This window comes from Arthrobacter sp. HMSC06H05, from assembly GCF_001807395.1.
Lineage (GTDB): Bacteria > Actinomycetota > Actinomycetes > Actinomycetales > Micrococcaceae > Pseudoglutamicibacter > Pseudoglutamicibacter albus.
The window spans coordinates 1-57,671 of the sequence record NZ_KV788989.1 but is presented as its reverse complement, the minus strand read 5'-3'; the positions used below and the strand labels follow the sequence as shown (position 1 = coordinate 57,671).

The 57,671-nt window shown below is 61.1% G+C and carries 48 protein-coding genes, 2 tRNA genes and 1 riboswitch (1 of these 51 running past the window's edge); of the genes, 16 read left to right on the top strand and 34 right to left on the bottom strand.

Annotated features, from left to right (window positions below; genetic code table 11):
* Positions 1-467, bottom strand: partial view of a translation elongation factor Ts gene (gene tsf / locus HMPREF3160_RS07350; RefSeq protein ID WP_035756903.1) — the 5' portion only. Its footprint begins 370 nt before the window's first position; only the first 467 of its 837 coding nucleotides appear in the window; it begins with the start codon at positions 465-467; its stop codon lies beyond the left edge, outside the window.
* Positions 468-509: 42 nt separating this feature from the next.
* Positions 510-1,346, bottom strand: coding sequence for a 30S ribosomal protein S2 (rpsB, locus tag HMPREF3160_RS07345; RefSeq protein ID WP_035756896.1), 837 nt, complete (start codon positions 1,344-1,346; stop codon positions 510-512).
* A 389-nt stretch (positions 1,347-1,735) separates the two neighbouring features.
* Here rpsB and HMPREF3160_RS07340 point away from each other — a divergent pair, with 389 nt between their 5' ends.
* Positions 1,736-2,377 (top strand): LysE family translocator, encoded by a 642-nt coding sequence (locus tag HMPREF3160_RS07340; protein WP_070507864.1) that lies wholly within the window; start codon positions 1,736-1,738, stop codon positions 2,375-2,377.
* A gap of 323 nt (positions 2,378-2,700) precedes the next feature.
* Here HMPREF3160_RS07340 and HMPREF3160_RS10235 read toward each other — a convergent pair whose 3' ends face one another.
* Positions 2,701-2,976 carry a GNAT family N-acetyltransferase gene (locus tag HMPREF3160_RS10235; protein WP_232219312.1) on the bottom strand — a complete coding sequence of 92 codons (276 nt, stop codon included), beginning with the start codon at positions 2,974-2,976 and terminating at the stop codon, positions 2,701-2,703.
* Positions 2,977-3,277: 301 nt separating this feature from the next.
* Complete coding sequence (locus tag HMPREF3160_RS07330; protein ID WP_141739871.1) at positions 3,278-4,603, bottom strand: ISL3 family transposase; 1,326 nt, start codon at positions 4,601-4,603, stop codon at positions 3,278-3,280.
* 319 nt (positions 4,604-4,922) lie between these two features.
* Between HMPREF3160_RS07330 and HMPREF3160_RS07325 the strand changes: the two genes are divergently transcribed.
* A complete protein-coding gene (locus HMPREF3160_RS07325; protein ID WP_070490753.1) occupies positions 4,923-5,426 on the top strand; it encodes a M23 family metallopeptidase in 504 nt (167 codons plus the stop codon).
* Between the two features lie 68 nt (positions 5,427-5,494).
* On the opposite strand, the gene HMPREF3160_RS07320 is transcribed toward HMPREF3160_RS07325, so the two are convergent.
* Together HMPREF3160_RS07320 and HMPREF3160_RS07315 are read right to left on the bottom strand one after the other, a co-directional pair.
* The gene (locus HMPREF3160_RS07320; RefSeq protein ID WP_070490752.1) at positions 5,495-7,585 is read right to left on the bottom strand and encodes a CocE/NonD family hydrolase; all 2,091 of its coding nucleotides are present in this window, start codon (positions 7,583-7,585) and stop codon (positions 5,495-5,497) included.
* Between the two features lie 42 nt (positions 7,586-7,627).
* The gene (locus HMPREF3160_RS07315) at positions 7,628-9,250 is read right to left on the bottom strand and encodes a peptide MFS transporter (RefSeq protein ID WP_083285537.1); all 1,623 of its coding nucleotides are present in this window, start codon (positions 9,248-9,250) and stop codon (positions 7,628-7,630) included.
* A gap of 246 nt (positions 9,251-9,496) precedes the next feature.
* On the opposite strand from HMPREF3160_RS07315, the gene HMPREF3160_RS07310 reads away from it, so the two are divergent.
* A complete protein-coding gene (locus HMPREF3160_RS07310) occupies positions 9,497-10,414 on the top strand; it encodes an oxygen-dependent tRNA uridine(34) hydroxylase TrhO (RefSeq protein WP_070490704.1) in 918 nt (305 codons plus the stop codon).
* Positions 10,415-10,587: 173 nt separating this feature from the next.
* On the opposite strand, the gene HMPREF3160_RS07305 is transcribed toward HMPREF3160_RS07310, so the two are convergent.
* Positions 10,588-10,661, bottom strand: a tRNA-Ile gene (locus tag HMPREF3160_RS07305).
* Between the two features lie 326 nt (positions 10,662-10,987).
* Between HMPREF3160_RS07305 and HMPREF3160_RS07300 the strand changes: the two genes are divergently transcribed.
* The 4 genes from HMPREF3160_RS07300 (at position 10,988) to hutH (ending at position 16,543) form a co-directional block, all read left to right on the top strand.
* Positions 10,988-11,842 (top strand): IclR family transcriptional regulator, encoded by an 855-nt coding sequence (locus HMPREF3160_RS07300; RefSeq protein ID WP_070490703.1) that lies wholly within the window; start codon positions 10,988-10,990, stop codon positions 11,840-11,842.
* Between the two features lie 136 nt (positions 11,843-11,978).
* Positions 11,979-13,682 carry a urocanate hydratase gene (hutU, locus tag HMPREF3160_RS07295; protein WP_070490702.1) on the top strand — a complete coding sequence of 568 codons (1,704 nt, stop codon included), beginning with the start codon at positions 11,979-11,981 and terminating at the stop codon, positions 13,680-13,682.
* 52 nt (positions 13,683-13,734) lie between these two features.
* Positions 13,735-14,943 carry an imidazolonepropionase gene (gene hutI, locus HMPREF3160_RS07290; protein WP_083285536.1) on the top strand — a complete coding sequence of 403 codons (1,209 nt, stop codon included), beginning with the start codon at positions 13,735-13,737 and terminating at the stop codon, positions 14,941-14,943.
* A gap of 58 nt (positions 14,944-15,001) precedes the next feature.
* Positions 15,002-16,543 (top strand): histidine ammonia-lyase, encoded by a 1,542-nt coding sequence (gene hutH / locus HMPREF3160_RS07285; protein WP_256174154.1) that lies wholly within the window; start codon positions 15,002-15,004, stop codon positions 16,541-16,543.
* 121 nt (positions 16,544-16,664) lie between these two features.
* Here the strand turns inward: hutH and HMPREF3160_RS07280 are convergent, their stop codons facing one another.
* The 11 genes from HMPREF3160_RS07280 to HMPREF3160_RS07230 form a co-directional block, all read right to left on the bottom strand.
* Complete coding sequence (locus HMPREF3160_RS07280; RefSeq protein ID WP_070490700.1) at positions 16,665-17,879, bottom strand: glycosyltransferase; 1,215 nt, start codon at positions 17,877-17,879, stop codon at positions 16,665-16,667.
* A gap of 31 nt (positions 17,880-17,910) precedes the next feature.
* Entirely contained in the window at positions 17,911-18,801 is an 891-nt protein-coding gene (locus HMPREF3160_RS07275) for a DMT family transporter (protein ID WP_070490699.1), read from the bottom strand.
* A 97-nt stretch (positions 18,802-18,898) separates the two neighbouring features.
* Complete coding sequence (locus HMPREF3160_RS07270) at positions 18,899-19,735, bottom strand: phage holin family protein (RefSeq protein ID WP_070490698.1); 837 nt, start codon at positions 19,733-19,735, stop codon at positions 18,899-18,901.
* 138 nt (positions 19,736-19,873) lie between these two features.
* Positions 19,874-20,959: a glycosyltransferase family 4 protein gene (locus HMPREF3160_RS07265; RefSeq protein ID WP_070490697.1), complete on the bottom strand. Its 1,086-nt coding sequence runs from the start codon at positions 20,957-20,959 to the stop codon at positions 19,874-19,876.
* A gap of 111 nt (positions 20,960-21,070) precedes the next feature.
* A tRNA-Asn gene (locus HMPREF3160_RS07260) sits at positions 21,071-21,142 on the bottom strand.
* A gap of 67 nt (positions 21,143-21,209) precedes the next feature.
* On the bottom strand, positions 21,210-23,147 hold the full coding sequence (dnaG, locus tag HMPREF3160_RS07255; RefSeq protein WP_070507800.1) for a DNA primase: 1,938 nt from the start codon (positions 23,145-23,147) through the stop codon (positions 21,210-21,212).
* A 12-nt stretch (positions 23,148-23,159) separates the two neighbouring features.
* Positions 23,160-24,620, bottom strand: coding sequence for a deoxyguanosinetriphosphate triphosphohydrolase (locus HMPREF3160_RS07250; RefSeq protein WP_370977531.1), 1,461 nt, complete (start codon positions 24,618-24,620; stop codon positions 23,160-23,162).
* On the bottom strand, positions 24,613-25,791 hold the full coding sequence (dusB, locus tag HMPREF3160_RS07245; RefSeq protein WP_070490749.1) for a tRNA dihydrouridine synthase DusB: 1,179 nt from the start codon (positions 25,789-25,791) through the stop codon (positions 24,613-24,615). The genes HMPREF3160_RS07250 and dusB overlap by 8 nt, the downstream gene beginning before the upstream one ends.
* Before the next feature lie 23 nt (positions 25,792-25,814).
* Complete coding sequence (locus HMPREF3160_RS07240; protein WP_256174152.1) at positions 25,815-27,302, bottom strand: YibE/F family protein; 1,488 nt, start codon at positions 27,300-27,302, stop codon at positions 25,815-25,817.
* Positions 27,295-28,233: a GNAT family N-acetyltransferase gene (locus tag HMPREF3160_RS07235; protein WP_070490694.1), complete on the bottom strand. Its 939-nt coding sequence runs from the start codon at positions 28,231-28,233 to the stop codon at positions 27,295-27,297. Before HMPREF3160_RS07235 ends, HMPREF3160_RS07240 begins: the two co-directional genes overlap by 8 nt.
* Positions 28,230-29,618 carry a glycine--tRNA ligase gene (locus tag HMPREF3160_RS07230; protein ID WP_070490693.1) on the bottom strand — a complete coding sequence of 463 codons (1,389 nt, stop codon included), beginning with the start codon at positions 29,616-29,618 and terminating at the stop codon, positions 28,230-28,232. Before HMPREF3160_RS07230 ends, HMPREF3160_RS07235 begins: the two co-directional genes overlap by 4 nt.
* Before the next feature lie 200 nt (positions 29,619-29,818).
* On the opposite strand from HMPREF3160_RS07230, the gene HMPREF3160_RS07225 reads away from it, so the two are divergent.
* The gene (locus HMPREF3160_RS07225; RefSeq protein WP_070490692.1) at positions 29,819-30,055 is read left to right on the top strand and encodes an RNA-binding S4 domain-containing protein; all 237 of its coding nucleotides are present in this window, start codon (positions 29,819-29,821) and stop codon (positions 30,053-30,055) included.
* A gap of 36 nt (positions 30,056-30,091) precedes the next feature.
* Here the strand turns inward: HMPREF3160_RS07225 and HMPREF3160_RS07220 are convergent, their stop codons facing one another.
* The 3 genes from HMPREF3160_RS07220 to HMPREF3160_RS07210 form a co-directional block, all read right to left on the bottom strand.
* Positions 30,092-30,766 carry an alpha/beta hydrolase gene (locus HMPREF3160_RS07220; RefSeq protein ID WP_070490691.1) on the bottom strand — a complete coding sequence of 225 codons (675 nt, stop codon included), beginning with the start codon at positions 30,764-30,766 and terminating at the stop codon, positions 30,092-30,094.
* A gap of 12 nt (positions 30,767-30,778) precedes the next feature.
* Entirely contained in the window at positions 30,779-31,975 is a 1,197-nt protein-coding gene (locus HMPREF3160_RS07215; RefSeq protein WP_070490690.1) for a homoserine O-acetyltransferase MetX, read from the bottom strand.
* A 65-nt stretch (positions 31,976-32,040) separates the two neighbouring features.
* Positions 32,041-33,372, bottom strand: coding sequence for an O-acetylhomoserine aminocarboxypropyltransferase/cysteine synthase family protein (locus tag HMPREF3160_RS07210; RefSeq protein ID WP_070490689.1), 1,332 nt, complete (start codon positions 33,370-33,372; stop codon positions 32,041-32,043).
* A gap of 88 nt (positions 33,373-33,460) precedes the next feature.
* A riboswitch (SAM riboswitch) is annotated at positions 33,461-33,576 on the bottom strand.
* A gap of 135 nt (positions 33,577-33,711) precedes the next feature.
* Between HMPREF3160_RS07210 and HMPREF3160_RS07205 the strand changes: the two genes are divergently transcribed.
* On the top strand, positions 33,712-34,353 hold the full coding sequence (locus HMPREF3160_RS07205; protein ID WP_035756861.1) for a VOC family protein: 642 nt from the start codon (positions 33,712-33,714) through the stop codon (positions 34,351-34,353).
* Positions 34,354-34,395: 42 nt separating this feature from the next.
* Here HMPREF3160_RS07205 and HMPREF3160_RS07200 read toward each other — a convergent pair whose 3' ends face one another.
* Positions 34,396-35,223 carry a CPBP family intramembrane glutamic endopeptidase gene (locus HMPREF3160_RS07200; RefSeq protein WP_083285534.1) on the bottom strand — a complete coding sequence of 276 codons (828 nt, stop codon included), beginning with the start codon at positions 35,221-35,223 and terminating at the stop codon, positions 34,396-34,398.
* Between the two features lie 30 nt (positions 35,224-35,253).
* On the opposite strand from HMPREF3160_RS07200, the gene HMPREF3160_RS07195 reads away from it, so the two are divergent.
* Positions 35,254-36,162, top strand: coding sequence for a phosphotransferase family protein (locus HMPREF3160_RS07195; protein ID WP_070507798.1), 909 nt, complete (start codon positions 35,254-35,256; stop codon positions 36,160-36,162).
* Between the two features lie 54 nt (positions 36,163-36,216).
* On the opposite strand, the gene HMPREF3160_RS07190 is transcribed toward HMPREF3160_RS07195, so the two are convergent.
* The 12 genes from HMPREF3160_RS07190 to HMPREF3160_RS07135 all read right to left on the bottom strand — a co-directional run bounded on the left by HMPREF3160_RS07190 (position 36,217) and on the right by HMPREF3160_RS07135 (position 50,357).
* A complete protein-coding gene (locus HMPREF3160_RS07190) occupies positions 36,217-36,408 on the bottom strand; it encodes a hypothetical protein (protein ID WP_035756855.1) in 192 nt (63 codons plus the stop codon).
* 150 nt (positions 36,409-36,558) lie between these two features.
* Entirely contained in the window at positions 36,559-37,053 is a 495-nt protein-coding gene (gene tpx / locus HMPREF3160_RS07185) for a thiol peroxidase (RefSeq protein WP_070490687.1), read from the bottom strand.
* Between the two features lie 153 nt (positions 37,054-37,206).
* Positions 37,207-38,100 carry a ribokinase gene (locus tag HMPREF3160_RS07180; protein ID WP_070507796.1) on the bottom strand — a complete coding sequence of 298 codons (894 nt, stop codon included), beginning with the start codon at positions 38,098-38,100 and terminating at the stop codon, positions 37,207-37,209.
* A 210-nt stretch (positions 38,101-38,310) separates the two neighbouring features.
* A complete protein-coding gene (gene gatB, locus HMPREF3160_RS07175) occupies positions 38,311-39,804 on the bottom strand; it encodes an Asp-tRNA(Asn)/Glu-tRNA(Gln) amidotransferase subunit GatB (protein WP_070490685.1) in 1,494 nt (497 codons plus the stop codon).
* Between the two features lie 2 nt (positions 39,805-39,806).
* Positions 39,807-41,357, bottom strand: coding sequence for an Asp-tRNA(Asn)/Glu-tRNA(Gln) amidotransferase subunit GatA (gene gatA, locus HMPREF3160_RS07170; protein WP_070490684.1), 1,551 nt, complete (start codon positions 41,355-41,357; stop codon positions 39,807-39,809).
* Between the two features lie 6 nt (positions 41,358-41,363).
* Positions 41,364-41,660, bottom strand: a complete 297-nt coding sequence (gene gatC / locus HMPREF3160_RS07165) for an Asp-tRNA(Asn)/Glu-tRNA(Gln) amidotransferase subunit GatC (RefSeq protein ID WP_035756845.1) — start codon at positions 41,658-41,660, stop codon at positions 41,364-41,366.
* Between the two features lie 122 nt (positions 41,661-41,782).
* A complete protein-coding gene (locus tag HMPREF3160_RS07160; protein WP_070507794.1) occupies positions 41,783-43,315 on the bottom strand; it encodes an inositol monophosphatase family protein in 1,533 nt (510 codons plus the stop codon).
* Complete coding sequence (gene ligA, locus HMPREF3160_RS07155; RefSeq protein WP_370977526.1) at positions 43,312-45,693, bottom strand: NAD-dependent DNA ligase LigA; 2,382 nt, start codon at positions 45,691-45,693, stop codon at positions 43,312-43,314. The genes HMPREF3160_RS07160 and ligA overlap by 4 nt, the downstream gene beginning before the upstream one ends.
* A gap of 56 nt (positions 45,694-45,749) precedes the next feature.
* Positions 45,750-47,525, bottom strand: coding sequence for an adenylate/guanylate cyclase domain-containing protein (locus tag HMPREF3160_RS07150; RefSeq protein WP_052048552.1), 1,776 nt, complete (start codon positions 47,523-47,525; stop codon positions 45,750-45,752).
* A gap of 169 nt (positions 47,526-47,694) precedes the next feature.
* On the bottom strand, positions 47,695-48,177 hold the full coding sequence (locus HMPREF3160_RS07145) for a YdbT family protein (protein ID WP_141739870.1): 483 nt from the start codon (positions 48,175-48,177) through the stop codon (positions 47,695-47,697).
* 152 nt (positions 48,178-48,329) lie between these two features.
* Positions 48,330-49,397, bottom strand: coding sequence for a biotin--[acetyl-CoA-carboxylase] ligase (locus tag HMPREF3160_RS07140; RefSeq protein WP_035756841.1), 1,068 nt, complete (start codon positions 49,395-49,397; stop codon positions 48,330-48,332).
* 120 nt (positions 49,398-49,517) lie between these two features.
* Positions 49,518-50,357 carry an SDR family oxidoreductase gene (locus tag HMPREF3160_RS07135; protein WP_370977550.1) on the bottom strand — a complete coding sequence of 280 codons (840 nt, stop codon included), beginning with the start codon at positions 50,355-50,357 and terminating at the stop codon, positions 49,518-49,520.
* Between the two features lie 355 nt (positions 50,358-50,712).
* Here HMPREF3160_RS07135 and HMPREF3160_RS07130 point away from each other — a divergent pair, with 355 nt between their 5' ends.
* The 6 genes from HMPREF3160_RS07130 (at position 50,713) to HMPREF3160_RS07105 (ending at position 57,584) form a co-directional block, all read left to right on the top strand.
* Positions 50,713-52,326, top strand: a complete 1,614-nt coding sequence (locus HMPREF3160_RS07130) for an acyl-CoA carboxylase subunit beta (RefSeq protein WP_035756838.1) — start codon at positions 50,713-50,715, stop codon at positions 52,324-52,326.
* Positions 52,323-52,574, top strand: coding sequence for an acyl-CoA carboxylase subunit epsilon (locus HMPREF3160_RS07125; RefSeq protein ID WP_035756836.1), 252 nt, complete (start codon positions 52,323-52,325; stop codon positions 52,572-52,574). The genes HMPREF3160_RS07130 and HMPREF3160_RS07125 overlap by 4 nt, the downstream gene beginning before the upstream one ends.
* 145 nt (positions 52,575-52,719) lie before the next feature.
* Entirely contained in the window at positions 52,720-54,588 is a 1,869-nt protein-coding gene (locus HMPREF3160_RS07120) for an ABC transporter ATP-binding protein (protein WP_070490746.1), read from the top strand.
* 360 nt (positions 54,589-54,948) lie between these two features.
* Complete coding sequence (locus tag HMPREF3160_RS07115; RefSeq protein WP_070490681.1) at positions 54,949-55,923, top strand: methionine ABC transporter ATP-binding protein; 975 nt, start codon at positions 54,949-54,951, stop codon at positions 55,921-55,923.
* Entirely contained in the window at positions 55,920-56,675 is a 756-nt protein-coding gene (locus HMPREF3160_RS07110) for a methionine ABC transporter permease (RefSeq protein ID WP_239446321.1), read from the top strand. The genes HMPREF3160_RS07115 and HMPREF3160_RS07110 overlap by 4 nt, the downstream gene beginning before the upstream one ends.
* Before the next feature lie 57 nt (positions 56,676-56,732).
* Positions 56,733-57,584, top strand: a complete 852-nt coding sequence (locus tag HMPREF3160_RS07105; protein WP_070490680.1) for a MetQ/NlpA family ABC transporter substrate-binding protein — start codon at positions 56,733-56,735, stop codon at positions 57,582-57,584.
* The last annotated feature ends 87 nt before the right edge of the window (positions 57,585-57,671 follow it).

Sequence of the window (57,671 nt, the reverse complement as noted above, 5' to 3'; positions counted from 1 at the left end):
GTCTTGTGCAGGTATGCCTTCACGAGTGGGCCTTCAACCTTTTCGATGCGGCGCAGCTGGATCTTCTCGCCCAGAACACCGCTGAGCTCCTCGATCTCCTCAGCGACAGTGTTCTCGCCGATCTTTGCGGCCAGCAAAGCGTCAACGTCAGCGACGTTGTTAGCTACTGCGGCATCGAGGGCCTTGTTTGCCAGCTCAACGAACTTCTCGTTCTTAGCGACGAAGTCAGTCTCAGCGTTGAGTTCGAGCATGTAGCCTGCACCGTCAACAACCTTTGCGGCCACGAGGCCTTCAGCGGTTGCGCGGCCTTCACGCTTGGATGCCTTGTTGAGGCCCTTCACGCGGATGACCTCGAGGGCCTTAGCGGTATCGCCGTCAGCCTCATCGAGAGCCTTCTTGACATCCATCATGCCGGCGCCGGTGCGCTCACGCAGTTCCTTGATGTCTGCGGTGGTGTAGTTCGCCATTCGAGTTATCCCCGTTCGTAGGAAGTTGTGATGGACGGAAAATTACTTGGACTCGGTAGCCGCCTGGCCACCGTCTTCTTCAGCCTTCTCAGCTGGAGCTTCCTCAGCCTGTGCGGTTGGGTTCTCACCCTCGAGGAGTTCGCGCTCCCACTCCGCCATTGGCTCTTCGGCTTCGCCCTTGTTACCGCCCTGGCGAGCCATGAGGCCCTCTGCGACGGCGTCTGCGACAACGCGGGTCAGCAGGGATACGGAGCGGATGGCGTCATCGTTACCTGGGATTGGGTACTGGACCTCATCTGGGTCGCAGTTGGTGTCGAGGATCGCGACAACTGGGATGCCCAGCTTGGTTGCCTCGTCGACTGCGAGGTGTTCCTTCTTGGTGTCGACAACCCACAGCATGGATGGGGTGCGGTTCATGTTGCGGATACCGCCGAGGTTTGCGCGCAGCTTGGTCAGCTCGCGCTCAAGCAGCAGCAGTTCCTTCTTGGTGTACTTCGAACCTGCTACGTCGTCGAAGTCGATCTCTTCGAGTTCCTTCATGCGGTTAACACGCTTGGAAACGGTAGCGAAGTTGGTGAGCATGCCGCCCAACCAGCGGTGGTTGACGTATGGCATGTTCACGCGCTGAGCCTGCTCAGCGATGGCTTCCTGAGCCTGCTTCTTAGTGCCGACGAACAGGATCGTGCCACCGTGGGCGACGGTCTGCTTGATGAAGTCGTATGCACGGTCGATATAGGACAGCGACTGCTGCAGGTCAATGATGTAGATGCCGTTGCGCTCGGTCATGATGAAGCGGCGCATCTTTGGGTTCCAGCGGCGGGTCTGGTGGCCGAAGTGGACACCGGAATCGAGCAACTGGCGCATGGTCACGACGGACATTGCGTTCTCCTTGTACGGGCACGGTGGCCCTGTTGTATTTGACGGTTATTGGCCAGGCATTGCGCCGGCCCCTAGTGAAAACGCACCGTTTGGTCGCTTCATCCGTTTCCAACATCGCACCAAGCCTGGACAGGTTTGGCTGTTGTTGGACCGTGGGATGGGCGTGCATGCCTGTGATGCGCATCGATGATGATGTATATCGGCGACATGCAGCGTCTTCACGCGAAGTCAGTTTCGGGCACACGAGATCGCACGCACAAAACTGCTATTCCAAGTCTACATCATGTTTTGGGGCTCTTCAGAGTTGAGTGTGGGGTGAGGCATCCAGCCCGCCAGTGATCATCAGCATGCGGAGTCGGATATCGGTCGACGCATGGCATACTGAGCGAATGCTTTCGGTTGCTACGCTTTTCGCCTTTGGAGTTGCGGTGACTCCGCTTGTGATCACTCCGGGCGCAAGCTTTACGTTGGTGAGTTCACGAGGGCTGGTGGGGGACAGGCGTGGTGCTTGGGCTGTGATCGTGGGGACGGCTGCCGGAATCATCAGCCATGGTGTGCTTGCGGGGCTGGGACTCGCCGGGGTGGTGGTGCGCTCCGCGGAGTTGTATCAGGTTCTGCGGCTGGTTGGCGCGATGTATCTGATCGGCCTTGGTGCGTGGCTGGTGTGGCGCTCGCGGCTCAGCCGCGCCCCGGCGGAGAGAGAGCATGCCCGAAGCGACTCCAAATCCGTTGCGCAGGAGATAGGGCAGGCGTACTTGGCGAACGTGCTCAACGTGAAGGCGGCCACCGTGTACCTCACGCTGGCGCCACAGTTCGTGCCGGTGGACCTGATCGGAGTGACTTCGATGCTGATGCTCGCTCTGGTCCATGTCTGCGTGATGGCCGTCTGGCTTGGGCTCTGGTCAACGGGGCTCGCGAAGCTGTCCAGCGCCTTCAGCGTAGCGTCCTGGAAGCGGTGGATTGACGTCGGAGGCGGGACGATTCTCATTGTTCTTGGCATCCGTACAGCTGCCGCGCGCGGGGAGGTGTAGTAGGCCAAGGCGTTGTCGACGATGGTGTGAAGGCATCAAGCCGAGGTTTCTCGCCGCAGGTGGTGTGGGGCAAACGGTAGTCGAAGTGGTGCCTCCAGACCCTGATCGATTCTCTGCGGTCGGTCTCGAAAGCGTACGGGCGGCGTCGTGAAGGCATTCATCGGCACGTAGCCGCCGGTGCGTTCGATCCTCCCGCTATGGAGGGTCATGTGGATCTTGGTGGGAGCACCCCTCGTTCACGCCCGGGAAGCGCGCGGTGGCCGCTGTCGCGGAACTGCTCCGCCTCGCTGTTGATGCTGTTCAGCCGGCGCGGGGTCCTACTATCAGTCTTCCGATGAGTGTTGCAGTCTCTCGGACGCAAGCCGCGCATAGACGAGGGTGTCGGTCCACTCGCCCTTACTGAACCAGTCCTGGATGTGATGCGCTTCGAGCCGGAGTCCGACGCGGCGAGCGAGTGCTGCGGAAGCGCTGTTGCGGGCATCCATCTGCGCAGTGATGCGGTGGAGCCTGTAGTGGTCGAACCCGAGGGCAAGCACTGCCCGGACGGCTTCGCTGGCGAAGCCGTGCCCGCCGTATGACGGGTCGAGAACCCACCCGATCTCGGCCTGGCGGTGCTCGGGGTCGGTGAGTCACAGTGCCACGTCGCCGATCGGGACGCCGTGATGCTCGATGACAGGCCCTCCGCAACCTCCTCTCGGATCATCCGCCGTACGGACTCGGGGGTGTAGGTGGGCTCTGGCAGGTGGCCGAAGCGCCGCACGGCCTCATCCCTGGTACCTGCTGCATACGCTTCCGCGTCCAGCTCGGAGAGCTGGCGCAGACGAGTGTTCTCACAGGTGATCGGGAGGAGGGAGACATCCAGCATGCACCTAAGCTAACAGGGATCGGATAACTGGCTCTTCAGAGTTGAGTGTGGGGTGAGGCATCCAGCCCGCCAGTGGTCAACAGCATGCGGAGTCGGTAGTGCTCGAAGTTTCTGAAGCCGCGAGCGATGCGACGACCGAGCTCGATGAGCCCGTTGATGGCCTCGGTGCCGCCGTTGCTGGCACCGTCGGTGTCGAAGTACGCCAGGAACGCTGTCCTCCACCGGCGCAGCGTCTTTCCCAGCCTCGCGATCTCCGGGATCGGGCAGGACGGCAACGAGTTGATGAGCTTCTCGGCCAGACGCCGACCCTGGGCAGGGGTGGGCTGGTGAAACACGTCACGGACGTCTTGGGCGCACATGTAGGCGACCTCGACCGCGACGTGATCGGGGTGGGCTGCGAACGCTGTTTCCAGGCGGGTCTGCTGGCGGGCGGTGAGGCGTTCCTGCCCGGCCCGGAGGATGTGACGGATGCCGTAGAGCGGGTCGCCCGTACGGCCTCGGTGGCCGAGGGTCTCCTGCTGGACCCGACGGCGCGCGTCATCGACGGCGCTGGTGGCGAGCTTGACGATGTGGAACGCATCCAGCACGCAGGTGGCGTCCTCGAGCTGGTCATCGATCGCGTTCTTGTAGCCCTGGAACGGGTCGAGTGTGGCGATCTCGACCTGCTTGCGGAACCCTTCGCCGCATTCGTCGAGCCAGTCCCGGTAGGCGTTGCCGGATCGGCCGGGGACGAGGTCGAGCAGCCTGGCGGTGGGGTGGGGTCCGTGAGTCAGGTCCACCATCCCGGTGGGCTCCTTCGGACCGCGCCGTCTTGGGTTGCGGTGGTGCCAGACATGCTCGTCCACGCCCAGGATCTGCACGCCCTCGAAGCGGGATGGGTCGTTCGCGGCCGCGATCAGGACTGGTCGGATCTGGGACCAGAGGGTGTTCCAGGTCGTGCCGAGCTGGCGGGCCAGGCCCTGGATCGTCGCCCCCTCACGGCCGAGTTGTCCGATTGCCCAGCGGATCGCGCGCGTGCTCAGCAGCCCTCGCGCAGCGCAGACGTTGGGGTTCTGCTCGACGAAGGTGGCGACGTCGCAGAGGGGCTCGCGGCAGATCCAGCGGCGTTTGCGCCACCGGATCCTCACCGGCCTGCCTGCCCAGGGCGCGTCGATCATCGAGGTCACGATCCGGCCATGCCCTGTGGCGATGACTCCACAGCCGGGGCATCCGGCGACGGGATCGCAGGACTCCACCTCGAGTACCAGGCTCGTGGGGTCTTTCAGTACTGCGGTCAGATGGAGGTTGGGGAAGTCGAGGAGGAGATCGCATCGGCAGCAGCGGTTGAGCGTGTCGGAGCAGGCGCACGTAGAGTTGGGCATCGTCGAGGTCCTTGGTGTGAGCAGAGGTTAGAGTCCGCTCATCATCGGGGACCTCGACGTCTACCCCCTAGCACCCGTGCCCGATCGGCGTGCCCACACTCAACTCTGAAGAGCCTGTTTTGGCTTGCGTTTTCCACCGATCCACAGTCTCTTTTGCGTCGGCTGTCTATCCACAATTTCGCTCGCCGCTGCCCTTCCTCATCGATCCTGCAGTGGACTGTGAACCATGAAAACTCATAGCCCCTCCCCTGCTCGCAACCGCTTTTCGACTATCGTGCCCCTCCCCGGCACCGGCTTGCCTCGCACCGTGTTGTTATGCATGCTTGCCCTGATCTGCACGGTGGCTCTCACGGCGGCGAAACCGGTTCCGCCGGTCGGCCGTGAACCCACGGGCTCTGAATCCTGGGAAGACGTAGGGATGTTGCGTGGGTTCGAAGCCCCTGAGCATGTATGGAGTGCTGGAAGCCGCGGGGTCCAGTTGAAAGCTGCCGCCGGCGATGCGGTGGTTGCACCCGCCGACGGCGTGGTCAGCTTCGCTGGAAAAGTGGCAGGGCGGCCAGTGGTTGCGATCCAGTTACCTTCAGGCTGGCGTACAACCGTCGAACCTGTTGATGCATCGGTTCGCAAGGGCGACCGCGTTACTGCCGGCAAGCGCATCGGTACTGTCGCGGCGGGTGGCCCGTGTGATCAGCGATGTGTTCATTGGGGTTTAAAAACAGGCAGCGGGGCCAACGTCTTATACAGAGACCCCCGAACACTGCTCTCTGAACAGCCTTCGGTTTTGTGGCCGGATGCTGACACCCCGCCAGGATCCGGGCCCTAAAACTATGAGGGTCTAGACGTTAGCCCCGCTACTGTTGAGCGAATTCACGTTGGCGCGAGCTCGCTCACTTAGCTTGCGATACGTGGGTGCTCTTTCTCCCAGGTCTTCTCGAAGATCAGCTCGTCGTCGTTATATGCGAGCACATGGGAGTACGTGTAGATGTTCTCGGCATCACAGCTCATGCGTGTTGTCGCAAAAACCTTGGTGTCCCAGTCCATGTCTGGCCGGCGCATCCCCACGGTCCACACCGATTCGGTGCGTGCAGAGAGCGGATCGTCCTTATTGATCCAGTAGGTCTCAACCGTGTCTTCGTCATAGTGCAACCCATCCGGGTACACGCGCGTGCCGCCATAGGCGGGGTCCACCTGCAACACGGTTTCGTTGGCCACCACGTCTTGAGAGATCAGCCGTTCAGGGCGCGCCGCACCCGCTGCCCCTGTTTCGCCTGCCTGCGGATACTTCACATCCAACGGAACTAGCCGGACTGGATCATCGAAGCGCACCGAAGCATCCGCAGCGGCACGCTCTGCCGCGCCTTCGCCGTCGGTGGGTTCACGGACCGGCAGCACCAGCGCGCTCGCGGCAGGATCAATACTGAACCCTTCCCCGCCTGGCTGCGGCCAGACCCACGGCCAGTAGGCACTCGAGACAGCTACACGGAGCACGTGGCCGGCAGGGAAACGGTAGCCCACTCCCGTGATCGGGACCTCAACCTCAACCCACTCGCCTACCGGCATCGCTACGGCCTTATCGCGGCCTTCGCGGGCGCTGAAGTTCAGGTTGCCGCGGGTCACCAAGGTCGAGGAGCCGTCTTGAGCGACATCGTTGATGCGCACATACACTTGGCCGCGTTCGGTCGGTGATGAGACCCGTAGCTTGACCGAAGCGTTGCCGAGCACGTCGATGTCTTCTGTCACCGGGAAGTCGAATACAACTGACTTACCGTCATCGCTACGCTGGTCCACCGGCAAGTCAGCTGCGTTGCCGTACGGGAAGTAACGGCCGGCGTCTGCACCCACATCCTGTGGTGAGGCCACACGCACCTCAAGAGCGCCATCGCTGTTGGTGCTCTGTGCGGCGAACGGTGAAACATGCGCACCGTCCAGGCTCAGCTCGGTTGGTTTGATGTGCGGGCTAGGCCACTGCTTTTCTGCAACCCAGCGGCCCGGCATCTTGTCATAGGCGGAACGCGGCGGCACCGAATCGGTGATCCAGCCCCGGAATAGCGGAGTATCCATCGCGCCGTTGTCTTTGCCCTTGAGCCAATGATCCCACCAGCGCAGGGTCTCACCCAAGAAGTCGATGTGCGGGCCGGGGCGCAAGTCGCGGTCAGGATACTGATGCGCCCACGGGCCTACGATGCCGCGGACATTCTTACCGAGTGCGGACAGATGCTCGGTCAGCCGCAGGACGGTGTCACGGTATGGGTCATACCAGCCGCCCACCGCCATGACCGCGGCGTCAAGCGAGCTGTAGTCTTCGCACACAGATCCGTGTTTCCAGTAGTCGTCACGGACCTGGTGCCCAACCCACGTGTCGATGAACGGCTCGATGTTCTCAAGCCGGTACTTCCACTGATCGAGCCATTTCTCGCCCCACACCCGCTTATCAACCGGGCGGGATTCGAACGCGAGCATCGTTCCGGCCCACGCGTGCATGTCGATCCCAAGCATCGAGCCGCCGAAATAGTGCACGTCGTTGTCGTAGCGGTCATCAGTTGAGCACACTGTGACGATCGCTTTCAACGCTTCTGGCTGATAGCTCGCTAGCTGTAACGAGTTGAACCCGCCCCAGCTGATGCCGAACATACCGACCTTGCCCGTGCACCAGTCTTGCTTGGCGATCCACTCGATCACCTCAAGCCCGTCATTGTGCTCTTGCTGATCGTATTCATCCCCCGGTACGCCTTCACTGCTGCCGTGGCCGCGGATGTCCACGCGAATGGATGCGTAGCCGTGGCCTGCATAGAACGGGTGCCGTTCGTGATCGCGCGGGGCAGTCCAGTCTCCGTGGCGGTACGGCAGATATTCCAGGATCGCTGGAACCGGATCATCAGTTACAGGCATCCATGCTTTCATCCACAATCGTGTGCCATCGCTGAGAGGAATCCAGTCCTCAACGATCTCGACTTTAAACGGAAGGTCTTCAGGTTTCAGCATGTCCACTCCCTACCTCTAAGTTGTTGCTTCTACGCTGCGGATTTACGCGACTGCTTGGATGCGGCGGGTCATCCATGGGCTCACCAGAATGAGGAACACACCGTAAGCCACAATCAGCCCGCCTTGAATACCGAAGTAGGCGGCAGCGTTAGAGAAGTTATCGAAGTCGAACAGTTTCACAATCTGGGCCTGCAAGCCTTGAACCAGCGCCATCGCGGCGAACCAGACCGCCATCGTCTGGCTTGCGAATGCACGCGGGGCCAGCTTGGTGGTCGCGCTCATCCCGGAGGTCTGCAGGATCAGGTCGCCTAGGCCTAGGAAGATGTAGCAGCCGATGAGCCACGCGCTAGCCAGCAGACCCATCGCAGGGGTTACCGCGGCACCCATCGCAACGGTCAAGAACGCAAGCCCGCCGAGGATCGTACCGATACCGACCTTGGTTGCAACCGACGGTTGGCGCCGGCCCAGCTTGACCCACAGCCATGCCAGAACCGGCCCCATGATGATCTCGACGATCGCGGTCAGCGAGATGTACCACGTGGATGGGTACTCGAAGCCGAACGCGGTGTTATCGGTCTTGTTCAGCGCCAAGAAGTTCAGCGTGTTACCGGTCTGGAAGTAGGTGAGGTTGTAGGCGATCAGGGCGATCAGCAACAACACGTAGGGCCCGAGGTTGCGGCGTTCAACCGCGGTGACCTTCTTGGAGAAATACATCCACAGCAGAAACGCTGCCGGCACGATCATCGTGATGATGCTAACCGCGTTGACCACGTTATCTAATCCGTCAGTCGAGCGGGTCCCAAAGAAGATACCCACGGCGACAACCGCTACGGCAGCGGTCACGATGATCCAGAAGTTGGCATCCGGTTTGAACGCGGCACGCACGAGCACTTCGCGGCGCTTACCACCCAGGTTCCGACCCATCGCGATATAGAGGATGAGGCCGAGGACCATGCCCACCGCGGCCGATGCAAACCCGAGGTGCCAGTTGATGTTCTGACCCAGCCAGCCTGCAACGAGCGGGCCGAGGAACGCACCGATATTGATACCGGCGTAGTAGATCGCGAAACCGGAGTCACGGCGGGCATCGTCCTTACCGTAAAGCTCACCGACCTGGGTCGCGACGTTCGGCTTGAGCAGGCCCGTACCGAGGATGATCAACCCTAGGCCGATCCATGTGGTCACCTCGGCAGGCAGGCCCATGCAGATGTGGCCTGCCGCGATGATGATCGCGCCCCACAGGGTCGCCCGCCCTGTGCCCACGATACGGTCGGCAACCCACGCGCCAGCGATACCCAGCAGGTAGACCAAGGCACCATATGCCGCCACGATCGAGGATGCGGTGGACTCTTCGTAGCCGAGCCCTCCGTTGGCGATCGCATCAGCGAAATACAGAGCGAGGATCGCCTGGAAACCCAGATAAGAGAAACGCTCCCAAATCTCGAGGTTGAACAGCGCGAACAACCCCATGGGGTGGCCCATGAACCTGCGGTCCTGATGCACGTGCGCATCGTGTTCAGTAGCTTGGGCGAGCTTCTCTTGCGGAATCCGGTCTTCAGCGATCTGCACGCCGTCGATCAAGACCTCCCCCGGTGAGCCCTCTACCGGGATTGGGTCTTGAGTGAAGTCACCTTCTACCTGGCCCTGTTGTTCGTCTCTACTCATTTACATCTCACAATCGTTCCTCATTGGCACTGCCCCGCATTGTTGCCAGTCTCATGCATTGCTAACAATCGATGCTGATAGGCGCCACTACTTATCACTTTCAACGCTAGCGCCCTTACGTGAACAGTCAACAGAACATGTCAAAGATCTCCTTGAGGCTTCTCTGCGGCTCAAGACGGGTGCTCCATGTTCTGGCAGGCAACCTGGTATATAGCCGGCGCTGATCGCCGGCGTAGAATTAGGGGTATGTCCGTTCAGAAAATTGTGTTGTTCTACGTGTTTACTCCGCTGGCAGATCCAGAGGCTGTGCGTTTGTGGCAGTACACGCTGGCTGAAAGCTGCAACCTTAAAGGGCGCGTGATCATCTCGAAGGATGGCATCAACGCGACCCTCGGGGGCGATATCAGCGATGTTAAGAAATATGTGAAGAACACGCGCTCCTATGAGCCGTTCCGTTCTGCAGACATCAAGTGGTCGGATGGCTTGGGAGATGACTTCCCACGCCTGTCCGTCAAGGTTCGCCCTGAGCTGGTGACGTTCACGACCCCGAATGAGATCGAGGTGGACGCCAGCGGCGTGGTGGGTGGCGGCGAGCGCCTCAAGCCTGCGCAGTTGCATGAGCTTATGGATGCCCGCGGTGAGGATGTTGTTTTCTTCGATGGCCGCAACGCGATGGAGGCGGAGATCGGCCGTTTCCGCAACGCCGTAGTCCCGAACACTGATACAACCCGGGATTTCATCGAAGAGATCGAGTCCGGTAAATACGACGACCTTAAAGACAAGCCTGTCGTGACGTATTGCACGGGTGGGGTTCGTTGCGAAGTGCTGACGGTTCTCATGAAGAACCGTGGTTTCCAAGAGGTCTATCAGCTCGATGGCGGGATCGTCCGCTACGGCGAAGCCTACGGCAATGACGGCTACTGGGACGGATCGCTATATGTATTCGATAAGCGCATGCACATGGAGTTCGGTTCCGGCGCCGAAAGCCTCGGCTCCTGCATCGAGTGTGGCGAACGCACTCCGGTGTTCGTCAACTGTGTGCACCCATCGTGCCGCTCGCAGTTCTTGCGTTGCGAAGCCTGCACTGCCGCAGGCAAGCACCCTGAATGCCCAGAATGCATGAAGCAGGCGGCCACCGCCCCCGCAGCGCTGGCGACCAACTAGACAGCACCGGCTACCAACTAGGCTGCGCTGGCGACCACAACTAGGCCGAGGCTGCATAGCATTTAACCGCGATGGCGGGCTCACCACTAACGTGTGGTGAGCCCGCCATCGTTGTCATAACCTGGCGTCAGTAGCGCGCCGTACCGGCCTGCACTGGCCGAGGTTGTGACGTGTAGGGCGTGCGGGGCTTGAACCCGCGACCCAAGGATTATGAGTCCTTTGCTCTAACCAACTGAGCTAACGCCCCGTAGTGGCTGCTGGAAGCGGCCTAGCTACGAGAGATAAGCCTAACGGAAGCGTGCCTGTTGCGTGAAAAAGTATCCGGGGCGAGTCCAGCGCGCACGGTACACTCATGCCCGGCATCAGCTATTCGCGCCACGATGCGGTGCCCCGTGCTGTACCTAAAGAATCCTCACGGCACACTGAGGCGCCTATGTTGAAACTGAGATGCAGCTGAGAGTTTCTCGCCTTGTTTGAGTTTCGGCTTCCTATTCGGGCTTTCACCTAAACTTTGTGGTGGACTAAGGGGACGTCATCACGGAGATTATGGTAATGCGCCAAAGAGAGGCCTCAATGTCGAAAGTTCCTGCGGCAGACGCCACACTTCGCGTCCTCTCCTACTTGGCGTCCCAACCTCGCCCCACAGCCGCAAGTCACATCAGCCGTGCCTTAGACATTCCACGTTCGAGCCTCTATGACCTCTTACAGGCACTCGTTGCCCGAGGCTATGTGATCCACCATATGGAGGACCGCGCATACGGCCTCGGCCCGTCGGCTCATGAGCTTTCCTCGGGCTATAACCGCCATGCGCCCTTGGCACGCCTGGGCCGCCGCATCGTCGAAGCGCTGGTCGATAGAGTCGGCGAATCTGGGCACCTATCGATTCTGCGCGGGCAGGAAACCGTGTACCTCGTTGAGGCTCGGGCGCAAAACCGCACAAGCCTCGTGACCGATGTGGGTGTGCGCCTCGATGCTTTGCGGACCGCGAGCGGCCGCGCGATCCTTGCGAAGCTACCGAATCAGCAGATCAACGCGCTTTTCCGCTCAGGCCCTGAACGCACGCGAGCGGCTATTGCCATCCGCATGACGCGCGAGCTCGGTTACGGCTGGGAAGACGGCCTGGTCAGCCCGGACTTCTGTTCGGCCGCCGTTCCGGTCCTGGATGCCTCCAAGTGGCCGATCGCCGCGATCGCTTTGACGTGGAAACGCGGCAAAGCGTCTCTGGATCAGCGCGTGCTTGACGACCGCGTTGAGGAGCTCTATGAAGCTGCAGCTACCCTGCAGCGGCGACTCGGGATCCTCGCACCCAAGATCGCTCACCAGCCAAACGAGATCATCGAGCAAGAAGGGGTGACGGTCCTCTCGCCCGAATTAGCCGCAAATATAGACGACAGCTCGGTCAGGTCACACATCATCACCGAGGCATAAACCGCCCCTCCAACCTCGCTTTGTCCGGTATCTCGGACGCGCCTCGCGTGATCACGCGGTTTTTAGTGCGTTGAGACCATTTTCATGATGAGCTATCTCCAGGCCATAAACCCGGCTTCAACATAAGGAGACCATGATGAGCTTTGCCCACTTGACCTCCCCCGGCCACGAACCACGCGAGGTTCGTGCACCCCGCGGAACCGAGCTCACTGCCCGCTCGTGGCAGACAGAAGCGCCTCTGCGCATGCTCATGAACAACCTCGACCCAGAAGTTGCAGAACGCCCTGATGACCTCGTGGTCTACGGCGGCACAGGCCGGGCGGCACGCTCGTGGGAGGCTTACGACGCCATCGTGGATTCGCTCAAAGAGCTCGCCGATGACGAGACGCTGCTGGTTCAGTCGGGCAAACCAGTTGGCATCATCCGCACCAACGTGTGGTCCCCGCGCGTGCTGATCGCTAACTCGAACCTCGTGGGCGACTGGGCCAACTGGCCAGAATTCCGCAAACTCGAAGACGAAGGCCTCATGATGTATGGCCAGATGACCGCGGGTTCCTGGATCTATATTGCAACCCAGGGTATTTTGCAGGGCACGTTTGAGACGTTCGCCGCGGTTGCCAAGAAGCGTTTCAACGGAACCCTGAAAGGCACCATCACGCTGACTGCGGGTTGCGGCGGAATGGGTGGAGCTCAGCCGCTCGCCGTGACGCTCAATGGCGGTGTTGCACTCGTGGTCGATGTGGACCGCAACCGTCTTGAACGCCGCCGTTCCAAGCGCTACCTGGATGAGATCGCAGATGACCTGGATGCCGCGGTAGCGCGCGCTCAGCAGGCCGTTGAGGCTGGCGAGGCCGTCTCGATTGGGATCGAAGGCAACGCGGCAGCGGTGTTCCCTGAGCTTTTACGCCGGCACAAGGCCGGTGAGCTGAGAATCGATGTTGTCACCGACCAGACTTCGGCCCACGATCCGTTGTCGTATCTACCTGCGGAGATTGCTCTTGATGACTGGGACCGCGAAGCCGAGGCCGATCCGGTGGGCTTCACTAAGAAGGCACGCGAATCGATGGCCGCCCACGTTGAGGCGATGGTTGGTTTCCAGGATGCCGGTGCCGAGGTTTTCGATTACGGCAACAGCATCCGCGACGAGGCCCGTCACGCAGGTTTCGAGCGCGCATTCGACTTCCCTGGCTTCGTTCCGGCCTATATTCGCCCGCTGTTCTGCGAAGGTTTGGGTCCGTTCCGTTGGGTTGCGCTCTCGGGCGACCCTGAGGATATCCGTGTGACCGATGAGGCGCTCAAGGAACTGTTCCCTGAGAACGAGCACCTGCATCGTTGGCTGGATGCCGCCGCTGAACACGTCGAGTTCGAAGGCTTGCCAGCCCGTATCTGCTGGCTGGGTTACGGCGAGCGCCACCAGGCCGGACTGTTGTTCAACCGTCTGGTTGCCGAAGGTAAGGTCACCGCGCCGATCGTGATTGGCCGTGACCACCTCGATTCCGGTTCCGTGGCCTCTCCGTATCGGGAGACGGAGTCGATGCTGGATGGTTCGGATGCGATCGCTGACTGGCCTCTGTTGAACGCGCTGACCGCGGCCAGCTCGGGCGCAACCTGGGTTTCGCTGCATCACGGCGGTGGCGTGGGCATGGGACGCTCGATCCACGCTGGCCAAGTGGGTGTCGCTGACGGTACCGAGCTTGCGGCGGCCAAGCTCACGGCGCTACTGACCAATGACCCTGCGATGGGTGTTTTCCGGCACGTGGATGCCGGCTATTCGCGCGCCGTTGAGGTTGCCGATGAGCGCGGTGTGCGTGTGCCGATGAACCCACGCGTGCGGGACTAGGCAGCATCTGCGAATACTCACATCAGCTCAAGCGTGTTTGAGAGGAGCGCTGATGACTTCGACCCTGTATAGCTCGATTGGTGAGCTGTGGTCGTTTGACCCCGAGCATGGCGCGGTTGATTCCGCGAAGCTCGCTACTTCGGCGGATGCCGGTGTTATCGCTGATGCCGCGCTGGTGGTTGAGGACGGCGTGATCGCGTGGACTGGTCCGGCCTCGGCAGCCCCTGACGCCGATGAGCGCGTTGATCTTGCCGGTGCCGCCGTGGTTCCAGGGTGGGTTGATTCTCATTCCCACATGGTTTTTGACGGCGACCGTTCCGCTGAGTTCGAGGCACGCATGGCCGGCCAGGCGTATGCGGCCGGCGGGATCGCAGTCACGACTGAGGCGACCCGTTCCGCATCCGAGGCTAAACTCGATGCGCTGGTTGCCGATCGTGTAGTGCAAGCGGCGGCCTTAGGTACCACGACGCTGGAGACCAAGACCGGCTACGGTTTGGACGTGGATTCAGAAGCGCTCGCCGCACGTGTCGCGGCCCGCCACGTTGAGGAAGTCACGTTCTTAGGTGCTCACCTGGTCCCGCCGGAATACGAGCATGACCGTGCCGCCTATGTCGATCTGGTGTGTGGTCCGATGCTGGATGCGGTTGCCGATCATGTTGGCTGGATCGATGTATTTTGTGAACAGGGTGCGTTCACTGTCGAGGAGTCGATGCGGGTTCTGCAAGCCGGGCAGGCGCGCGGGCTGGGGTTGCGTGTGCACGGTAACCAGATTGGGCATACGGGCGGTGCCGCTATGGCGGTTGAGCTCGGGGCGGCAAGCGTTGATCACCTGAACTTCTTGAGTAGTGAAGATATTGAGATGCTCGCCGCCTCCGATACGGTCGCGACGATCCTTCCGGCGTGCGATCTGTCCACGCGTGCACCGCTAGCGCCTGCACGGGAGCTGCTCGATGCGGGCGCTACGGTCGCGATCGCATCGAACCTGAACCCTGGAACCTCCTATACGTCTTCGGTTCCGTTCTGCATCACCACCGCGGTGTTGCAGCAGCAGATGACGCTTGCCGAAGCGATCCGTGCGGCAACCCTCGGCGGGGCGGTAGCGTTGCGGCGCACCGACGTCGGGCATCTTAGCCGCAGCGCACCTGCGAACTTTGCCGTGCTCGATGCGCCCGCCGCGATCCATATGGCCTACCGGCCAGGCATGGTCGGTGTCCGCGCAACCGTGAAGAACGGCCGCATCATCGCCGGCGCACTCGACTAACCACCCTGGGCCCCTGTGGCTCACGTATTGACTGTGTAATTTCATGAAGGAGCACGCAGTGTCCCCACACCAGAATCCAGAGAACTCCTCCGCATCCACCGTGGTGCTGAATCCAAGCGGTGTGAGCGCCGAGGACGTCATTGCGGTGGCGCGTCATGGCGCCCGAATTGAGCTGGGCCCGGAGGTTTTCCAGACGGTGGATGCGGTCCGCCAACACGTTGAGGACCTCGCGGCCTCCACAACCCCGGTCTACGGGGTTTCCACGGGTTTCGGTGCGCTTGCTGATACCTCGATCCCGCAGGAGCGCCGCACCCTGTTGCAGTCGAGCCTGATCCGTTCCCACGCGGCCGGTACCGGCCCGGAGGTTGAGCGGGAGGTTGTGCGTGCGCTCATGTTCTTGCGTGCCCGCACGCTCGCCACCGGCCGCACCGGTGTGCGGTTCGTGGTGCTTGAAAACCTCGTGGGGCTTCTCAACGCTGGCATCACACCCATCGTCCATGAGTACGGTTCGCTGGGTTGCTCAGGTGATCTCGCTCCGCTGGCTCACTGCGCGATCGTGTTGCTCGGTGAGGGGCGGGCCCGCGATGCCGAAGGCATTGAGCGTCCCGTGCCTGAACTGTTAGAGGAAGCCGGCATCGAGCCGCTGGAACTGGCAGAGAAGGAGGGGCTTGCGCTCATCAACGGCACCGACGGCATGCTCGGCATGTTGCTCATGGCGCTGGCTGATCTGCGTGAACTGGTCGATGTCGCGGATCTGACCACTGCGATGTCGATCCAGGCTCTGCGTGGCCGTGACACCGTGTTCGCACCACAGCTACACGAACCGTTGCGTCCGCATCCGGGGCAAGCGCGCTCGGCCGCTAACGTGTACCGCTGGCTCAAAGACTCCCCGATCGTTGCCGATGTCATGAAGGAAGGCTCCCGCGTCCAGGACGCGTACTCGTTGCGTTGCCACCCACAGGTTGCTGGTGCTGTGAGGGACACGATCTCTCACGCCTCAACCGTTGCAGAACGCGAGCTGGCCTCGGCTATCGACAACCCTGTCGTGTTGGAAGACGGGACCGTCACCTCGAACGGTAACTTCCACGGGGCGCCTGTCGCCTATGTTTTGGATTTCCTCGCGATCGCGGCGGCTGATCTGGCGTCGATCTCTGAACGCCGTAGCGACCGGATGCTCGATAAGTCCCGCAACTTCGGTTTGCCGCCGTTCCTCGCAGATGACCCGGGCGTGGACTCCGGTTTCATGATCGCCCAATACACCCAAGCAGGCCTGGTTGCAGAGATGAAGCGGCTGGCCTCCCCCGCCTCGGTTGATTCGATCCCGTCCTCTGCGATGCAAGAAGACCACGTCTCGCTGGGTTGGCATGCCGCACGGAAGCTCCGCACCTCGATTGATGCGTTGCGTCGCGTCCTGGCGATCGAGCTCATGACGGCGGCCCGCGCAATCGAGTTGCGTGCCCCGCTCAAACCATCACCTGCCACGGCAGAGGTCATCGAAGCGTTCCGCGCGAGCGTGCCCGGCCCGGGCCCCGACCGTTTCCTCGCACCCGACATCGAAGCGGCAGTCGAGTTCCTCGCAACCCACCCCTGGCACAGCTAGGGAGAACAGCTAGGGATAGAGACAACTCGGCGCCTCAGCTAGCACAAACATAGCTGAGGCGCCGAATCGTTGATGAAGCCGGGCAACCCTGAGCGCCGGTAAGTTCCTAGCGCGAGGGCCCTTAGAGGTAGTCGCGGACGTCAGCTCCGCGGTAGAGAGCCTCGAACGTGGAGATCGTTTTCTCTTCGCCGTGGGTCAGCGCGAGCTGGTGGCCGGCCTCCCCCATCTCGGCGCGTTCGGCCGGTGAAAGGTCCAGGATGCTTGCGAGCTTAGCCGCGAGGTCTTGATCATCGCCTGGGGTGAAGAGGTAGCCGTTGACGCCGTCCTTGACCAGGTGCGGCAGGGCGAGCGCGTCCGCGAGCACCACAGGTCGGGACGCTGAGAGCGCCTCGAGCGTCACGAGCGATTGGAGCTCCGCTGTTCCCGGCTGGCAGAAGACATCCGCGCACAGGTACTCCTGACGCAGGGTTTCATCGTCAACGAATCCGAGGAAGTGGACGCGGTTCTCAATATCCAGCTCCTTAGCTAGCGCTTCGAGCTTGGGCCGCTGTTCACCTTCGCCTACGATCCGCACGTGGGGTTGCGGATGCTGCTTGAGGCGGGCCATCGCTCGCAGAAGAACATCGATGTTCTTCTCCACAGCAAGCCGGCCAGCGAACAACACTGTCTGATAGTCGCGTTGCGGTAGGGTCTCGTCCTTGCGCAGCTCATAGTGGGCCGAGTCGATGCCGTTGGAGAGCGGCAAGACGTGTTTGAGGCCAGCGTTCTCGCGCATCGCGCGGGCCGCGAGCGGGGTCGGTGTGGTGACCACGTCGGCTTTGCCCATGATCTTGCCCATGTCGCGCCACGAGTTACGGGAGACGATGTTGAGGAACCACTGCGGGAACGGGAGGAACGGTTCGAGGTTCTCCGGCATGAAGTGATTCGTTGCGATCAAACGGATGCCGCGTTTGGTGGCTTGCTTCTGGGCTGCGTGGCCGATCATGTAGTGGCACTGGATGTGCACCGCATCGGGCCTGATCTCATCCATGACCTGGCCCGCGATCTTATTGGCGGTCAACGGGGTCACAAGCCGGTAGGTTTCGTGTGTTGGCGCCTTATGCGAGGTGACACGGTGCACGGTGGCTTCCGGGCGATGCTCCACAAAGCTCGGGCCGCGGTCGCTACGTGCCGCAAGGACATGGACTTCATGGCCCCGCTTAGTCAGGTTGGATGCCAGCCGGTAGCAGAACACGGCCGCCCCATTGACGTCGGGCGGATACGTATCGCAAGCGATCAGGATTCTCAGGGGAGTTTCCCGGGTCTCCAACGCAGGCTCCATTTCTCTCGACGCCATCGGCTACAACCTCTAAATTCTATCGAACCTTCTATCGAACCTCGGTGCGCTCAGGGGCCACCGAATCAGGATGGTGCCGGGACAGCTGCAAGACCCCGATAATCGCGATCACGCCCGCGGCGATCATTCCCAGCGCAATGTACCACGGCAATCCAGGCATGAGCTCACCCAAAATGATGACCCCGATCAGCACGCCCACCATAGGATCGATCACGGTCAAACCTGCAACCACGAGTTCTGGCGGGCCGGATGCGTAGGCGTGCTGGTTGAAGTACTGCCCCATGATGCCCACGATCACGATCGCGATCATCGCACCCCACGGAACCTGCTTCCACCAGGTCATCTCCGGGTCCCAGTGCAGGAACGTCACCGCGATCGTGCGAACCAGGACCGCGGTGAAACCGAACAGGATGCCCGCCCCGACGATGTAGAAAATGGCGCCGCCTTTATGGCGCCTGTGAACCAGGGCCAGGATCGCGAGGATCAGGCTGCTGATGCCCAACAGGATGATGATCAGAACACGCTGATTACCGGTCACGAAGGTTTCGTGAGTCGCCTTGATCGCAAGCAGCACGAAACCGATCGCGCCGATCGTGCACACCGTGATCGCACGCCAGGTTGCACCGTTGATGCGGATCTTGCGGTCCCACGAGTTGATGATGGTCGTCAAAACCAGCGCCACCGCCCCCAACGGTTGAACCACCGTGAGCGGGGCGAGCGAGAGCGCAACGACGTTGAGGACCACGCCGGTGATCATCAAGAAAAGACCGATGAGCCACGTGCGGTTCTTCAGCATCTCCAGGATCTGCCGCCCGCTGACCTCACGGCCGTGCGCGTTGCGTACGGCCGCGGCTTGACGCTGCGTACCCAAGGCAAGAAACGCGGCCGATACGAGGGCCGCCGTGACAGCTAACCAGACCATGTTATGTGGTGTAGACATGCACTGGCAGGCCGGGGTTACCGGCCTGCCAGTGTTCACAGAGAATGTTCAAAGCGTGGATTCGAGACTGCTCTAAGCCCTACTTGGAGGCTTTAGCAGCCTTCTTCGCTTTCTTCTTCTTACGCTTCTTCGAGATGCCCAGGATCACGAGCAGAGCCGTAGCGATACCCGCGGCCGCGCCCAGGATCGGCATGACCTTCTCGCCAGCGGCACGGTTGGCCTCATACGAGTCACCACCGGTGCTGACCAGGCCGGTACGCTGAGCGACCGAGCCCACACGAGCCTTGACATCGGACTGGCGTCCCAGGGTGTCACGCAACTGAGCCAAGTGCTCACGGCGGCGGGACAAGCGGCGCTTCAACTCGCCCTCGGAAGGCTTCTCCGAATAGGTCTGCGAGTGATCCTCACGGGAGTTCGGGTTGGTCTGCTTCTTGGACGCTTCCTTCTTGCGCTTCTTCTCTTCTTCCTTTTCCTTTTGCTTCTGCTCAAACTCAGCGATGCTGAAGGCGGTTCCCTGCGAAAGCACACCCATGTCATAACGCAGGCGCGTTGCCGCGTTCTTAGGGATCTCGATCGCTTCAGGAACGATGTTCTTTGCGCGGGTCACACCCACGAGAACAAAGATCAAAGCCAAAATCAGGAAGAACGCAGAGACCAGCAAGGCGGAAACCCACAGTGGCATCACGGTTGCCAAGCCCGCGATCGCGGCGACAACCAGTGCGATCACCAGCAAGCCCAAAAGGCCCAAACCTGCGGCGAGCAGTGCAACAGCAACGCCCAAGGAAACGCCCTTGGCCTGGAGCTGACGCAGAGTCAACTGCACTTCGTCATTAATCTGTTTAGGGGCCAAACGCATCATCACAGATGCGGTCTGACGCAGGTTCTGCGGTTGAGGCAACTGCTCCTGCTGTGTCATGAAATCCGGTCTCCTAGCACACTCGGTACAAACCGGGTGCGAATCGCTTGTGGTTCCTGGTAGTGGTTCCTTGTACAAAACTACCACCGTTTACTCAGAAAGATGAGTTTCAGTTTCCTGCTCTCAAGCAGGTCTCAGTCATCTCTCTTTGGCGTGATATAAAGTGCGTGCTTCCTGGCAAGCCCGCCATAAATCCTCGGCAGAACGCTCCCACGAATAGTGGGCAGCACGCTCGCGGCTGAGGCCACTACGGGCCGCAAACTCATGCGTATTCTCAAGCGAACGAACAGCGGACGCAAAGCCCGCATCGTCATCCGCGTCAACAAAAAGCGCGGCGTCTGCACCTATCTCACGGAAGATCGGGGTATCAGCACACACCACGGGCGTGCCCAACCCCATCGCTTCAACCAGCGGGATCCCGAACCCTTCCGCCTTCGATAACGTGACCGAAGCCCGGGCACGCCGCAAAAGCTCGGCATACTCTTCCTCGCTCACCCCATCATGGAAAACAACCGAGGCCCCCGCAGGGATCAACGCTTCAAGCTCACGACGCCTATCCGGCCTGATCTTGGACAATAAACGCAACGTGTAGCCAGGCAAGTGAGCCATCCCCCGGATCAACGTCTCAACGTTCTTGTACTCCATGAACGAACCCATATAGACCAGCTCATTGGCTGCGCCTTCGGCCGGATCGCGGGGCTGACCCATCGGTGCTGAAGCGTTAGAGACAATCCGGATAGGTCTACGCGTGAGCTCATGCTTGAGCATCAGCGAAGCAGTCGTGTGAGAAACCGTAGCCACAACATCGGCGCGGTTCAGTAGAAACCTCTGCGGCCAATACGCCTTATGGAACAAACGCCACAACAGGCGCACCGGAGCCGGTAAGAAACCCGGCGGAGTAGGGTGCTGATAGTAAATCAAGTCATGCAGCGTGAGCACCAGCGGGAAGCGGCGCCCGAGCGAACCCATCGTCTGCATCGGGCTGAACACCACATCCGGGCGCAAACGATTCACTCGCAAGGACGTCAATGGTTCAAGCGGCGAGGTCGGCGAATTGATCACAACATAGGGCACCGCCGGTAGCATCGGCAGCTGAGCCTCATCCGAGATCAGCATCCGCACTTCATGGTTGCGAGCCAACGCCTCAATCAACGACGCGGTGAAACGCGAAATCCCATCGTGATGATCAGTGCGCGTATAACGCGCATCAACTACCAACTGCACGGACTCACTCCCCCGCGTACAGCTGCAACATGAAGCAGCTTCAACCTGGAACGGCTATGGCCTGGAAAAGAAAAACCCTGGAACAACTTTGGTTCCAGGGTTTCAGTTCAGCTCCCCCGACTGGATTCGAACCAGTAACCACTCGATTAACAGTCGAGTGCTCTGCCGTTGAGCTACGAGGGATCAACAACAGAAGAAGACTTTACCAGGGGTTTACAGGGAAGGCAAAACCGCCTGATACGTTGCCGATTTAGAGCGCGCCCGACTGATATTTGCGGCGTTCCATCTCCAACTCCAGAAGCTGTCGATGCAGCTGATCGACCCGCTCGGGGTTATCCGAAGCAACCCGTTGCAGTTCTGCAGCAAGATCAGCTTTCTGCCGGTTGACCTGCATCGCGAGCAAACGGTTCACGATCCCCTTGCAATAGCGCCGCAGCTCGTCTTCGTTTGAGGCAGGCAACGGCGCGACCGCCATCTGCGACACCAAGGCGGCCAAGGGTTCCGGGACCTGCTCACGGATCGTCTCAACCCACACCGCCGTTGAAACCTGCATGCTTGCAGCCACCACAATCGCGTCCTTGATCGCCGCGTGCGCCGGAGTCAAGAACCGTGTCTCAAAAAACTTAGACCACGCATCCGCATCGATCAGGTGCGGATTCTGGATCACAACCTCAAGCGCATCCCACTCGATCTTGGTTGCCGGATCCGATATGTTCACGCCCGCCGGTGCAGAAGGACTCCCAGGCTCGCCCGAGAAACCATGCGGCGACCCGTTCACATGAGGCTGCATTCCGCGCCCGCCGCTGCCCCGCTGCGCTGAAACCTGCTGATACGGACCCTGCCCACCGGGGCCGTGCTGGCCGCCCCGTCCGGCCTGGGCCACAGCACGCCGGACCTCAGCAACCTCCATGCCAAGCCAACCGGCAACCTCACGGATGTAAGCAGGCCGCATCGCAGAATCCCGCATCGAGGCGATAATCGGCGCCGCGGCACGCATCGCCGAAACCCGGCCCTCAACAGTTCCTAGATTGTGTCGTTTCAGCTCCGCCTTGAGCGCGAACTCGAACAACGGCGTCTTGTGCTCCAGGACCTCACGCAGCGCCTCATCCCCGCGCTTTTGCCGCACATCGCACGGATCCATGCCATCCGGGCCCACCGCGATGAACGTCTGGGCGACGAAACGCTGATCCTCACGGAACGCACGCAACGCCGCCTTCTGGCCCGCTTCATCGCCATCGAAGGTGAAGACGACCTCGCCACCGGAGCCGAAGTCCGAAAGCAAGCGCCGCGCAACCTTGATGTGGTCCGCGCCAAAGGCTGTGCCGCACGTGGCAACCGCGGTCGTGACCCCCGCCAGGTGGCACGCCATAACATCCGTATAGCCCTCAACCACCACGAGCTGCTTCTTCTTAGCGATCTCCCGGCGTGCCAAATCCACGCCATAGAGAACCTGCGACTTCTTATAGATCGCAGTCTCCGGGGTGTTGAGATACTTCGGCCCCGGATCATCCTCATAGAGTTTGCGGGCACCGAAACCGATCGTCGCGCCGGTCAGGTCACGGATCGGCCAGATCAACCGTCCCCGGAACCGGTCATAAATACCGCGCTGACCTTCAGAGAACAAGCCGGTCTCTTTGAGCTCATCCTCCGTGAAGCCACGGTTGCGCATCAACCGCAACAAGTTATCCCACCCCTGCGGGGCGTACCCCACACCGAACTGCTCAGCATGTTCAGCGCTGAAACCGCGGCTCGTGAGTTCCTCCCGCGCCGTCTGGGCCTCCGGGGTCTGCAACTGCTTGCGGAAAAACTCCTCCGCAACCTTGTGGGCATCCAAAAGACGCTGCCGGCGCCCCACCTGCTCCTTGCTAGGCCCCGAACCGCCGTCCTCATAATGCAGCGTGACACCCACACGGCCAGCCAAATACTCGACCGTCTCAGCAAACGACGTCGAATTCATCTGCATCAAAAACGCGATGACATCCCCGGACTCGCCACAACCGAAACAGTGGAAGGAACCCATCTGGGGGCGCACATGAAACGACGGCGTGCGCTCATCATGGAACGGACACAAACCCTTATACGAACCGATACCAGCGGATTTCAGTGAGACATATTCCTGGACGATCTCTTTAATATCAGTGCGTTCACGGACCTCATCGATATCCGCACGCTTAATCAGCCCTGCCATGATGCCACCATTCTAGGGCTTCCCCTCGGATGGCTTCTCCTCGGGTGTTTGCCCCTGAGGTGATCGCCCTTCAGGCGCTTTCCCCTCAGGCATAGAGACCGGGACGAAGAAATCATGCGTGCCCACCGCGGGCGGGAACTGCCCGCCACGCACCAACGTGAGATACCACTCAAGCGCTGAGGAATCCGTCAGCGATGCGACCTGATCGATCACCGCGCGGACCCGTGCGGCATCATCGACCGCCATGATGTAATCCTCACGGAAGATCGGATCCAGGTATTCACCTTCAGTCTTCAACAGCAGCTCAACCAGCTCACTAAGAACCTCAGCTTGGCGGCTATAGATCGGCTGACGCTCATCAACCGTCATGACATACGCGGTAGCCATGCCTTTCATGACAGCGATCTCAACCTCGGTTTCACGCGGAACCACAAGGCTCGCAGCATAACGGGTCAACGGGTCCGTCCCGTACCGCTGTTGCGTGGCCTTGAGCGCTGCAGAACAGAAACGGCCAATGAACTGGCTCGTCATATCCTTCAACGCAGCCAGCGAACGGCGGCCGCCATCGACCACCGGAACCCACTCTTCAGAACGCTCCAAACGCTTCAGCGCCTCATCGATCTCATCCTCAGGCGTCTGCGGGAGATACCAACGCCGCGTGTAATCGATCACCCGCGCCCGCCGTGCCTTCTCCTGAACCCACCGCAACTGAAAACGATGCGCGTTCACCGCGTCCTCAACATCGTGCACCGAATACGCGACGTCATCGGCCAAATCCATAACTTGGGCCTCAAGCGGGGTCGCTGAATCCTCGCGGCCATCACGAACCCACCGGTACACCGGCTCATCATCGGCATACACGCCGAACTTACGGGTGGGACGGCCCTCACGCGTCAGCGGAGCCTCTTGCCGCGTCCACGGATACTTGATCGTCGCATCCAGGGTCGCCCGCGTCAGGTTCAAACCAGCCGAGGCGCCATTGGCGCGAAACGTCTTAGTCTCCAACCGGGTCAACAACCGCAAGGTCTGGGCGTTACCTTCAAAACCGCCGCACGCATCAGCCAGTTGGTCCAGGACCTTCTCCCCGTTGTGACCAAACGGCGGATGCCCCAAATCATGCGACAAACACGCGGTATCCACGACGTTGGGGTCACAGCCTAACGCGGCGCCGAGTTCGCGGCCCACCTGCGCGACCTCAAGCGAATGCGTCAAACGGGTACGCACAAAGTCATCAGAAAACGGCGCAACAACCTGGGTTTTGGCACCCAGCCGGCGTAGCGCCGAGGAATGCAGAACACGGGCACGGTCGCGTTCAAACGCCGAACGGTAGGCCTTCTTAGGCGGCTCGGGAACCCAACGCTCCATATCGTGGGTCTCATAACCGGCGATGGAGGCGAGCGCTTCACCTGCAACGCCCACATGCGAACGTGGATGCACCGAATTCTGTTCTTGCTTTGAACGCTGCTCAGCCACCGGAAATATCCAATTCAGCGTGGGAAATCATGGCCTTATGCTCATCGTTGAGGTAGCGGGAATCCAGCCAGTTCTGCGGCAGGTGCGGCCGTTTAGGGCTGCCAGCTCTCCCGCGTGTTCCTTCCGCGGCTCTCCCCGGATAAGGCGCGTCCCAATCCAGCTTGGCGAGTAGATCGTCCAACTCATCGAGTGCCGAAACCCTCGCAAGCCCAGAACGGACTTCCCCTCCGACCTCATAGCCTTTGAAATACCACGCGACATGCTTGCGCAGATCCTGCAAGCCACGGAACTCATCCTCGAAATGCTCGATGAGCAGGTCAGCATGGCGGCGGAACACACCGGCCACATCGCCCAGTGTTGGCCTGTAGCGCACCGGCGAACCGTTCAAAGCGGCCTCAAGATCACCGAAAAGCCACGGCTTGCCCTGAACGCCGCGGCCGATCTGGACGCCGTCAACCCCGGTTTGCTCAACCATCTCCACGGCGTCTTCGGCACTGAAAATATCGCCGTTACCGATCACCGGGATGTCAGGGAGCGCCTCGCGGAAACGCGCAAGCGCCTTCCAGTCCGCGTGCCCCGAATAATGCTGGTTCATGGTGCGGGCATGCAGTGCGATCGCGTCCACACCCACATCGCGGGCCATCTTGCCCGTCTCGATATAGGTCAAGTGATCGTCATCGATGCCTTTGCGCACCTTGACCGTCAGCGGAACGTTGCCCGCGTGCGCTTCCTCTACTGCGCCTGTGAGCAGACGCTGGAACAGATCGATCTTCCACGGCAAGGCAGAACCTCCGCCTTTACGCGTGACTTTGGGTGCCGGGCAACCAAAGTTGAGGTCGATGTGGTCGGCGCGCCCCTCCTCAACCAACATACGGACCGCCGCGCGCACCGTATTAGGCTCCACACCATACAGCTGAACCGAACGGACCCGTTCAGCCGGATGATGCTTGATGATGCGCATCGACTCCCGGGTACGTTCAACCAAGGCGCGCGAGGTCACCATCTCGCACACAAACAAGCCATCACCGTATTCAGCGCACAAACGGCGGAACGCCGAGTTCGTGATCCCCGCCATCGGCGAAAGCACCACTGGCGAGGCGAACCTGAGGTCCCGAAGACGCAACTCAGGCAACGTGAGCTTGACCGGATGATCAGTCTCACCGGTGCTCAACGAGGCGATAGGGCTTGCAATAGTCACGATTCTATGGTGCCACGACCCTCCGTCAGCCGGCCACGCAAACCGCCACCGCGCCGCACATCGGCCCGCCGTGTTGGCTCGGTGCCTTGGAGCGAGGCTTTGACCACGATCACACCGATCAGCGTTGTCACCGGGATCGCGATGACCAGTCCGATTGAAGCCACGAGTGTTCGCACGACCTCTTCGGCGAGGTGACCGGTGGTGAGGAACTTCAGCATCGAATAGTCATACAGGCTCATCATGAGCAGGGTCGCGATCGCCCCGCCCGCGTAGGCGAACACGATTGTGTACACAGTGGATGCGATGTGGTCGCGGCCGATGCGCATCGCGGACCTGAATAGCTCCCGCACTGTGGCATCCGGTTTAGCGTCGGCAAGCTCCCACACGGCCGAAGCCTGGGTGATCGTCACGTCATTGAGCACGCCAAGGCCAGCGATGAACAAGCCGCACAACACGATGCCTGATAAAGAAACGTTTGGAACTACCTGATTCAGCGTATAGGTGGAGTCCTCCCCCTGGCCTAACAGGGATGCGCTGTCGGTGGCCCACACCGCGATGCCGGCGGTCACGAAAAGCCCCACGATAGTACCGAGCAACGCTGTTGTAGTTCGAGCTGAGAGCCCGTGGGCGAAATACAAGACCACGAACATGATCGCGATCGCGCCCACCAGCCCGACCCATAAAGCGGGCTTACCCGCGAGCAGGGCCGGGAACATGAACCAACCGAAAATCAGGAATGAGAACGCGAGCCCGATCAGTGCACGGAAACCACGCCAGCCAGCAACCACGATCACCAACAGCGCGTACACGATCGAGAGCAACGCGACAGGAAAATCACGGTTGTAGTCGATGAACGTCGCAGTCGTTTCCGCACCGGCTTCCGCACCGGATTCAGCGCCCGGCTCCACGCCTGCTTCTCCACCCGGTTCCGCGCCAGCGTTGCCCTCGCCTGCGTTTCCCTCACCAGCGGAGGTGTTGATGAGCATGACCCGCAGCTTGTCCCCGACCTCAGGCGGGTCGTGATTCTCAACCTCTGGTGGGATCTGCACCGGAACCAGCTGATCCGTTTCCGGGTCTGTGACGTATGGGACTCGACACGTCGCATCCGACTCGATCTCGACCTGGCCGGCGTGGGTTTCTGTGGCTGCGCAACTGCCCTCGGAATCGACCTTGTCCACCGGCAACGTCACGATGCTGACGCCTGGAGCCGCAGAATACGGTTGCCCCAAAGACTCAGGGCGGTCATTCGGGCTCGGCCACAACCACACAAGGCCGGCGATCGTGAGCAATGCGAGCGGAATCAGGATCGAGGTCAGAACGATCGTTGCACGGCGCCGCAAACGCGGATCAGCGATCGGCGCATCATGGCTATGCCCGTGCACCTCAAGAGGGGCATGGTTCTCAGCACGATGCGGGCTACCTTCAGCCTGATGCGGGCTGCGGTGACGCCCGCCAGCACCACCCTGGTGACGTGCTCTACGCATCCGTGGCAACGATGTGAGTCGTCGTGACGATCGTGGCCAGACCCTTCGGGCCAAGCTCATCGATCACACGGCCCAACGGGACCATCGCGGTATCCACCTCAAGCTGGACCGGGTACTGATGCACCAGCATCGCCAAGAGGTCGCGGCACGCTTGGGATGCCCGAGCCTCATCAAGCTCAGGGTTCCACCCCAGAAGCACCTCGGTCGGAGCATCCGGGCGGGCCGGCTCATACGAGACCGCGAACGCGAGAATCGGCGCACCCTCACCCATCGCACGGTCACGAACCACAACGGCGCCCTTCGCGCCGGTGTGAGGCCCCAACAACATGGTCTGTGTGAGCCCGACCGTCATCGTTGAAGGATCCCATTCATGTGTGGCGTTATAGAACTCGGCGACAGTGGTTGAAAGCTCAACCGAACCGGTCGCCGCCTCTTCAAGCACAAGCCCGTCTTCAGCGAACTCCGGCAAAGGCAACGCGGACGGCTCAACGACCACCAGCATCGACTTATTGACCAGCCCGAAGCCCTCAGCTGCGAGAAATCCAGCCGCACCATCGGCATCCGGGTTCTCCCCCGCATCGGCCGATGTGTAACGCGACTTCAACTGAGCCCCCGCTGGAAGCTCCGCTTTCAAAAGCGCAAGCAGCTGATGCCCGATCCCCTGCCGACGTTCAGCCGAAGCCACCTCAACATAGAACCAATACCGTTGCGGGTGCAGGCTCGAGGAATACACCACGCCAGCCGCGATCGGGACGCCATCCAGTTCAGCGACAATGCAGCGAGCGAACGGCTCATCGCTCGAGGGCCGCAACATGGCTCGGTCTTCGTGCGCCTGCGGGGTGCGGGGCCCACCCCACACTTCAAGCAGACGCAGATCGTCACCTTCCGCCCACGGGCGAAACGTTAGGCCCTCAAGCTCAGCCGCACTCATACAGCTCCCATCAGTTGGGTTGCCAGGTAGGCAGGCAACTCATCGATCGCGACGCGTTCTTGCTGCATCGTGTCACGCTCGCGCACGGTCACTGCGTTGTCATCAAGCGAATCGAAGTCCACCGTGATGCAGAACGGCGTACCGATCTCGTCCTGGCGGCGGTAACGGCGGCCAATAGCGCCCGCGTCATCGAAGTCAACGTTCCACTGCGCACCGAGCTTGCGAGCCAGCTCACGCGCCAGCGGGGACAGCTTCTCGTTACGTGAAAGCGGTAGAACCGCGGCCTTCACGGGCGCCAGGCGACGGTCAAGTTTCAACACGGTGCGCACATCGGTTCCGCCCTTCGTGTTCGGCGCCTCGTCCTCATGATAGGCATCAACCAGGAACGCCATCATCGAACGGGTCAAACCGAAGGACGGCTCAACTACGTACGGCACGTAACGCTCGCCCTTGGCCTGATCGAAGTATGACAAGTCCGTCTTGGAGTGTTCGATGTGCTGCTTGAGGTCGTAATCGGTGCGGTTGGCGATACCCATAAGCTCGCCCCACTCCGAACCCTGGAAACCGAAACGGTATTCGAGGTCGATCGTGCGCTCAGAATAGTGGGCGCGCTCATCTGCAGGGACATCGAACTTACGCAGGTTATCCGGGTCAACACCGAGCTCAACGAACCAGTTCCAGCAGTCCTCAACCCACTCATCGAACAGTTCAGAAGTCTGCTCAGGCGGGGTGAAGTATTCGATCTCCATCTGTTCGAACTCGCGGGTACGGAAGATGAAGTTACCCGGGGTGATCTCGTTGCGGAACGCCTTACCGATCTGGCCGATACCGAACGGTGGTTTACGGCGCGCCGAGTTCACGACGTTGAGGAAGTTCACGAAAATACCTTGGGCGGTCTCCGGACGCAGGTAGTGCAGGCCCGATTCGTCATCGACGGCGCCAAGGTAGGTCTTCATGAGCCCCGAGAACTGTTGTGGCTCGGTCCACTTGCCGCGGTTACCGCAGTCAGGGCACACGATCTCCGCCAGACCTTCTTCCGGCATGCGGCCCTTCTTAGCCTCGTATGCCTCAAGCAGGTGGTCTTCGCGGTGGCGGCGGTGGCACGAGAGGCATTCCACGAGCGGGTCAGTGAAGGTCTCTACGTGACCGGAAGCCTGCCAGATGGGGGTCGGGATAATGATCGAAGAGTCCAGGCCCACCATGTCCGAACGGGAACGCACAAACGTGTTCCACCACTGGCGTTTGATGTTCTCCTTGAGTTCCACACCTAGCGGACCGTAGTCCCAGGCAGAGCGGGAACCGCCATAGATTTCACCTGCCTGGAAAACGAAACCACGCCGTTTAGCGAGTGAAATGACCTTATCCAGCTTGGACGCTGCTGCCATGTTGAGTGAACTCCATCGGTTGATACGGGCCGCCGGCTGCGGTCCGTTATGGTCTGCCGTCAATCCTAACGGTTGAGCTGATTTTTGGCCCGTTTTGAACCTTGCTAGCCCAAATATGTGCCCACCGCGAAATCCTCGCCCAGCTCAGAAACGCTCCGGGCGCGCGTGCACGGATCCGCGGCGCGTGAGAACCTTGGAGCATGAGTTCGGTAGAGATCATTGACGTGCCCGTACGCACCGCAGGCATCCGTTTGGGCCAGTTTCTGAAACTAGCCAACGTGGTTGAAGACGGTGTGCAGGCACGCGAAGAGATCGCTGAGGGTAGTGCAACCGTCAACGGCGAGGTCGAGACCCGCCGAGGCCGGCAACTAGATTTCGACGACGTGGTCGGCTTCCACGACTACGTGCTGCGTGTGGCGCGCGGAGACGAAGCCTAGCCGCAGCGGCCAGTCTCGGGCGGCCAGGCCTGGCGCCTATACCTGGGCGCCGAGCACTTTAGCGGTCAGGAACTCGCCGATGTGGCGGATCTCTGCTTGCCCCACTCCGTGGCCGATGCCTTGGTAGTTGACCTTGGTGAGGTCCGTGTTCGCTCGCGCCCACGCGTTCGTCGGTTCGATGAACCGCTCCGGGATCACCGGGTCTTCCGGATCGCGTCCCCAGAACATCGGCAGCTTCTCTTCGCGTGCGGCCAGCTCTTGGTCTTTGAAGAAGTCCGCACCGGTTTCATCCTTGAACTGTTCCAGCGTGAAACCGGACAAGCCCACGAGCGCGTCCACCGCGGAAGGATCACGGCGGGCCACCGCGGTCGCCATCGCCATACCTTGAGAGAAACCCAGTAGCGTGACCGATTCGTGGTGCTTCTTCCGTTCAGCGACCCAGTGTGTCAGGTCCTCCACGACTTGGCTGTAATCAGCCGAGTTGAACTCCAGGTCCTGGCTTGAAAGCGGGAACCACGCGTAGCCGCCAAAACCCAGTGCAAGCGGTGCTCGCACTGACATCACAGCGAACTGGCCCGGAAGCATGCTCGCAATAGGTAGAAGGTCGCGTTCATCCGCGCCAAAACCATGCAAGAAAGCCAAGAGCGGCGCAGACTCATTCACGCCCTCCGGCACATGTTCAACTACAAACGGTTCCCACTTTTCACTCATATAACCATCCTGTCACGCACTTGGCGGCACCGGGCCCAAAAACGCACGGAACGGCGCATCCAGCTGGTGCCCATCGGTCAGAAAACCGTCGTGGCCCACCGGGGTCGAAACCATGTGCACAGGAACATCACCCGGCAGCGCATCCGCGATCCGCTGGGACTCTTGCGGATAATACAGACGGTCCGTATCCACGGCCGCGATGAAGAACTCAACGCCCACTACCTCAGCGAGAGCCGCTTCGACTCCCCCGCGGCCCCGACCAACGTCATGGCTCATGAGCGCCTCAGTGAGGGTCAGGTAGGCGTTGGCATCGAAACGATTCACGAGCTTATGCGCCTGATGGTCCAGATACGACTCGACCGCGTAGCGGCCGCGTTCATCACGGCCAGCAGATCCCAGCGGAAGTTCGCTACCTTGCGGCGAGCGCCCAAAACGATGGTCGAGCTCGGCAGCGGAGCGGTAGGAGACGTGGGCGAGGCGGCGAGCTATGCCTAGGCCACGCTGCGGGCCGGCACCGTTGCCGTGGCTGTAATAGTCTCCGCCGTGGAATTGTGGGTCGAGCCGGATCGCCTCAGTTTGGATCTGCGCGAACGCGATCTGTTCGGCCGATGATTCAGCGGTCGCGGCGATCACTGCGCATTTGGTGACGTGTTGCGGATAGCTCACGGCCCATTCGAGCGCACGTGCCCCGCCCATCGAGCCGCCAACAACGGCGTGCCACGCCTCAATGTTGAGTGCGTGCATGAGGCGCAGTTCAAGCTCGACCATGTCGCGGATCGTCACGAATGGGAAACGCGAACCATAGGGTTGCCCGTCCTCGGCCAGCGAGGCCGGGCCGATCGTGCCTGAGCACCCGCCCAAGGCTGCCGGAACCACTGCGCAATACGTGGTGGTGTCCACCGGCTTACCCGGGCCTACGACCTCGCGCCACCAACCAGGTTGCGGTGCGTCCGCATCGGTCACTGCCGCATCGTTAGCCGGCGCATCTTTAGCCGGCGTTCCGTCGGCTGCGTGGGTGTCGCCGGTCAGCGCGTGCAAAACGAGGACCGCATTACTGCGCTCAGCGTTGAGCTCGCCGAAAACCTCGTACGCGATATGGGTTTGGGGAAGGTGCCCGCCTGTCTCTAGATCCAGCGGGCCCAGCGGGAGGATCTTCACATCGCTCTCGGGAGCGTTGTGTTGTGAGTGTTCTCGTACATCCAACGTCATAACGCTGCTTTCGCTTCGTGAGTTTCTATCGCTTCCGTTGCCACATGCCAATGTCCCGGCGCTAGTTAGGCGCGGGCGGCGTGGAAGGCGTCGAAACCCTTCTGCAGGTCGGCGATGATGTCATCCACGTGTTCAAGGCCCACTGAGAGGCGTACTGTGCCTGGGCCCACGCCGGCGGCTCGCTTCTCTTCCGGAGACAGCTGGGAGTGGGTTGTGGATGATGGATGCGCCACGAGCGAGCGGACGTCACCGAGGTTGGCTACAAGCGAGTGCAGCTCGAGCGCGTCCACGAAGGCGCGGGCCGCTTCCTCGTTGTCTTCAGCTCCCTTGATCTCGAAGGAGACGATCGCGCCCACCCCTTCGGGTGCGTAGTGGCGGCCACGCTCATACCACGGGCAGGATTCCAAGCCGGCATAGATGGTCGCGGAGACGTCATCGCGCGCTTCGAGCCATTGAGCGACCTTCTGCGCGTTCTCGATGTGCCTCTCAACACGCAGAGAGAGCGTTTCGAGGCCTTGGGCGATCAGGAAGGAGTTCATTGGGGAGATCGCAGCGCCGGTGTCACGCAACAACTGCACGCGGATCTTCAGGATGTAGGAGAGGTTCGCACCCAGTGGCGAGCCAACACCCATATCGCGGCCGTAAACGATGCCGTGATAGGACTCATCCGGCTGGTTGAAACCCGGGAAACGCTCCGGGTGTTGGGTGTAGTCGAAGTTTCCTGAGTCAATAATGACCCCGCCCATCGCGGTTCCGTGGCCGCACAGGTACTTGGTTGCGGAGTGAACCACGACGTCGGCGCCCCATTCGATCGGGCGCAGCGAGTACGGGGTTGCCAGCGTGTTGTCAATGATGAGCGGTACGCCTGCCTCATCGTGTGCAATCGCGGCGATGTTTTCGATGTCGAACACGTCTTGGCGCGGGTTACCGATGGTCTCGCCGAAGAAGGCCTTGGTGTTCGGCTTGATTGCCCCGCGCCATGCATCCAGGTCGTCTGGATCTTCCACGAACGTGACCTCGACACCGAGCTTAGGCAGAGTGTGCTTGAAGAGGTTCTGCGTCCCGCCATAGAGGGATGGCGATGCGACGATGTGATCGCCGGCTTCCGCAACATTGAGGATCGCATAGCTCGTAGCCGCCATTCCGGAGGCGACGAACAGCGCACCGACGCCGCCTTCGAGGCTTGCCATGCGGTTCTCGATGACTTCGGTGGTCGGGTTACCTAAGCGCGTATAGATAGGCCCCAGCTCGCTCAGCGCAAAGCGGTTGGCAGCAGCCTCGGTGTCAGGGAAAACATACGCGTTGGTCAGGTGGATCGGTAACGCTTGCGAACCCGTGGTCGGGTCTGGAGTCTGGCCGGCGTGGATCTGACGAGTTTCGAACTTTTGTTGCGACATATACAGTGCACCCCTTGATTCATAGGAGGGGCTTGCCCGCATACACCGGTTGATTTGACGTAACGTCCGCCCGGATACGGGCGGGCAGAGCCCGCGCTTGCCACAGCGGCATTCCCGTGTGACCAGGTCCTCACCCGGGGCACCCCGCCGCGGACGGAGGGTTGCCGGCCAGCAAACCGGGGTTTTGCACTGGCACTCATGACCTTGGCAATTAGCCTACAACACGCCAACCCACTGGCACCACATAACGCCCACCACACCCGGTTTGATCCACAGGCCGGACTTCAACTTAGGTAAACCTAAGTAGAGATGTGGCTCACACAGTGTCAGATTTAACCCATGAAGCTCGATCACGTTTCTTACGCTTGCGGGCCAGAAGGCCTCATCACCACCGCAGACCGTATCGCCGATCAGCTCGGGCTCCGGTACGTCAAAGGAGGCGTGCACCCACGCTTCGGAACACGCAACGTGTTCTTCCCCCTCCACAACCACCAGTACCTCGAAGTCGTTGAGGTACTAGACCACCCGGCCACTCTCCAGCAGCCGTTCAGGAAGGCAGTACGCGCCCGAAGCGAGATGGGTGGCGGATGGATGGGCTGGGTCGTCTCAGTAGAGGACCTCACACCTATCGAGGAGCGCCTGCAACGCGGCGCGGTCCCCGGTTCGCGTAAGTTCCCCGACGGGCGAGAGCTCACGTGGCGCCAGATCGGCATCAACGGGCTCATCGCAGACCCTCAGCTTCCCTACTTCCTCCGCTGGGACGAGAGCTTCGAGGACCTGCACCCATCCCGGGCTGAAGAGCCACACGGTGAAATCGTGGAACTCACGATCTCCGGTAACCGCGAACGCATCGACGAATGGCTCGGCCACCCAGGTGAAGACTTCAAGGGCGAGGTCACATTCAACTTCACCTCCCCCTCCGGGATGCCGGGCCTGCAGTCAGTCACGTTGAAGACCCCGAAGGGCCTCGTAACCCTCTAACAGCGTTGGCCCGGCGGCGGCTGACAGGGCCGACGGCGCGGGCTAGCTACCGTACCCGAACCATGCCGCGAGCAGCGGGTAGCCCACAAACGCGACCGCATCGAGTAAGAAGTGCGCCCAGATGAGCGGCATGATGCGGCGTTTGTGCAGGTAGTAGAGCCCAAAGATCACGCCCATCGCTACGTTGCCGATGAACGGCCCGATGCCTTGGTAGAGGTGGTAGGAGCCACGCACTACGGCGCAGAAGATGATGATCGCGGCGGGCGTCCATTTCAGTGTTGCGAGCCGCTCATGCAGGTAGGCGAGCACCACGATCTCTTCAAGCAGCCCGTTCTTGAGTGCGGCCAACAGCAACACGGGTACGCTCCACCACGCGTCCGGAAGGCCCGAGGTCGTGATAGCAGTCGTGACACCGAGCGCCCTGCCCGCTGCATATACCGCGAGGGTTCCTACGCCGATGAGCACGAAGAATGCGAAACCCACTGCGGCGTCGCTACCGCATCGTTGACCGTCGATGCCCCACCTACGCCAAGGCTTATTGCCCGGCCAGCGTGAAACAAGGTAGATCACGAGCGCTACCGGGGCAAGCGCAAAGAAGATGCCGGCAAGCTGATACAGCAGATCAATCCACTCACGCGTGCTAGTTGAGGTGTTGAGGGCCGCGGTCCCGGAGGAGATGGGGCCGCGCGTGATGGTGTCGAGCAAGTCGATGAGCGCATACACCCCGGATTTGCCCAAAGAGAGCGCTAGGACGATGCCGATCTCCCACCCCAGGGCCTTTCGCGAGGGCGCCCCCAGCTCGCCCAGGCCGGGCGTCTTCGCTGAGCCGTCACCGTCTGGGGTGTGTGCGTGTGGGGATTGGGCACTCATGCATCCGATTATGCTCGGTAGGCTGGATGCATGGCCAGGCAACCCACGAGCGAAGAAGTTGAACGCGCCAACGCTTTATACCCTGCCGCGGATTGGGTTTCTGGCCGGGTTGAGGAATCTGGGAAGTCGAACCTGGTTCTCATCCCGGCAGACCCGGTTCCTGAGGTTGTGTTCCGGATGGCCCGGACTCGTGAGGAGGCGCTCGCCCAAGCCCGCCGTGCCGCGTTAGCGGATGCGCTTGCCCCGCATGTTCCGTGGCTCGTCCCTGAATCCCGCTCCCCGATCGATTCCGCCGGCGGGATCATCCAACGTTTCATCCCCGGTGCCGCCCACCCGCTACACCAAGGCGACCCTGCAGCGTTGGGGCGGACTATTACCGACCTGCAGGCGGTTCCGTTGAGCGCCTACGAAGGCCTGGTTGGCGCGCCCTGGGAGGCAGAACCTCAATGGACCCAGGCCCGCGCCGATGCTGCGATCGATGCGCTTGAGCCCGATGTGCGGGCAAGTGCCGCTACCGTGTTAGCTACTCTGGGTGAGATGGAGCAAGCCATGGGATCCGCGGTGGGCCAAGGCGCCGCTCTTCGCGGTTCACTCCGGCGTGGTTTAGTGCATGGGGACTTAGCGGGCCGGAATATGCACTGGCGTGATGGCGAGCTGATCGGGATCCTCGACTGGGACAAAGCATCCTTGTGGGACCCGGCGATCAATCTGGCGCATCTATCGCTGTGGCACGGCCAAGACGTGATCGACCCGTCAGCCCCGGATGAGTTCTTCGCGGCTCGAGCCCACGTGTGGAACGGGTCATTGGCGTTGACTCGCGTGGCTGACGCCGCACTGCGCGGTGGAGTGAAAACCTGGGGCCGGCTTTTGAGGAAAACCCAGCCGCGCATCATGAGGGCCGCTCAAGCCGCACACGTATGCCGCGAGCTGCTCCAGTAATCCCCTCGGCCTCATACTGTTGAGCTCGCTACGGGGCTCATACTGTGGAGCTCGCTAGTTCGAGCGGTAGGTCCGCACGCCCGGTTTCTTTGGCGGTTCAATAGGCCAGAACGCTACAACCGCCCACCAGGATGCGATCATCAACACGACCGTGATACCGATGATGAGGCTCACGTTAGGGACAAAGAAGAGCAGATACGCGACGATCACGGCGCCAAACAGTGCGCCGAAAAATTTGTTGTCCATCGTTGTCGGTGTTCACGTTCATCTCCGGAGATTACTTGCCGCATCCGGCTGAGCTGTTGAAGGCCCGCCCAGTTCTGTTAGATGAGCACTGCTGCGTGGATGCGCGAAACGCCCGGGGTCTGTGACCCCGGGCGCCAGCACGTGTGTGGTTTAGAGGACGTTGAGGACCTCGTCGTACGCTGGTTCCTCACCCACGCTTGGAGTCAGGGAGGAGTAGAGCACGGTGCCGTCCGTGTCGATCACGATGACGCCGCGAGCCATGAGGCCCTTCATTGGCCCGTCTGCGAACTTGATGCCGTAGTCCTCGCCGAAGCTCGAACGGAATGCCGAGGTCGCAACAACGTTGTCGATGCCTTCAGCGCCGCAGAAGCGGCCGAGCGCGAACGGAAGGTCCATGGACACAGTCACAACAACCGTGTTCTCAAGGCCCGCTGCACGCTTATTGAATTCGCGAACGGACTGGGCGCACACCCCGGTATCGATCGACGGGAACACGTTCAACACAACGCGCTTGCCTGCGTAATCCTTGAGGGTTACGTCTTCAAGGTCGGTGTTGACGGTAGTGAACTCTGGGGCGGCCTTACCTACAGCGGGGAGGTCGCCAACCGTGTTGAGGGTCTTACCTTGGAACTCGATAGTAGCCATAGCCTTATCCTTTCAGAGGTGCCCCAGCATTTGGCAAGGGTTTAGCCTCAGGCTTAGCCAACAGCGGACATCAGCGCCACGCTTCCGGCGCTTGCGGACGGGCAGCGTCTGCGGACGGGCAGCCTTTCCGGATGGGCGAGGTCAGCGGTTCTGTCAGCGTACTGGCAACACGCCGTAGGATGCTTGGGCTCCGGGACGGGTCACGGTGTCGGCGGCGTAACGGCTTGCGTAGGAGGCCGCTTCGGTGAGGCTGTCCCCTGCCGCGAGCCGCGCAGCAAGCGCCCCGACATACGCGTCCCCGGCACCGGTGGTGTCAACGGGTTTCACGGTGTGAGCTGGGATCTTGTGTTCGCCGGTCTCGTCCATCACGTGTGAACCGCTTGCGCCCAGGGTCATGACCACCGAACGCACTCCGGCGGCTTTGAGCTCACGGACGATCTCCTTATCGCTCAGCCCCTCAGGGTCGCCGCCGAGCATCTTCAGCGCCCCTGCGCCCTCGTGTTCGTTGACGACCAACGGGTCAGCCCGCAAGATCAGATCAGCCGGGACGTCGATGACGGGTGCGAGGTTGAAAACCACCCGGTCCTCGGCCGCCGCGAAGGCAGCCTGGATTCCCGTGACCGGGATTTCACCCTGCAACACAACCACACCTTCAACAGCGTGGGCGCGTGCCTGCACGGCCCCTGCATCAAGGTGCTGATTAGCGCCGGCGATCACGATGATCGTGTTTTCTGCCCCGTGGTCGACCGTGATGATCGCGGTTCCTGTTGGTTCGTCTTCACGCACGAGCACGTGGCTCAAGTCAACACCATCCGCTGTGAGCAGTTCGTGGGCCTCCCGCGCGGCATCGTCGCTTCCGATGGCAGTGATGAACCGGACGCGGGCGCCAGCTCGCGAGGCCGCGAGCGCTTGGTTTCCGCCCTTGCCACCAGGGGAATGCACGAGTGTACGCCCTAGGAGGGTCTCACCTGGCCCCGGTAGGCGGTGCACGGTAGCGGTGATGTCCAGGTTGGTGGACCCCACAACGGTGACGGTTGGCTTACTCATGCGCGCTCTCCTTGCGTGATGCGCTCTACGTTGCGTGATGCTCGAAACTGCATCGTGTGTGACACTGACGCGGTGTATGAACGGCGCCATGTAGGAACTGGCGCGGTGTATGAAGTGGCAGGCTGTTTAAAGTGGCAGGGCGTTAACCGCTGGTCCCCGCCTCGTGGTGAGGACCAACGGTCACCATCCCGAGACGGGGAGCAAGCGAGGCTAGTTGATCTTCTCGAGGATGATCTCGCGGACTCGGCCTGGATCAGCCTGACCGCGGGTCGCCTTCATGATCGGGCCCATGAGGGCGCCGATGACCTTCTGGTTGCCAGCCTTGATCTTTTCGACCACGTCCGGGTTACCCGCCATCGCTTGTTCGACGGCTTCGGTCAACGCGCCGTCATCAGATACGACGGCCAGTCCACGCTTCTCAACGATCTCGGCCGGGCTGCCTTCACCGTCAGCGACGTGTGTGAGGACCTGGCGGGCGATCTTGTTGTTGATCTTCTTCTCAGCGATGAGGTTTTCGATCTCCACGACGTGAGCCGGGGTGATACCGGTTTCGGTGACGTCCTTCTCCGCTTCGTTAGCGATGCGGGAGATCTCACCCATCCACCATTTACGTGCAGCTGATGCGCTCGCGCCGGCTTTCTCGGTCTCTTCGATCGTGTCGATGAGGCCCGCGTTGACGATGTCGCGGAACTCTTCATCCGAGAAGCCCCACGCCGCCTTGAGGCGGGAACGTTTAGCGGCTGGGAGTTCCGGCAAACGTTCGCGAAGTTCAGCGACCTGGTCGGCGGTCGTGACGATCGGTACGAGGTCTGGCTCTGGGAAGTAGCGGTAGTCATCGGCATCGGACTTCGGACGGCCCGACGATGTCGTGCGGGTGTCTTCGTGCCAGTGGCGGGTCTCCTGGACCACGGTCTCACCGGCATCGAGGATGCCTGCGTGGCGGCACATCTCGTAGCGCACGGCACGTTCGACGGAGCGCAGCGAGTTCACGTTCTTAGTCTCGGAACGGATACCGAATTTCTCGGAGCCGATCGGCATGAGCGAAACGTTCGCATCGCAGCGGACGTTACCGCGCTCCATGCGGGCATCAGAGATATCGAGGGCCTTGACGATGTCACGGATCGCTTCAACATACTTGCGTGCAAGCTCGGGAGCATCAGCGCCTGCACCCGTGATGGGGCGGGTCACGATCTCAACAAGCGGCACACCTGCGCGGTTGTAGTCAACGAGCGAGCTCGATGCACCCTGGATACGCCCCGAGGAACCGCCGACGTGGGTGAGCTTACCCGCGTCCTCTTCCATATGTGCGCGTTCGATCTCGACCCTGTAGACCTTCCCGGAGTCCAGCTCGATGTCGAGGTAGCCGTCGTAAGCGATCGGCTCGTCGTACTGCGAGGTCTGGAAGTTTTTAGGGGTGTCCGGGTAGAAATAGTTCTTGCGGGCAAAACGGCAGTATTCCGCGATGCTGCAGTTCAGTGCCAAACCCAGCAGGATCGCATACTCGACGCCGGCTTTGTTCACCACCGGAAGCACGCCCGGAAGGCCAAGGTCGACCTCGTTGACATTGGTGTTCGGGTCGTCACCGAATTCGTTGGGTGCTGAGGAGAACATCTTGGTTTTAGTGTTCAGCTCAACGTGGACCTCGAAGCCAAGCACTGGCTCATAGCGCGTCAGGGCTTCGTCGAAATCAACAATCTCTGTCATGTTTAGTTAGCCTCCTGAACGCGGGCTGCTACTTCCTCGTTGAGGTTTGGGGCCTGGGCGAGGATCGGGCCGCCGTTGCTTTCTTCAAGTGCGGCCTCAGCGGCTGCAGCGATGCGGTACATGCGTGCGTCCTCATGTGCTGGGACGAGGAACTGCACCCCCACTGGGAGGCCCTCGGAGAGCCCTGACGGGATCGAGATACCAGGGATCCCTGCGAGGTTCGCTGGGATGGTCGCGATGTCGTTGAGGTACATCGCAACCGGGTTATCGATCTTCTCACCGATCTTGAACGCAACGGTCGGCGCGGTTGGGGTCACAAGCACATCGACCTTTTCGAATGCGGCCGCGAAGTCACGCTGGATGAGCGTACGGATCTTCTGCGCTGAACCGTAGTAGGCGTCATAGTAGCCAGCCGAAAGCGCGTAGGTTCCGAGCATGATGCGGCGCTTGACCTCGTCACCGAAGCCCGCCGCGCGGGAGGCACCCATGACGCGTTCGATGGTCACCGGGCCGTCCTCTGGGAGTACGCGCAGGCCGAAGCGGACGCCGTCGTATTTAGCGAGGTTCGAGGAGACCTCGGACGGCATGATGAGGTAGTACGCACCCACCGCGTAGGTGAAGTTCGGGCATTCGATCTCTACGATCTCGGCACCGCGTGCCTCAAGCGTTTTGAGGGTTTCTTCGAAGGAAGCGGTCACGCCGTCTTCGAAACCGTCGCCGCCACGCAGCTGTGCGATCACGCCGACCTTGACGCCGGTGAGGTCGCCTGCCGCGCCTTCTTCAGCGGCCTTGATGAGGCCTTCGGAGCTGCCTTCGAGCGAGGTCGAGTCCTTCGGGTCGTGGCCGCCGATGAGCTCCTGCAGCGCAGCCGCGTCCCACACGGTACGCGCTACAGGGCCGATCTGGTCGAGCGAGGATGCCATCGCGATCGCACCGTAGCGGGAAACGGCACCATAGGTTGGCTTGACGCCCACGGTTCCGGTGACCGCGGATGGCTGACGGATCGATCCACCCGTGTCGGTTCCGAGTGCCAGTGGTGCGAGGTGGCCTGCGACCGCTGCCGCGGAGCCGCCGCCGGAACCACCCGGAATGCGGTCGAGGTCCCACGGGTTACGGGTCACACCGAACGCGGAGTATTCGGTCGAGGAACCCATCGCGAATTCGTCGAGGTTGGTTTTGCCAAGCATCGGCAACTTAGCTTCGCGGATCTTGGTGATCACGGTCGCATCGTAGGGGCTCATCCAGCCTTCAAGCATGCGGGAGGCCGCGGTGGTTGGTTGCCCCTTGGTGACGATGAGGTCCTTGATCGCGATCGGCACGCCAGCCAGCGGGTGGAGGACTTCAGCCTCGGCACCGCCTGCGGCCCGGATCTGGTCGACTTCGCGTGCGACCTCAAGCGCTTCTTCAGCGTTGACGTGCAGGTATGCGTTGATGACGCCGTCGAGCTTTTCGATGCGCTCGAGGTGGGCTTTCACGGCGTCTTCGCTCGTGACCTCTCCTGCACGCAGTTTCGCTGCGAGTTCGGAGGCGGAAAGTTCGTAGATCTCTGCCATGGTTTATCAGTCCTCGTCCAGAATCGCTGGCACACGGAAGCGGCCGTCTTCGGCATCAGGAGCGTTGGCAAGTGCTTGCGCTTGGGTGAGCGTGTCTCCAACAACGTCCTCACGCATCACGTTGGTCAACGGGATCGGGTGGCTCGTTGCCGGGATGTCATCCGTTGCGGCTTCACTGACTGAGGCGACGGCGTCAACGATCGCGTCAAGCTCCGTGGACATCCTGTCAAGTTCTTCTTCTGTCATGGCAATGTGCGCCAAGGTCGCTAAATGCGCCACTTGGTCACGAGAGATTCCAGACATTTCCCTCCCAATCTTTCAAAGTCCCGAAAGTCTTAAGTGCTTGCACCAGTTTAGGCACAGTCGCCGTCGTTGGCATTTTGAGGTCTGTATGTGAGGTCTGTATGTGAGGTCTGTTGACGAGTTCAGGATGCGTTGGGCTCAGCGGCGGACCCCACTGCTTTACTGAACGCCGCGAGCCGCAGGCCCGGCACCTCTGGGATGTCGACGTCCCGGTGAGCCTCGCGGGTGAAGCCGTAGCGTTCATAGAAACGCATCGCTGGTTCCCAGTCGGGCGTGGTGGTCAAGACAACCCTGCGGATGCCCGGCAGAGTCCCGGCGAATGAGAGGATCGCCTCCACGAGCTTGCCGCCGAGCCCTGTCCGTTGATGTTCCGGGTCCACAACGAACAGCCGCATCTCAAGCTCGCCGTCCTCTGCGAGGTCGGCCCACAGGCTACCTCGTAGCGCGAGCGTCACGGACCCCACGATGTTGTTCTGGTGGTCTTCGGCAACGAGCAAGAGCGCGTGCCGGCGGCGTTCCGCTACCTGCGCGATCTGTTGCATGTAGGGGTCGTCTGCGGAGTCGAAGTAGCCTTCGTGCAGGTACGCTCGCTCGGTGATCTCAGCGATCGCTTCATCATCGTGGTAGGTCGCGTAACGGAGCGTGATGCCACCCGCGTTGACCTCACCGTCACCGCTGGCTGCATCTCTAACGCTGGCTGTATCGCCCGTGTTGATGGCGGCAATGGGGCCGAGCCATCGGCCGTGTACGTCACCTACGAGGCACCACCCGTAGCTGTGAGTACTGTTCCAGAGGGGTCGTTGCACAGGGAACCCAGCGGCTTGCGCGATGAATGAGCCGGCGGCCCAGTCCCATTCGTTGATGTCGGTTTCGGCGTAGGCATCGAGTGTCCCGTCCGCTACAAGGCACATATCGATCGCGGCTGAACCGAGCCGCCGGACGTTGTCGAAGTGCGGAATGAGGCGCGTGAGCGCTTGGGTTTGGCGTTGACGCTGCCCAGCGCCGTAGCCGAATCCGTAGGCGAGAATCCGGGCCTGACCAGTTGCCCCGTCGAATGCCTCCGCCGTGAGCCTGCGACTGGCTTCATCGTCGCACCGGCGCGGAGCGTGTTCCGCTTCCCACACAGCGGTGTATGCCTGCGCTGTATCTGCAGACACCGGATCAGCAGATGCGCAGGCCGCCCACATTTTCTGCAGCTCGGGGGCAATCACAACACCGGCAACCCAGCGTTCAACGAATGGGGTGTCTTCGGTTGGGTTGCCGTCTTCATCAAGATTCTCACGGAGGTATTCGCGGCGCGCCACCGCAACGGACACCGCGTAGTGCGGCAGCCCGCGCACGAAGTTCGCGGTCCCGTCGAGTGGGTCGATGCACCAGCGGTATTCGGCGTGGATGTCTCCGCTTGCGTCGTATTCTTCGCCCGTGAGGACATCCTCGGGCCGGCGAGCGTGAATGTATTCGCGGATCGCTTGCTCGGATGCGCGGTCGGCTTGGGTGACCCAGTCCCCTGCCGCGGATTTCGTGTCTGCTTCAGCGACGACCTCGGCCTGGCCCCGCATCGCGGCAAGAACCTTCGCTCCTTCGTGGGCAGCGCCCAGAGCGATGTCGAACACCTCAGCCAGCACAGAGTCTGGTGCAGTTTGTGCGTGGCTCACGCGTCGTCCCTTTCCTCACGTGCTGCGTCGTTTTCAAGCACGGATGGGCCGTGTGCGAGTAATTCTTTGAACCCGTCCTCATCCAGCACTGGGATGCCGAGCTCTTGGGCTTTCGTGAGTTTGGAGCCTGCGGCTTCACCGGCAACCACAACGCTTGTTTTCTTGGAGACGGAGCCGGTTGCTTTGCCTCCGCGGGCGAGGATCGCTTCCTTGGCTTCATCGCGGGAGAAGTCTTCGAGGGATCCGGTCACAACAATCGTGAGGCCTTCGAGGATCGCCGCGATTGCTTCGTCGCGTTCATCGGCCATCTCGTAACCGTTCGCGCGCCAGGCTTGCTGCCACGCGTCCACGATCTCAACGTGCCAGTCTTCTTTGAACCAATCCACTAGGGCCTCGGCGATGATGGTCCCCACGCCGTCGATATCGGAGAGGATCTCGAGCGCGTTCTCGCTCGCCACGGCCTCACGCAGCGCATCCATCGATCCGAAGCGTTGAGCCAAAGCCCGCGATGCGGTCGGGCCTACATGGCGGATCGACAGCGCGACCAAAACCCGCCACAGTTCCTTGCCCATCGCACCTGCGACTTCACGGAACAACTTCTGCGTATTCGCGTTCGGTCCTGCCGGTTTCGCGGATGTTCCCCGCGTATAGAAGTAGGGGCGGAGCTCCCATACGCCAGTGCCTTGGCCTTTGGAACGCTTCTCGCGCCACACTCGAACATCCGCAAGCGACTTCGATAACTCAGACTCCGGGTCAGCCAGATCGAAAAGGTCGCGTTCTGTCGTCAATGGACCAGGTCCGGATGGTGCTGGAACCCCGCTGTTTTCGGCCGGGTCTGGCCCTGGGCCGATCGTCAACGCGATGGCAGCCTCCGCGCCGAGAGCCTCGATGTCCAGCCCGCCGCGAGAGGCCGCGTATTCGACGCGTTGAGCCAACTGCTCGGGGCAGTGCTGGCTGTTCGGGCAACGAAGATCCACGTCGCTTTCCTTCGCGGGACGCAACGGTGTTCCGCACGACGGGCATTCGCTCGGCATGACCCACTCGGATAGCTCGTCCTCGCGGCCTTCACGCAACGGAAGAACCGGCCCAACAATCTCCGGGATCACATCCCCTGCTTTACGCAACACCACAACGTCGCCGATCAGCAGGTTCTTCGCCTTGACCACATCGCGGTTGTGCAAGGTAGCCCGCTCAACCGTCGAGCCAGCCACAGTCACCGGCCGCATCACTCCATACGGTGTCACTCGTCCGGTGCGCCCCACCTGCACGCGAATCTCCAGAAGATCCGTGTGAACTTCCTCCGGCGGATACTTATAGGCAACAGCCCAGCGAGGCGTGCGCGAGGTATAGCCCAGGGCGCGCTGGGCTTGGAAGTCATCGATCTTGATGACCATGCCGTCGATCTCGTGGACCAAGCCGTGGCGGTCCTGACCGATCTGGTCGATATAGCCGAACACTTCTTCCGAGGTATCGAAGAGCTTGTTATACGGGGACACCGGAAGCCCCCACGTTTCAAGCTGCGCATAAATCTCGTGCTGAGATTCAACGTCCATCCCCTCGCGAGCACCCACGCCGTGCACGAACATCCGCAACGGACGCTTAGCAGTCTGGGCTGGGTCTTTTTGCCGCAGCGAGCCCGCCGCCGCGTTACGCGGATTCGCTAGCGGCGCCTTACCTTCCGCGATCAACGAGGCGTTGAATGCCTCGAACTCTTTCGAGGGGATGAATACTTCACCACGGACCTCAAGCTCGGCGGGCCACCCCTCACCCTCGAGCCGGTGCGGGATGTCCGCGATCGTCTTGACGTTATCCGTCACGTCCTCACCCGTGGTCCCGTCCCCGCGAGTTGCCGCGACATCCAACACGCCATCGCGGTAAATCAGGTTGACCGCGAGCCCATCGATCTTGACTTCAGTCAGCCACTTCACCTCAACCCCTGGGGCGAAAGAGGCGCTGTTGGCGCGGGCGCGTTCGAACCAGGTTTCAAGCTCTTCATAGCTGAAAACGTCCTCGAGCGAATACATCTGGCTCGGGTGCTTAACCGGGGAGAACGCCGCGGAAACCTCGCCGCCCACCTCTTGGGTCGGTGAATCGTTGGTCACCAACTCGGGGTGTAGCGCTTCAAGCTCCTCAAGCCGAGCGAAAAGCTCATCGAACTCGGCATCAGATACCAGTTGCGTGTTCTCGTTGTAATACGCGTGCCGATATTTACGGACCTTATCCACCAGCTCCGCGTATTCCTCCCGCAACGCATGCGCAGGAACATCCGCAGAATCTCCAGCCGCGGGCTCAACGGTCGCAGAGTCAATAGCCGCGGGCTCGTTGGGGTCTTCACCGGTTACAGAAGACGATGATGTCGATGCGTTCTCAAATGCCACAAAACAATCATGCCCCAGGGGTCTGACAGTTTGAATAACGCCACGGACCGAACCCGTTAGTCGATCGGCAATACAGCGTCAGGGCCAGGCGAGAGGTCAAACGGGGTCACCGCCCCGAAGCCTTGCAGCTCCACCGGCGACAACTCATCGATCACGAACCGCTCATCGTCATCGAGCACCTGGCTCGTCAACGAATCGATCAAAACCTGGCCCGGCTCCGCCATCGCAGTCAAGCGTGCCGCCATGTTCACGGTCGCACCATAAATATCGCCCAGACGCGACAAAATACGGCCCCACACCAGCCCCACACGGACCTCCGGCATGTCCTCTTCAGGGCTGAAAGCGCGCGCCAACGTCAACGCGATCCTCGCACCGGCCTGCGGGGTTTCAGCGACATAGAGAACCTCGTCGCCGATCGTCTTGACCAGCCGGCCACCACCAGTCGAAATGATCGAGGCGCAACGGGCCTCGAAGTTCTGAACCAGCCGCGCCAAACGCCGCGCATCCATACCGCGCGAAAGCGAGGTGAAAGACACCATGTCAGCGAAACCCACCGCACGCGCCAACGGGAGCGCGGCATCGTCCTCAGTACCAGTGCGGTACTCATTCGAGGAACGCAAACCAGACTCGGCACGCAAAACCTGCCGGTGAATCGCCGCCGCAAGGTTGCGTTGATACGAATAGTTGACCATCTTCAGAAGCGGATCCAACATTTCGTCCAACATCAGCACAACCTGGCGGCGCGCCTCCGGGTCGCTCATCCCGTGAGTCGAAACGAGGTCTTCAACGAGTGCCTCGATCTGCCAGATCGCCATCCGGTCTGTCAGCTGCCCGATCGAACGGGCGATCGAGAGCATCGCGTCCTCAGACAAACGACGCTTGCGCACCTGCTCAACCATCGTGTCCAAGGCGCGCTGATCCCGCATCGTGAACGCGACCTGGTCATCTGAAACCCGAGGAAGCCCCAGGGCCCGCCAGAGTTTGCGGGCCGAGTGCAGCGAGATACCGACGTGTGCCGCGATTTCGCGGCGACGCATGGTCCGTGCCGAGCCCCGTAGCCGCATCTCAAGGCGGTGTGCGGCGGCCCGTACCTCGTCGTCGGTTTCGGTCTTGGTTTCCAAAACCGGCATCGACGTGGTGATTGGCCCGATTTCCGGGACCGCCCCGATCGCGTGGGTATCCAATGCTTCCCACACGGTAGGGTTCGATGCGCTTACCGGCATCGCAGGTTCATTCGGCTTAGTCTGGGTGACGGGAACATGGCCTGAAACAACTGGCATCTCGACTGCCGGCATCTGGGCTGTAACCGCCCGTTCGCCCTGCCCGTCGGACGAGGCGTTGCCCGACCGTCCGCTGCCTGGCTGTTCACTGCCTGACTGCTCACCGGCTGACTGTTCACTCTCGGACTGTTGAGGCGCTGACTGATCGGTGCTGCCCGCCTCATGTGGCTGGGAATCTGATGGTTCTTCCGTCACGGGCTTCAACGACGGCGGCGGGACCGGGCTCAACCCCACATCAGTGAACCCGTCATCGCCGACCCCCGCACCGCCGGTCCCCGCATCGCCAGGCCCTGCATCGCTGCCACCGTCATCGATGAGGTGAGCGCGCCCCTGCTTCCCCGCACCAAAGTCCTGCTCCGTTTCGAAGGCCTTGATCGCATCGAAACCTTGAGTCGCGAATCCGTGCGTGACCGAACCATTTTCTTGCGGGTTCTGTGTCCCCGGGGTATGTGTCTCCGAGTCCTGTGGCTTCGCGTTCCGCGTTTCGGGGTTCTGTGTTTTGGAGTTGTGTTCCGGGTTTTCGGTGCGCTCAGGTGGGTTTCCTTGGCTCACTGCCGGCACCGTCCTTCCCGTTGAAATCGTTCTTCTTTGCGCATGTGTCAGCCGACGTCAAAAATGCCCCTGTCCATTCTTACACCCTCACAGCGAAAAATGTGTCAAAGGTCACGCAGTGTCCACAATATGGGCATTACTTGGGCGGTTCGGGAGCCAACATGTGCCCTCACAGCCCGTACGGCACCATAACCCTGTACTGATGGGCCGCCGCCGCTTCTCGCCTGATGCTGTCAGCAACATGCGCGACGTCGGGGACGTTTCGGAACGTGGCTTCTCGCCCCTCAACCTTCACGACGAGGGTTCCCGGCGCGCGCGGCATCCGGTCGGTCGGCTTGAACCACACGCCGTTGATGTAGAGCAGTGGAATGTGCTGAACGCTGCGGCCGCGCTGTATGAAGAAACGCTGATTCGTGAGCGTGATGTGGGTGTTGACCCATGCGAAGAACGGCCGCAGGACCCAGCGCAACATCGCCCATCCCCAGCCGATCGCTACGAGCGCCAGCAGGGCTTGGGAGACCAAACCCCAGGCACCTCCGAGGTCCGCGGTGCGTGAGGCGAATCCGCCCAGCATCGCGCCGATGATCGTAATAAGCAGGAGAGCCCCAGCGATGGGCACAAGTGCGCGCGGGTGGCGGCGGGTTCTGATCACAGCTTCTTCGCCAGGGTGTAGAAGTTTCCGCGGGACCATTCTTACTCTTCCGTTCAGCTGAGCTTACGCTCTTATCCACTCCACGCTCTCATCCACTCTAGAGCGCCCTCACGCTGTACCTTAGCGGCCCGCGGGTGCCTGGATATACACCTTTAGGCGTAGTGGCCGTCGCTGCGGCGTACGTGGATGACATCCCCTGCTGAAATCTGATGCCGTTTGCCCGTGCCGTCCTCGACGATGAGGTGGCCGTATGCGTCAATGTCGCGTGCCACGCCGGTGATGGTCACCTCGTGGGGCAACTGGACCCGCACGTCCACTCCGATGGTTGCGCAGTGTTTGCGGGTCGCATCGACGAGGCTCATGCACCCGAGCGAACCCAGCGGCTGATCGAGCGGGCCACCCGCTGGTAGCCATTCGGAAAGTACCGCGATGGCGCGGGTCCAGAACGCGGAGATCAGATGATGAACGTCGGTGGTGCAGTTGTGGAGCGCGAGTGAGGTTGCGGTGGGCACCGGCAGGTCCTCTTTGGCCTGGGTCAGGTTGGTGCCGATACCTACGACGAGGTTGAGGCCTCCCGCGCCTGCTCCCTCGGCGTCTCCTTCGCCTGCAACCCCAGTCTTCTCGGCCAGCCCGGTCTTGTCTGCAACGCCGTTCTTGCCGGTGACGCCGGTCTTATCAGTCAGTCCAGTCTTGTCCACACCGGTCTTGCTGTCCCCGACGCTGACGCCACGCGGCCCGGGCAAGGAGGGCGCAACTTGAGCGAGGATGCCTGCTACTTTCTCGCCGTCGATCAGCACGTCGTTGGGCCATTTGAGGCTCACGTCGGAGGCCGTCGCTGCAGCTAACACGTCACGCCACACGAGCCCGACAAGGGTCGAGGCCATCGCTAGCGATTCGGTAGGCACACTCGCGGGGGCTTGAATCACGAGGGACATGGCAAGCCCCGAGCCTGCCGGTGTTTCCCAATCGCGGCCAAGCCGACCCTTGCCCGAGCGTTGGTCGAGCGTCACGATGAGTGTCCCTGACGCATCGGGCATATCGGGGCCGCCCAGTTCACCACTAGCTAGCAAGTTGATGGCGTCCTCGTTCGTCGAGTCCGTGTGGTCCTCGACGATGAGGCGTGGCCACGCGGCGGAACGTTCACTACCGTGCAACGCCGCCCATTCGGCGCTTGCGTTGGCGGTGATGATGTCGGCTTCAAGGCGCTCTGGTGTGTGCATGTCAACCTTCGCTCGTGTTGATCGTCAGTTGCCGGGCCTTGAAAACGGGCCCTAAGAATCGGGTGCCCTAAGAACATACCGCGTTCAACTCGCACGCAAGCCCCGCCCCGCCGCAGCGCGTCACTGTCCTGGGATTGGCGAGATGGAGCCTTCCGGCATGCGGTCTTTGGTGAGGAAGATGTCCGCGGTGAGCGGGTGGTCTGGGTTGATGGCGTAGCCGGTGAGGTCGGTGACGCCGGCGTCGGCGAGCGCTTCTTCGTCGGTGAGGAATTTGCCTGTGAAGGTGTGTGACGGCTGGGTCAGCATGTGGTGGGCGGCGTCGGCGACGATGTCTGGTCTGCGGGCGCCGGCTAGCATCGCTTCGCCGCCGGGGAGGTTCTCGATCGCGGCGGTGTGGATGAGGGATGCCGGCCACAGTGAGTTCGCGGCGATTCGATCGCGTGCGAATTCTTGGGCGAATCCGAGTGTGGTCATGCTCATCCCGTATTTAGCCATCGTGTAGCCCAGGTGTGCGCCTGCCCATACCGGGTCGAGGTTCAGTGGTGGGGAGAGTGTGAGGATGTGTGGGTTCTCTGCCTTTTTGAGGTGCGGGTAGGCGGTTTTGGGTAGTGCGAAGGCTCCGCGCATGTTGATTTGGTGCATGAGGTCAAAGCGCTTCATGTCGAGTGCGGGCGTGGGGTTGAGGTTGATCGCGGAGGCGTTGTTGATGACGATGTCGATGCCGCCGAACTCTTCTACTGTTGTGTCGACGGCGCGTTGGATGTCTTCGTCTTTGCGTACGTCACCGACGATCGCGAGCCCTTTGCCGCCGGCGTCGTTGATGTCTTGGACTGCGGTGTGGACGGTGCCTTCGAGGTGGGCGTGTGGTTCAGCGGTTTTCGCGAGGATCGCGATGTTGGCGCCGTCGCGGGCTGCGCGTAGGGCGATCGCGAGGCCGATTCCTCGGGAGCCTCCGGACATGAGGATGGTTTTGCCGTTGAGGGTTTTGGTTGATGTGCTCACGTGGTCCTCCTGTTGTTGCCGTGCGCGTTGCAGTACCGAGTGCAGGTTGCGCTGAATGCAGTGCTGTATCGAATGCATCGAAAGCGATATGTTGTGATCCAGGTTACATTGCCTAAGTGACTGGGCAGTAACTACCGCGATAACTGTGGCGCGCAGCGCTCATCCAGCCGCGGGTTCCGTGGGAGCAGGCCGGGCTTTATGGCTTGTTTTTGTAGGAGTCCGACAAAAGCTTTAGCGAAGATAGCCCGTAGAATGGCCTGGATGCCTTTCTTTTTGAGAGGTTTCCACCAAAACGAAGGAGAGTTCGCAAGCGATGACCGCCCAGCCGTCAGATCCGCACACCACCCCGGATCTCACTACGACCGCCGGTAAGCTCGAGGACTTCCATCGCCGTATGGCTGAGACCATCAACCCTGGTGGTGAAGCTGCGGTTGAACGGCAGCATAGCCGCGGTAAGAGCACTGCGCGTGAACGCATCGACATGTTCTTGGACCCGGGTTCCTTCGTTGAGTTCGATGCGTTGGCTAAGCACCGCACCACCGCTTTCGGTATGGAGAAGAAGCATCCTCTCGGTGATGGTCTCGTATCCGGTTACGGGACGGTAGATGGCCGTCAGGTTGCGGTGTATTCGCAGGACTTCACGGTCTTTGGTGGCTCACTCTCTAACGTCAACGGCGAGAAGATCGTCAAGGTCCAAGAGTTCGCTTTGCGTAACGGGATGCCGGTGATCGGTCTGCTCGATGGTGGTGGAGCGCGCATCCAGGAGGGCGTGGCCTCCCTTGCGATGTTCGCCGATATTTTCCGCAATAACGTCCACGCTTCGGGTGTGATCCCGCAGATCTCGGTGATCATGGGCCCGTCTGCAGGTGGTGCCGCTTACTCCCCTGCTTTGACGGACTACATCATCATGGTGGATAAGACTTCCCACATGTTCATCACGGGCCCGGACGTGATCAAGGCTGTCACGGGCGAAGACGTGGACATGGAGACCCTCGGTGGCGCCCGCCACCACAACACGGAGACGGGTACGTCCACGTATCTTGCCGAGGATGAGGAGGATGCGCTCGATTTCGTGCGCGAGCTGCTCTCCTATCTGCCGTCCAATAACCTCGCTTCCCCGCCGGTGCTCTACGCGGATGAGGCCGAGCTCGAGGTCACCGAGGATGACGAGGCCCTCGACACCCTGATCCCGGATTCGGCGTCCCAGCCATATGACATGCGTGAAGTCATCGAGTCCGTACTCGATGACGGCGAATTCTTTGAGATGCAGGCGCTGTATGCGCCCAACGTCATGATCGGTTACGGCCGTGTTGAAGGCTCGACCGTCGGAATCGTCGCGAACCAGCCGATGCAGTTCGCTGGCACACTCGACATCGCCGCCTCTGAGAAGGCCGCCCGTTTTGTGCGCCACTGCGACGCTTTCAACATTCCGGTGCTGACGTTCGTCGATGTTCCAGGCTTCTTGCCGGGTAAGGATCAAGAGGATCAGGGCATCATCCGCCGCGGCGCCAAGCTGCTCTACGCGTACGCTGAGGCGACCGTGCCTAAGCTCACGGTCATCACCCGCAAGGCTTTCGGTGGCGCCTATATTGTAATGGGGTCCAAGAAGCTCGGCGCGGACATCAACCTTGCCTGGCCTACCGCTCAGATCGGTGTCATGGGCGCCCAGGGTGCGGTCAATATCCTCTACCGCCGTGACCTGGCAGCTGTTGAGCAGGAAGGTGGCGACGTCGAGGCTCGCCGCACCGAGCTGATCGACGGCTACGAAGCCGAGCTACTCAACCCGTATCAGGCCGCTGAGTTGGGTTATGTCGATGCGGTGATCGCACCGAGCGAGACCCGCGTCCAGATTGTGAAGGGCTTGCGCGCAACCCGCGATAAGCACACGACCAACCCTGACCGTAAGCATGGGAACATTCCGCTGTGAACACCACACAAAACTTTTCCTGGGCACCTCAACAGAAGTCGGCACCTGAGCCGAGCGATCTTCGTGTGGTGCGTGGTGAAGCGACCGATGAGGAGATCGCGGCACTGTTCGCGGTCATCCTCGCCGAAGCTCAATCGCGTCAGGCAGCCGAACAGGCCCCGCCGTCCACGCGTAGCGAGATTCTGCGCCGTGCTGCAACCATCCGCGGCCAGTTGACGAGCCTGCCGGGGCTGTTCCGCCGCAAATAACGCACATACTTCACCAACTAATCAACCAACACCACACCACTGTGTGGCAGGCCGATGCGTACACCTAACGTGCGCATCGGCCTTGCGCGTTAGATACTGCATCTAGGTAGCGCGCCTAAGTTTTTGCGCCCTGAGGAGGATGTTGATGAGTCAGTTCTCACCGCGGATGGTTCTGCACCGCACCGTGGCGGCCCAACGGACCAAGGACCACGGAAAGATCTCCAAAGGGACCCTCAAACGCATTTGGGGTTTCGCGGCTAAACGCAAGGCGATGCTGTTCTTGTTCTTAGGCATTTCGGTGGTGATCTCGGTGATCGGGGTCATCACACCGATCCTCGCCGGCGATGTTGTCAACGCGATCACCTCCGGCGGGCCGGTCGAGGTGATCGTGTGGCTTGCCATCGCGATCGCCGCACTCGCACTCGCCGATGCGGGTTTCAGTCTTCTGAACCGGTACTTCTCCGCGAAGCTCGGCGAAGGCCTCATCTATGACATGCGCACCACGGTGTTTGATCACGTGCAGACCATGCCGATCGCGTTCTTCAACCGGACCCGAACCGGCGCGTTGGTATCGCGGCTGAATAATGATGTTATCGGTGCGCAGCGAGCGTTTTCCAACACGCTCTCCGGTGTTGTTGCCAACATCGTTTCGCTGATCCTCACGGTTGCGGTCATGGTCACGATCTCATGGCAGGTCACGCTGTTTTCGATTTTGCTGTTGCCGGTTTTCTTGATCCCTGCACGCCTGCTGGGCGGGCGGTTGGCTTCGTTACAGCGTGAAGCGGCTGACTATAACGCGGCGATGTCTACCCGCATGACGGAGCGGTTCTCCGCGGGCGGGGCAACGCTGGTCAAGCTCTTCGGCGCTCCAGGGGCTGAGTCCCAGGCGTTTTCCGAGCGCGCGGGCCGGGTGCGGGATATCGGAGTCAAGACCGCGATGCTGCATACCACGTTCGTTCAGGCCCTCACGCTGGTTTCTGCACTGGCTTTGGCGCTCGTCTACGGCGTGGGTGGCGTCCAGGCGGTTCTGGGGCATCTCAACGCAGGCGAGGTTGTGACCCTTGCGATGCTGTTGACCCGTCTGTACGCTCCGCTCACGATGCTTGCGAACGCCCGCATGGACATCATGAGCGCTGTCGTTTCTTTCGAGCGCGTGTTTGAGGTTTTGGATCTTGACCCGCTGATCAAGGAGAAGCCGGACGCGGTCGAGTTGGGTTCCGGTCCGGTCACGGTCGCGTTCAACGACGTACGGTTCGCCTACCCCACAGCCGAACAGGTTTCTCTGGCTTCCCTTGAGGACGTCTCGGTGCTGGATCAGCGTGAGAGTTCCGAGGTTCTGCACGGGATCGATTTCACGATTCAGGCGGGCCAGACTGTCGCGCTGGTGGGTTCCAGTGGTGCCGGTAAGTCGACGATCGCGGCACTTCTTCCGCGGCTGTATGACGCGACGGAGGGCAGCATCACGCTCAATGACGTGGACGTTCGCGATGTGAGTTTCGATTCGCTCAAGCATACGATCGGCGTGGTGACCCAGGATGGTCACCTGTTCCACGAGTCGATCCGCGATAACCTCACGATCGCCGCCCCGAACGCTACGGATGAGCAGTTGTGGTCGGCCTTGGAGTGGGCTCGGCTCAAACCCGTGATTGAAGCACTGCCGGATGGCCTGGACACGGTGATCGGCGAGCGCGGCTATCGCCTCTCTGGCGGTGAGCGGCAGCGGCTGACGATCGCGCGTTTGCTCCTTGCGGCACCTGCCATGGTGGTTTTGGATGAGGCGACATCGGCTTTGGATTCAACGAATGAAGCCGCGGTCCAGACCGCGCTTTCGGAGGCGATGGAAGGCCGTACCGCACTCGTGATTGCGCACCGGCTTTCAACGATCCGGGCAGCGGATGCGATCTTGGTGGTTGAGGGCGGGCGGATCGTCGAACAGGGCAGCCACGATGAGCTGCTGGCTCAAGGCGGGCGCTACGCCGAGCTCTACCGCACCCAGTTCGCTGACCAGGAGTGATTCGCACCCGGCCAGCCCGCGGTTGCCTGTTGGGTTCTGTCTCAGTGTCGCGCTGGTTCTCACAGCGTGCGTGGCTCGGTTTACGCATCGTGCACACTTACCGCGTGATCCTTGACACGAAACCCACGTTTTCAGCCGCTCTAGTGACATCTTGTGTAACACAAGAATCATCCAGTTTATGGATCACGCGTTTCCTATGGAAATGTTTATGTTTCCCGCACACACGCGCGCGCGGCGGTGTCGCGAAGAATAAGTGCCGGGAAGAAGAAGTGTCGCGAAGAATGCCGGGAGTATCCCGAAGAACACAGTGTCGCGGGCAATGGCATTGAGTCAGCAAGAGTATCTAGAAGGGAGGGTCCGATGATTACGTTGAAAGGCTTGCGTAAAGAGTTCGCAGGCACTACCGCTTTAGACGGCATCGATCTGCACGTTGAGTCCGGCCTGATTCACGGAATCGTTGGACGCTCTGGGGCGGGTAAGTCGACGTTGATTCGGTGCCTGACTGGTTTGGAAACCCCAACCTCTGGCACGGTCGAGATCAACGGCGAAGACGTCACCGCTTACACTGGGGCACGTTTGCGGAAGGCCCGCCGTTCGATCGGCATGGTTTTCCAGCACGCGGAGCTTCTGGATTCCAAGACCGCGTTGGAGAACATCGCGCACCCCCTGGTGATCGCTGGGGTCAAGAAGAAGCAGGCGATGCAGCGGGCCCGCGAACTGATCACTCTTGTTGGTCTCGAAGGCCGTGAGGACAACCATCCCGCCCAGCTCTCGGGTGGTCAGCGTCAACGCGTCGGTATCGCGCGTGCTTTGGCAACTGAACCTAAGATTTTGTTGTGCGATGAGCCGACCTCGGCACTCGACTCAACCACGACCGCCCAGATCCTCGCCCTCATCAAGCAGCTACGGGATGACTTGGGTATCACCGTGCTGATCATCACCCACGAAATGTCAGTGGTGCGTGAAATCTGCGACTCGGTGACCTTGCTTGCTGAGGGCCGCAATCAGCACACCGCATCGTTGCGTGAGGTGCTCTCCGACCCTGCTTCGACGCTGGCGCGCGAACTCATCCCACTGCCGTCGGCACCGATCCGTGACGCCGAGGACGCCACCGTAATGCTGGAGATCAGCATCGCAGGCCTCTCCGCAGCGGAGGTTTTCGATGCCGCTCAACGCGCCGGAACCCCGATCGTGGAAGTCGAAGCCGCAACGTTGGAACGCATCGCGGGCCTGGACGTGGGCCGTATGCGCATCCGCAGCACCGACGCGCAAGCCACCCGCGTGCTAGGACGCACACTAACTGAGCGTGGCATCCACGTGGAGGAAGCCGCATGATGACACAACTGAGCACAATTGCCGCACAAGCCCACACCGCGCTACCGCTGAAGGTAGCGCCAACCCAGGTGCTCGCCGCCGAGCGTGAAACGTGGTTCAACAACCCCGTCATCCAGGATTCGCTGTGGCCAGCAACCCAGGAGACACTGCTGATGACCGTGTTCTCCTCGGCGTTTGCGATCATCCTCGGTTTGCCGCTGGGGATCTGGGTGTGGATGACCTCCAAAGGCGGGCTCGCCCCGAACCCTGTGATCCACCGCATCATCAGCTCGATCGTGGACTTGGGGCGTTCGATCCCGTTCATCATCCTGATCATCGCGCTGATCCCGTTCACGCGCTTCATGGTCGGTAAAGCAATCGGGTGGGAAGCCACTGTGGTCCCGCTCGCGGTGGGTGCGATCCCGTTCTTTGCCAGGCTCGCTGAAAGCGCGATGCGGGAGGTCGCAACAGGCAAGATCGAAGCCGTACAGATGATGGGTGCCACCAACGGGCAGATCGTACGGCAAGTCTTGATCCCCGAGGCGCTGCCCGCGCTCGTTTCATCTGCGACCGTCACTGCAGTCACGCTGGTTTCCTATACCGCGATGGCCGGTGCGGTTGGCGGCGGAGGCCTCGGCGCGCTTGCGATGAACTACGGCTACAGCCAGTACCAGACTGACACGATGATCGCGTGCATCATCGTGGTGGTCGCCATCGTTATTGCTATTCAAATGTTCGGTGACTGGCTCGCACGCCGCGTCAACCACCGCTAACCATCACTCCTCAGGTTCAGTTCTGCCTGAGGTTGCTCAACCCTTCGGAGGAGAAGAATGCGCTTCTTTCGTAAGTTCGCGGCAGGAACCGCCGCGCTAGCAGTCACCGTGAGCCTTGCCGGATGCGGCCTGATGGGCGGCAACGACAAAGACAGCGTCGGTAAGAAAGACGGCGACGTCACGGTCCTGACGATCGGCGCGACCCCGGTCCCGCAGGCGAAGATCTTGAAGTTCGTGGACGATAACCTCGCCAAGGACGCAGGCCTCGATCTTGAGATCAAGGAGTTCACCGACTACGCATTGCCTAACCAGGCACTCAATGACGGCGATATCGACGCCAACTATTTCCAGCACGAGCCATACCTGACAGAAGAAATCGACAAGAAGGGCTACGAATTCTCCCACTTCAGGGGCATCCACATCGAGCCGTTGGCCCTCTACTCGTCCAAGGCTAAGAAGGTCGAAGACATCAAGGACGGAGCCAAGATCGCTATCCCTAACGATCCGTCCAACATGGGCCGCTCGCTGAAGCTGCTCGAAGACGCTGGCCTGCTGAAGATCAAGGACGGCGTCGAGGCTGTTTCTGCAACGACCCACGATGTTGCCGAGAACCCTAAGAACATCAAGTTCGTAGAAGCCGATGCCGCTACCCTGCCGCGCGTCATGGAAGACCTCGACGGTGCAGTCATCAACGGTAACTTCGCACTCGAAGGCGGGCTGACCCCGTCCAAGGACGGCTTGTTCCTCGAGAAGCCTGAAGACAACCCGTACGCCAACCTGCTGGTCGTCCGCCAGTCCACCAAGATCGACGAGAACATCCAGAAGCTGAATGACCTGCTGCACTCGGATGAAGTCAAGAAGTTCATCGAGGACAACTGGAAAGACGGAACCGTCATCCCAGCGTTCTAATCAGCTACGTGTCAGACGGAACGTGCTGAGCTAACAACGCACTGAACTAAAACGGGCGGGCCCCAGAGAACGTGTTCTCTGGGGCCC

What these genes read in the sequence shown, in the direction of transcription:
- rpsB (WP_035756896.1), bottom strand. Translation starts at nt 1,346, where the DNA reads ATGTCCGTCGTGACCATGCGCCAGTTGCTCGATTCCGGTGTCCACTTC.
- HMPREF3160_RS07340 (WP_070507864.1), top strand. Translation starts at nt 1,736, where the DNA reads ATGCTTTCGGTTGCTACGCTTTTCGCCTTTGGAGTTGCGGTGACTCCG.
- HMPREF3160_RS07330 (WP_141739871.1), bottom strand. Translation starts at nt 4,603, where the DNA reads ATGCCCAACTCTACGTGCGCCTGCTCCGACACGCTCAACCGCTGCTGC.
- HMPREF3160_RS07325 (WP_070490753.1), top strand. Translation starts at nt 4,923, where the DNA reads ATGCTTGCCCTGATCTGCACGGTGGCTCTCACGGCGGCGAAACCGGTT.
- HMPREF3160_RS07320 (WP_070490752.1), bottom strand. Translation starts at nt 7,585, where the DNA reads ATGCTGAAACCTGAAGACCTTCCGTTTAAAGTCGAGATCGTTGAGGAC.
- HMPREF3160_RS07315 (WP_083285537.1), bottom strand. Translation starts at nt 9,250, where the DNA reads ATGAGTAGAGACGAACAACAGGGCCAGGTAGAAGGTGACTTCACTCAA.
- HMPREF3160_RS07310 (WP_070490704.1), top strand. Translation starts at nt 9,497, where the DNA reads ATGTCCGTTCAGAAAATTGTGTTGTTCTACGTGTTTACTCCGCTGGCA.
- HMPREF3160_RS07300 (WP_070490703.1), top strand. Translation starts at nt 10,988, where the DNA reads ATGTCGAAAGTTCCTGCGGCAGACGCCACACTTCGCGTCCTCTCCTAC.
- hutU (WP_070490702.1), top strand. Translation starts at nt 11,979, where the DNA reads ATGAGCTTTGCCCACTTGACCTCCCCCGGCCACGAACCACGCGAGGTT.
- hutI (WP_083285536.1), top strand. Translation starts at nt 13,735, where the DNA reads ATGACTTCGACCCTGTATAGCTCGATTGGTGAGCTGTGGTCGTTTGAC.
- HMPREF3160_RS07280 (WP_070490700.1), bottom strand. Translation starts at nt 17,879, where the DNA reads ATGGCGTCGAGAGAAATGGAGCCTGCGTTGGAGACCCGGGAAACTCCC.
- HMPREF3160_RS07275 (WP_070490699.1), bottom strand. Translation starts at nt 18,801, where the DNA reads ATGGTCTGGTTAGCTGTCACGGCGGCCCTCGTATCGGCCGCGTTTCTT.
- HMPREF3160_RS07270 (WP_070490698.1), bottom strand. Translation starts at nt 19,735, where the DNA reads ATGACACAGCAGGAGCAGTTGCCTCAACCGCAGAACCTGCGTCAGACC.
- dnaG (WP_070507800.1), bottom strand. Translation starts at nt 23,147, where the DNA reads ATGGCAGGGCTGATTAAGCGTGCGGATATCGATGAGGTCCGTGAACGC.
- HMPREF3160_RS07240 (WP_256174152.1), bottom strand. Translation starts at nt 27,302, where the DNA reads ATGCGTAGAGCACGTCACCAGGGTGGTGCTGGCGGGCGTCACCGCAGC.
- HMPREF3160_RS07235 (WP_070490694.1), bottom strand. Translation starts at nt 28,233, where the DNA reads ATGAGTGCGGCTGAGCTTGAGGGCCTAACGTTTCGCCCGTGGGCGGAA.
- HMPREF3160_RS07230 (WP_070490693.1), bottom strand. Translation starts at nt 29,618, where the DNA reads ATGGCAGCAGCGTCCAAGCTGGATAAGGTCATTTCACTCGCTAAACGG.
- HMPREF3160_RS07225 (WP_070490692.1), top strand. Translation starts at nt 29,819, where the DNA reads ATGAGTTCGGTAGAGATCATTGACGTGCCCGTACGCACCGCAGGCATC.
- HMPREF3160_RS07220 (WP_070490691.1), bottom strand. Translation starts at nt 30,766, where the DNA reads ATGAGTGAAAAGTGGGAACCGTTTGTAGTTGAACATGTGCCGGAGGGC.
- HMPREF3160_RS07215 (WP_070490690.1), bottom strand. Translation starts at nt 31,975, where the DNA reads ATGACGTTGGATGTACGAGAACACTCACAACACAACGCTCCCGAGAGC.
- HMPREF3160_RS07210 (WP_070490689.1), bottom strand. Translation starts at nt 33,372, where the DNA reads ATGTCGCAACAAAAGTTCGAAACTCGTCAGATCCACGCCGGCCAGACT.
- HMPREF3160_RS07205 (WP_035756861.1), top strand. Translation starts at nt 33,712, where the DNA reads ATGAAGCTCGATCACGTTTCTTACGCTTGCGGGCCAGAAGGCCTCATC.
- HMPREF3160_RS07200 (WP_083285534.1), bottom strand. Translation starts at nt 35,223, where the DNA reads ATGAGTGCCCAATCCCCACACGCACACACCCCAGACGGTGACGGCTCA.
- HMPREF3160_RS07195 (WP_070507798.1), top strand. Translation starts at nt 35,254, where the DNA reads ATGGCCAGGCAACCCACGAGCGAAGAAGTTGAACGCGCCAACGCTTTA.
- HMPREF3160_RS07190 (WP_035756855.1), bottom strand. Translation starts at nt 36,408, where the DNA reads ATGGACAACAAATTTTTCGGCGCACTGTTTGGCGCCGTGATCGTCGCG.
- tpx (WP_070490687.1), bottom strand. Translation starts at nt 37,053, where the DNA reads ATGGCTACTATCGAGTTCCAAGGTAAGACCCTCAACACGGTTGGCGAC.
- HMPREF3160_RS07180 (WP_070507796.1), bottom strand. Translation starts at nt 38,100, where the DNA reads ATGAGTAAGCCAACCGTCACCGTTGTGGGGTCCACCAACCTGGACATC.
- gatB (WP_070490685.1), bottom strand. Translation starts at nt 39,804, where the DNA reads ATGACAGAGATTGTTGATTTCGACGAAGCCCTGACGCGCTATGAGCCA.
- gatA (WP_070490684.1), bottom strand. Translation starts at nt 41,357, where the DNA reads ATGGCAGAGATCTACGAACTTTCCGCCTCCGAACTCGCAGCGAAACTG.
- gatC (WP_035756845.1), bottom strand. Translation starts at nt 41,660, where the DNA reads ATGTCTGGAATCTCTCGTGACCAAGTGGCGCATTTAGCGACCTTGGCG.
- HMPREF3160_RS07140 (WP_035756841.1), bottom strand. Translation starts at nt 49,397, where the DNA reads ATGCACACACCAGAGCGCCTTGAAGCCGACATCATCACCGCCAACGCA.
- HMPREF3160_RS07135 (WP_370977550.1), bottom strand. Translation starts at nt 50,357, where the DNA reads ATGTCCGGAGGCTCCCGAGGAATCGGCCTCGCGATCGCCCTACGCGCA.
- HMPREF3160_RS07130 (WP_035756838.1), top strand. Translation starts at nt 50,713, where the DNA reads ATGACCGCCCAGCCGTCAGATCCGCACACCACCCCGGATCTCACTACG.
- HMPREF3160_RS07120 (WP_070490746.1), top strand. Translation starts at nt 52,720, where the DNA reads ATGAGTCAGTTCTCACCGCGGATGGTTCTGCACCGCACCGTGGCGGCC.
- HMPREF3160_RS07115 (WP_070490681.1), top strand. Translation starts at nt 54,949, where the DNA reads ATGATTACGTTGAAAGGCTTGCGTAAAGAGTTCGCAGGCACTACCGCT.
- HMPREF3160_RS07110 (WP_239446321.1), top strand. Translation starts at nt 55,920, where the DNA reads ATGATGACACAACTGAGCACAATTGCCGCACAAGCCCACACCGCGCTA.
- HMPREF3160_RS07105 (WP_070490680.1), top strand. Translation starts at nt 56,733, where the DNA reads ATGCGCTTCTTTCGTAAGTTCGCGGCAGGAACCGCCGCGCTAGCAGTC.